Here is a 55,354-nt window from a genome sequence, read left to right as displayed (position 1 = left end):
GGCGCTGGCCAGACGGCCCAGCGCCTGGTCGGAATCAAAGGCATCCCAGGCGTGACAGACCTCGCGATAGGCGGTGGCGTGCGCCGGGTCCTGCCAGATCCAGCGCTCGAAGCAGGCTTGCAGCGAGTCGTCGTCGGGCGACTGCTGCAGGCGCATGAACCACTGCGCGGCCTGTTCCAGCGGTGTCTTCATCCGTGTTCCGTCCCGATGTGGCGCCGCAACGCGACCAGCCGCACCAAGGCGCGCGCCACATGGCCTTCCACGGTCTTGCGGCTGATGCTCAGGCGCGTGGAAATTTCCTCATGGCTCATGCCTTCGATGCGCAACAGCCAGAACACTTCACGGCACTTGGGCGGCAACGCTTCCAGCACGGCCTGAAGCTGGGCCAGGCGTTGCCGCATGTCGGCGATTTCCTCGGGCGACGGCACCCTGGCCTCGCCCTGCCGGACCAGTGCAGTGTCACTGTCTTCTTCCGGCAGCGCAATATAGCGTCGCTCCAGGCGGTAATGGTCGGCCAGCGCCGAGCCGACAATGCGGCGCAAATACAGGTGCGGGGTTTCGATGTGGCTGGCGGAAGCGGCGGTGGCATAGCGCACCAGCGCGTCGTGCAGGATATCGCGCGCGCGATGGCTACAGCGTGTCTGCCGGACGATACCGTCGAGCAGGGTGCCGTAAAGATAAGACAGTTCTATGCCGAACCAGCTTGTAGGGGCCACGGTGGAAAGTTCGCGCGATAAGGAACACTAAGAAGCAGGAAGACGGCGGAGGACGGTGGTGGCAGATCAGCTGCAGCAGGCCAGTCAGGCATTCTGCTGCCTCGTTGGCAAGGCACGGTGCTGATCCTTGCTGGGCGCGTTCTTGCAAATCTATACCGTCCGCACGCACGAATATCGAGAATAAGAGTGATTATCGGTATTTGAACTGGGCTGGTCAAGAAGAGGTTTTCACATCCTGGAAAAGTCAGACAGGCCACGGCTTGGTGCTGGCGCAGATGCCCGCAAGCGGTATTCGCGGCCGGTGGCGCATGCCTGGCGAAAAAAACGGCGCCTGCTGGCGCCGTTCTCGTCAAAAGACCCCTTGCTCTATCGCGGTAGGGAATTGGATGTGGCCATCCAGGGAATCCAGGGCGACGGGGCCTATGCCGGTGCATAGGGCATGTCCCTGGCCATGCCGGTCGGGGGACAGCTCATGGCCAGGAGGGTTGTGGGCGGCCTAACGCGCCACGCCCAGCAGGGAATCCAGCAGTTCCGCATCGTCCTTCAACGCCTGCGCCGCGCCGCGATGCACGATGCTGCCGCGGTCCAGCACGATGGCGTCGTCGGAAATCGCCAGGATCGCCTGCGGGTGCTGTTCCACGATGATGGCGCTCAGGCCTTCTTCGCGGGTGATGCGGCGGATGGCCTTGAGCAGTTCCTCGACGATGATGGGCGCCAAGCCTTCCAGGGGTTCGTCCAGCAACAGCAGGCGCGGGTTGAGTGCCAGTGCCCGCCCGACGGCCAGCATTTGCTGTTCGCCGCCGGAGAGCTGCGTGCCCATGCTTTCCTTGCGTTCGGCCAGCCTGGGGAACATGGCGTAGATGCGTTCCGGCGTCCACTTGCCGGGGCGTGCCACGGCTGTCAGGTTTTCGTGCACCGTCAGCGATTTGAAAATGTTGCGTTCCTGCGGCACCCAGCCTATCCCGGCCGCCGCCCGTTCGTGCGAGGGCCGGTTGTGTACAGGCACGCCAGCCAGCGTAATGCTGCCGGCATGGCGGCGGGTCGCGCCGACCAGGGTGCTGATCAGCGTGGTTTTGCCCGTGCCGTTACGCCCCAGCAAGGCCAGGGTATGGCCTTCGGCCAGCGTGAAGCTCAGGTTCTGCAGGATGATGGCTTCGCCGTAGCCTGCGCTCAGGTTTTCGACTTGCAGTAATTCAGGCATGTGCTTCATCTCCATGGCCGAGATAGACCGCTTTGACTTCGGGGTCGTTGGCGATTTCCTCGGGCGAGCCTTCGGTGAGAACGGTGCCGTTGACCAGTACCGTCATGCGCTTGGCAAAACTGAACACCAGATCCATGTCGTGTTCGATCAGCAGGACGGAAACGTCCTCAGGCAGTTCCGCCACCGTGCGCAACAGTTCTTCGCGTTCGCCCGCTGGCACCCCTGCCACGGGTTCGTCGAGCAGCAGCACGCGCGGTTCGCAGGCCAGCGCGATGGCAATTTCCAGCAGGCGGCGCTTGCCGTAGGGCAGGGTGCGTGTGCTTTGGTGCATCACGCTGCTCAGGTGGAAGCGTTGCAGCAGTTCCTCGCAGCGTTCCGCAATGCCGGGGTCGCGTCCCAGTTTGCCAATCAGGCGCGCACCCAGGCCACGGTGCTGGCTCAGGGTCATCGCCAGTGTTTGCAGCGGTGTGAACTGGTCGAACAGCTGGTTGATCTGGAAGGTGCGCACCAGGCCGCGCTGCACGCGCTTGTAGGGCTGCAGGCGGGAGATATCTTCGCCTTCCAGCAGGATACGGCCGCTGGTGGGTGTCAGCACACCCGTCAGCAGGTTGATGAGTGTGGTCTTGCCCGCGCCGTTGGGGCCGATGAGCGCATGCCGCGCGCCGCGGCGCAGGGCCAGCGAGACGTTGTTGGTGGCAACGATGCCGCCGAATTTCTTGGCCAGGCCTTCGGCCTGCAAGACGACGGGGGCGGTGTCCGGAGTGGTATGGCTCATGGCGTTTCTCCCGCAGCGTTCGAGGCGCTGGCGCGCTTGCCAGGGCGGCGCAGCAAGGTCCAGGGGCGCAGCAGGCGGTCACGGCCTACCAGCGTCAGGAGCACCAGGAACAGGCCCAGCCAGAACATCCAGTACTGCGGCGTGATGGCCGAGAGCACATCGTGCATCAGCTTGAAGACGATGGCGCCGAAAATACCGCCGTAGAGCCAGCCTGCGCCGCCTATCACCAGAATCAGGACGACGTCGGCCGAACGCGCGAAGTCGAATACATCCAGCGAAACAAAGGCATTGGTTTGCGCCAGCAGCGAACCCGCCATGCCCGCCATGCCGGCCGAGAGGGTATAGGCCACTGCCAGGCGCGCTGCCACGGGAATGCCGATGGCAGAGGCGCGCAAGGGGTTGTCGCGCACGGCTTGCAGGGTGGCGCCAAAGGGCGAATTCACCAGCACGCGCATGAAGGCCAGCATCAATAGCAGGACGGTGATGGAATACCAGGCGGCGGTCTGGCCGTAGAAGTCGAATTCAATGGCGCCGAACAAAGGCCCCATGAAGATGCCTTGCAGGCCATCCGCGCCGCCCGTCAGCCAGGCCATCTGGTTGGCCAGTTCGTACAGGATCAGTGTGACGCCGATGGTGACCATCAGGCGGCTGAGGTCGGTGCCGCGCATGATGGACGGGCTGAACAGCAGGCCCAGCAGCAAGGCGCAAACCGTGCCGAAGGCCAGGCCCAGCAGCGGATCCGGGGACACATGCAGGGCGAACAGGCCAGCGCTATAGGCACCCATGCCAAAGAAGGCGGCGTGGCCCAGCGAGACGATACCGGCATAGCCCAGGATCAGGTCCAGCGAGAGCGCGAACAGCGCAACGATGGCGATCTCATTGATGAGCATGGCATAGTCGCTGGCCAGCCATGGCAGCAGGAATACCGCCAGCCAGAATGGCGCTTCCCAGAGACGCCAGGCACCCTGGCGGCGCAGGGCCAGCGCGGGGGAAAGAGAAGGGGAGGAGTTCATGCTTTTCGGCCTCCTTTGCGGGCAAACAGGCCCTGGGGGCGCCAGATCAGGATGACGATCATGACGCCATAGACAATGAAACCGCCCAGTTGCGGGATGTAGTATTTGCCGGCGATGTCAGCAATCCCCAGCAGCAGTGCGGCCAGCAAGGGCCCGGTGATGGAGGCGGTGCCGCCGACGGCGACCACGATCAGGAAATACACCATGAACTTGAGCGGAAAGCTGGGGTCCAGGCCCATGAGGTCAGCCCCCATGGCGCCGCCCAGCCCGGCCAGCCCGGAGCCTGCGGCAAAGGTCAGCAGAAAGACACGGTTGACATTGATGCCCATGCCGGCCGCGACACGCTGATCGTCCACGGCGGCGCGCAGGCGGCTGCCGAAACGGGTGCGGGACAGCAGATACTGCAGAACCAGCGTCAGCGCGGCGCAGACCGCGATGATGAAGATACGGTAGTACCCCATGCCCAGTGTCCAGGGGCCGATGGCGACTTCGGTGCGGCCGCGCAGCCAGTCCGGCATCTGGACGAGCTGCTGGGACGAGCCCATGTAGTAGTCGGCGGCGGCAATAGCCATGAAGGTCAGGCCGATGGAAAACAGCACCTGGTCCAGGTGGGGGCGGCCATACATATGGCGGTAGAGCGTGCGCTCAAGCAGGGCGCCCAGGGCGGCGGCCACAATGAAGGCCACCGGCAGACAGACGAGGAAGGGAATGCCGTGACGCTGCATCAGGATCACGGTGACATAGCCGCCAACCATGGCGAAGGCGCCATGGGCCAGGTTGATGAAATTCATCAGGCCCATGGTGACTGCCAGGCCGACAGCCAATACGAAGAGCAGCATGCCGTAGGCGATGCCGTCGAAAAGTATGGTCAGCATAGGGGGCGGGGCGTAGCGGAGAGAAGCGGAAAGGGCGGGCGGCGCCGCGGGGCGCGCGCCTGGCGGGCAGCGGCGGACGGCAAGGCCCGGCCGCCGCTGAACGCGGATTACTTGTTCTTCTTGGCTTCCTTGTACGGATCCTTCACGGCTTCGGCCACGTCGAATTCGATGTTGTAGAGTTCGCCATCTGCCGGGTCGCGCTTCACTTCACGCAGGTAGATGTTCTGAATAATGTCACGCGTTTCCGGGTCGATGGTGACCGGGCCGCGCGGGCTTTCGTAGCTCAGGCCTTTCATGGCGGCCAGCAGCGCCGGGCCGTCGCCCTTGCCTTCGGTGGCCTTGATGGCTTCGTAGATCACATGCATGCCGTCATAGGCGCCAATGGCCATGAAGTTGGGGCGCATGCCGTTGTTGGCCTTTTTGAAGGCGTCCACGAATTGTTTGTTGGCTTCCGACGGGTGCGCGGCTGAGTAGTGATAGGCGGTGATGATGCCCAGCGCGTCGTCGCCCATGCCGTTGAGCAGGTCGTCGTCGGTCAGGTCGCCGGTGCCGATCAGGCGGATGCCGGCCTTGTCCATGCCGCGTTCCACGAACTGCTTGACCAGGGCTGCGCCAGCGCCAGAGGGCACGAAGACGAAGACGGCATCGGGCTGGATGTCACGCACTTTCTGCAGGAAGGGGGAGAAGTCCGGGTTGCGCAGCGGCACGCGCAGGGTTTCGACGACTTCACCGCCCTTGCTCTTGAATTCTTCGATGAAGGACTGTTCGGCGTCGATACCGGGGCCGTAGTCGCTGACCAGTGTCACGACTTTCTTGATGCCGTTTTCCGGCGCCCATTTGGCCATGGTGGCTGCGCCCTGAGGCAGGGTGACGCTGGTACGCACAATGTAGGGAGATGCTTCGGTAATGCTGGCAGTGCCGGCAGCCATGACGACTTCGGGGGTCTTGGATTGCGTCGCCAGCGGCGCGGCAGCCAGCGCCAGCGGCGTCAGGCCGAAACCGGCCAGCACATCGACTTTATCCTTGACCAGCAATTCCTGAGCCTGGCGGCGGGAGATATCCGGCACGCCCGTATCGTCCTTGACGATCAGTTCGACCTTGCGGCCTGCGACGACATCGCCATGTTCCTGGACATACAGCTTGGCCGCGGCTTCCAGCTGGCGGCCGGTGGTGGCGAACTGGCCCGTCATGGGCAGCAGCAGGCCTACCTTGAAAGGTTTTTCCTGCGCCAGGGCGGAAGGCGCGATCCCGGCAAAGGCGGCGGCGCCCAGCAGGGCACCCAGAAATTGACGTTTTTTCATGTTAGAAAGTCTCCGGCGGAACAGCAGGTGAGTCAGACAAGGATTGTAATTGTCCTAAATATGCAGGGATAGCACCAGTTCTTATGCTGGCTTAAAGCAATATGGATAAACGGTTAATATGAAAATAATTCATAATAAACATGAGCTAGGCTGGCAGAGGCAGGGTGTCGCAACGGTAGGCCGTATCCAGCGAGATATTGCCAACAACGCGTGAGACGCAGGCGCACAGACGGGTGTTGCTGTGCTTTTCTTCTTCAGACAGGAAGACGTCGCGGTGGTCGATGACACCCTCCACCCCCAGGACATCCATGACGCACAGGCCGCATTCGCCCCGGCGGCAGTCGGAAATCGTGGCAACGCCTGCGGCTTCCAGTGTGTCCAGCAGACTGGCGCCCACCGGGACGGTCACTTCCATATCGTGGCGCGGGATCCGCACGGTGAATGCCTGGGCCGGGTGGCTGCCGCTGCTGCCGAAGGTTTCGAAACGCAGATTCGCCAGCGGGCGGCCGCTTTCCGCCCAGCAGCGTTTGAGCGCTTCCAGCATGGGGGCGGGGCCACAGGTGTACATCAGGCCATCGGCGGGCAGTTGGCGAATGGCGGCGGCGTAGTCAGGCAGGGCCGCGCTGCTGCCGTCATGCAGTTGCAGCGCATCACCCAGCTGCCCGCGCAAGAGCTGGGCATAGGCCAGCTCCTGGGCCGAGCGGGCGCTGTAAATCATCTGCAGGCTGGCGCCGCGCGCTTGCAGGCGTTGCGCCATGAAGACCAGCGGTGTAATGCCTATGCCGCCTGCGGCCAGCAGATAGCTGCTGGCCTGGAGATCCAGCGGGAAATGATTGTTGGGCGTGAAAATGGCCAGCCGGTCGCCCGGTTCCAGGCGCCACATGGCCAGCGAGCCGCCACGGCCATCGTCCTGCCGTTTGACGGCGATGCGGTAGCCGGCGGCATCCGGTTCGCCGACCAGGGAGTAATGGCGCAGTTGCGGCTGCAATGTGCCGCTGGCATTGGGCACCATGACTTGCACCGGCAGATGGGCGCCAGGCTCGTGTCCGACGACAGGGCTGTCCTGAGGCTGGATCAGGAATTCGCGGATGCTTGGCGTCAGGTCTCGGGTGCTGACGATAAGGGCCGGTAGAGGCGTGCTGTCGTGGGTTCTCATGGTGGATCCTGCCAGGTCTTGGTGACGTTCAGATCTTGCGGCGTATCAATGGCACGCCGATGGATTGCGGGGGCAACGCGGGCACGGCGTCCGGGCTATGCAGCACGCGCTGGAAATTGTGCTGGGCGATACGCGAGTGTTCGCGCATGATGATTTCCGCGCGCGCCCCTTCGCGCGCCTCGATGGCGTCCAGCACCTGCCAGTGCTGATACTGCGCCACGGCCAGCAGGTCGCGGGCGTTGGGGGATTCGGCTTCGGCAATCACAAAGCCGGAAGGCGAGGCAAATGGCAGGCTGATGACGCGTTCGAGCTGGCGCGCGATGGTCGGGCTGTCAGCCATGTCGTGCAGCAGCGCATGGAAGCGCTCGTTCATCGCGACATACTGGGAAAACGTGTCGTCGCTGAGCGTGGGCGCGCGCAGCCATTCATCAATATGGATCAGGCAGCGCCGCGCTTCCTGCAGCAACATGCCGGAAGCGCCGCGTTCAGCGGCCAGGCGTGCCAGCAGGCCTTCGAGCATGCCGCGCAATTCGATGGCGTCCGTGACATCGCGTTCCGAGAAAATCTTGACGGCGTAGCCGCCGCCGGGCAGGGTTTCCAGCAGGCCTTCCTGTTCCAGCCGCATGAGCGCGGCACGGATGGGCGTGCGTGAAATGCCCAGCTTTTCCACGATGGTCAGCTCGGCAATACGGCTGCCGCCTGGCAGGGTGCCGGCCAGTATCAATTCCCGGATCTGGCGTTGCGCCTTGACGGTTTGCGAGGTGCTGGTGGCAGCGTCATCGCCGGCTTGTCGGAGAGCAGTGGGCATCATTCATTCCTGCAAGGTAAGGGAACTGTTCGGCAGGGTAACCGCCCTGGCGGGGTGATGCCATGGGCGGGCGCGGTTTTTTGCTGCGGGCCGCAACTGCCGGTGCTCGCGGTGATCAGGCTACCTGGCGGATGGGAACAATGGCTGGCGGTTTGGTGCCGGATGTTTCGCGTTCGACCAGCCCGTCGATCAGGCGCCGCGCCCACATGGAACCGGCGTCGATATTCAGGTTGTAGAACTTGTGGCCGGGGCGGGCGTCGATGGCGCGCTGCTGGGCTTCGAGCACCACTTCGTCCTCACGGAAAATCGAAGAAACCCCTTCGCGCATTTGATGCGTCAGGCGCTGCTCGTCCGTCAGGTAATTGCGCGTGATGGCCCAGAAGTAATGGCAGGTGCCATCCGTTTCCGGCGTGATGGTATTGAGCACGAAGCCATTGACGCCGCAACTGCGGTCACCGGCATTCGGGTCGCCGGCATTGCCGCCAGGCGGAATAGCGCCGGTGCCAGTCTCGGCAACGCCCACATCAATGGTGACCGTACAGGGAGCCTCGAAGCGGATGACCTGCCAGCGGTCCACCGGGCCGGTGTAGCCGCGCGCCTGCTTGATTTGCCCGGCCCAGAACGGCGGCGCTTCGATGTTTTCCATCCAGCGCGTCACCGTCGCAGTGCGGTCGCCGTGGGTGGCGACAAAGGGCGCTTCCGCCACGGCGCGGTTGCCGATGCTGGAGCCATGCACAAAGGTTTCGTGCGTCAGATCCATCAGGTTGTCGATCACCAGCCGGTAATCGCACTTCACCTGGATACGTTTGCCGTCACCGGCCCAGGCCGGGTCATGATTCCAATGCAGGTCGGGAATCAGCACAGGGTCGGCCTTGGCCGGATCACCGGGCCATACCCAAACAAAACGGTGGCGCTCCACCACTGGGAAAGTGCGCACACAGGCCGAAGGGTTCAGTGTTTCCTGGCTGGGCATATGGGTGCAGCGGCCAGCCGAATTAAACACCAGGCCATGATAGCCGCAGACCAGCTCGTCGCCTTCCAGGCGCCCCATGGACAAGGGCAGCAGCCGGTGCCAACAGGCATCTTCCAGCGCGGCGACCACGCCATCGGTGCGGCGGTAGAACACCATATCCTGCTTGCAGATGGTGCGGGCCAGCAGCGCGTGCGTGATCTCCACGTCATAGGCGGCGGCGTACCAGGCATTAAGGGGGAAGGCCGGCTTGCGTTCGCTCATGTTTTGTCTCCCGGAAGGGTATTGGATGTGTTGTATACATAATGTATTCATCCTGGCTCGGGAATGACAATGGGGTGAGTGTGAATTCGAGGGTAAGCGAGAGCTAGGGAAAACCTTTGTCTTGATGTTTTTGAGTATTTTTTTTCTGGGTATCAGGCGTTTTTGATGAGATGCAATGCAGATTTCCAATAAGTTGAAATCAACTGGTGAGGATCAATGCTTGCCCTGTTGTCTGAGTTTTTAGGAGGTTATGTATACATTATTTGGGCGGTGAGTCAGGCCCAGAACAGGCTGTGCCGTCTGCTGGACGGTGCGAGCGGTGTTAAGTAGGCATTGCTGCCTTCATGTGACGGCGTAGATTTCTAGATAGACGTCTGTTGGCTGGCGGGTGCCGCTGCCTAGAAACAGGCTCTCATTGAGCCAGCGCAGGCTGTTTTGCTGCGTTTCAAAGCGTGGCTGGCAGCGAAAATAAACCTGCGCGGGGTCAACGGCATCGCCCGCCAACAAATGGGCGATGACATCTGGCGGGCCGCGGCGAATGGCGGTGTTGTCAACATAAATCAGGTCGCCCGCATCGGTTTCCAGCAAATAGCGGGCATTCAGGCAGGCAACGCCGTCTTGCGTCAGCAACTGAAAGTCGGCGCCAGCAGGCAAAATCCGCGCCTGCCACTGGCCGCTCGGGTGGACGCAACGGGCATGGCCGCCCAGGATAGGCACGACACGCCTGCGCCCGCTGCCATGAGCGGAGTTCACCCAGCCGACGTCCTGCGCTTCACCGACATCGACAGAAAGCGTCATGGCGGGAATCAGGCCAGGCGATGGCAGATGCAATGTTGATGTCATTCCGCCAGCCTCCAGGCATTGTGTCCGATGCGGACCAGAACCTGTGTGTCATCACCGGCGCCATTGTGGTCATCAGCCGACATGCTGTAGCTGCCTTCCGGCGTGGTGACACCTTGCATGGTTTCGAGCGCGTCACGAAGGGCGGAACGGAATGCGGGTGTACCGGGTTGCGCGTGCGCCAAGGCCTGGGGCACGGCGTGATCCAGCCACAGCATGGCGGTCCAGGCGCTGGCGCCAAATAAAGAGCGTGACCCAGGGCCATGGGCGGCTTCATAGCGGTTGACGTAATCGACTGCTGTGGCTTTGCTGGAATGGGTGTCTGGCAGTTGCTCTGCAACCAGAACCGGCCCGGCTGTTAACAGCGTTCCTTCCAGGATCTTGCCTCCAACCCGCAGAAAGTCAGCATTGGCGACCCCCTGGGTTTGGTAAATCTGGCCGCGGTAGTTGCGTGCCGCCAGTTCCAGCTGAGGGAGGGCGCCAGGCGTGCCCGCACTGAAGATGTAAATCGCGTCTGGCTTGCCTGCTATGAGTTTCAAGGCCTGGGCCGTAAAGCTGGGATCTGTCTGGTTGTAGCGTTCCACGCCGGTCAGCTGAACGCCATAGTGCGGCGCGGCCTCCGTCAGGGCTTTCAGAAAGCCATCACCATAGCTGGTGGTAATCGCGGCGGCGCCCAGGCGGGTCTGCTGGTTTGCTTGCATATGCGCCAATACCTTGCGGACGGCAATGGCTTCGGGGGGAGACATCTTGAAGGCCCATTTGCGTGTGCCGTTCATGGGCGCGACGATATCACCGCCACCCGCCAGAGAAATCAGCGGCGTCCTGTGTTGGGCCACCGTATCCAGAATGGCGATGGAAGACGGCGTCAAGGAAGGGCCTACGATGACATCGACGGAGTCATTGATGATGAGTCGTGAGGCATTGCGGGCGGCGGTAGTGGGGTCTGTGTCGTCATTAAGCAAGGTGACACGGGTTTTGATGCCGCCGATCCGCTCCGGCCACAGGGCAACCGTCTTTTCCGCGGGTTTGCCTAGCGAGGCGCCGGGCCCGGTGGTCGATAGGATGACGCCGATATTCAATACCGGTTCGATAGCGTGAACGGGGGCGAAGCTGATACCGCCCAATGCGACGGCATAGGCAAGAATACGTCGTTTCATAAGGATCTCCCGTGCCGGCGATAGGGGTTAGCGTTAGGCCCGATTGCCGGGTGACACGCAGGCTGGTTATGGTGTTGCCGGTACGGAATAGAGCTTAGAAACCAGGAGGCAATCCGTCATGTCGTCCATGAAGACGACAGTACGGGTAGAGGGAGGGGCGATGAGATACTGGAACCTAGCCCAGATACAGGATTCGGCATCAGGCCGGGAGACAGGTCTGCGCCAGCATTTGCATACCGTGGCAGAGATGGTGGCGGGCATTGGAGGCGCGGAGTTTGGCAAGGCAGCACTGGCTGCTTTCAACTTGACCATGCCGGCAGCGTCCTGGTCGGTCTATCGCTTGTATCGGGATCGTCCTCCGCGCCTGCATGTGTCAGGCGCGTACCGGGCGCTGGATATCACGCAGGATTGTTTTGCAGCCTATGCCGATGGCTTGTACCAGCAGGATGCGTCACTAGGCGTTATGCACGGCATGGCCATCCCGGGCGACGCGGTGCTATCCCACATACATGCGCATGATTTGCCGCGTGCGCATAGCGACCGTATTTATCGCCGGCATGGGATGCGCGAGCGTGTTTCTGTGGTCAATGTCGAGCAGGATAATGAACTGCTGGCCATCAATTTCTATCGGCATGCAGGCCAGAGCGGTTTCAGTGAGCGTGAAATCGACATATTGGGCGGGCTAGTCCCTGTCGTGCGTGCCTGCCTGACCCGCCATCTGGCGCTGGAGGCACCGGCGGGACTGCCGTCCATGGATGCCATGCGCCAGCGTCTGGCGCGCTATTGCCCGACCTTGAGCCCGCGTGAGCGCGACGTTTGCGTCCGGCTGGCCTTGGGGTGGACATACGACGGCATTGCGGCAGATTTGTCTCTGTCGGTATCGACGACCAAAACCTATCGCAATCGGGCATTTGCCCGCATGGGCATTCGCTACCGTCAGGAGTTGTTGTCGCGTTTGATGTGAGTGCCAGGACGTGCAGGGCAAGCGTCGTGAAACACGGTATTTCTGAGCGCCCTGGATGACATCGTGTGGCGTTGGCCTACGACGATTCCTTCATCTTTCTCTCTCTTTCCAGCTCTTCCTCACGCTCTTTTTTTGCGCCATCGCGATGCGACTTAATGGCGAAAAAACAGCATGTGCCCAGCACAATGAACTTGATCGTACCTAAGGCTAAAGGGACCCAATCATCCATCATTTTCTCAAAACGCTGTTTCAGCAGCTTTATTTACTACGGCTTGTAGGCCAGGCGAAGCAACGAACGATAGCCGTTCCCCTGCCTGGAATTTCCTGTCATGGGTATGAGGGGCGCTGGCCATGGCGGTGCAATCCTGGCTCTGCGCTTCCACGAACTGCCAGGGTGTCAGGTCATTCAGACTGGCGTGAGACCGAACCTCATGGTGACGGCGCAGCCAGTCCTCAAGATGACCCGCGCCCCGAAGCGGCTGCGGAACCATTCCCTTGAGAGGCACTTATCCCGAAGCCGGTGTCGCAGCTTTTATGGGTTGCGTTCCCGTGGTGCTGTTCTGCCTGGGCGCTTCGGGTTTGATCAGTACCGTTGCCGGATGTATATCTGCCGCCTGGTCATCTGCCGCCCATCGCAAGAGCAGGATGTGGGTGAACTCAGGGCAGCTGCCGCGACACAGACAGGTCGGCGCGCCGCGCAGGCTGATCAAATAATCATTATATCAACGACCCGCTGCCAATCGGCCTGACAGGCGGACGGGAAGCCTTCATGTCATGAGTGGCATCGTATTTTCGGAAAAATATCAGTCTTCCGCCAGCACCGCCGGGTGCCTGCACCTGACGATTCTGCCGTGCCTATCCGGACAACCGTGTGCTGCTGGTGACAGGTTTTCAAATAATTTTGAAGTTATTTGCCTGAAAAATTAGGATTATTTTTCGAGGTTCTTGCGTAACAGATCAACAACCGTCTGCGCAGCGACTAGAGGGTCAATGCCGTCGTTGTGGTAAACGCTGCAAGATATCATGTCTTCAGGGTACCCAAATTGACTATATATTTCCTGGAGCAGGGCTATTTTTTCTTGCTTTGAAGTTTCTTTTTCTAGTAAAGACGTGATGAATGCAAACCTCCATTTTAATAATGCGGAGTTGCTCTCGTTTTTTTCAATTTCAGGGTGGTCAAGAAAATCTTGAATTTGTGAAATAAGTTCAAGATATGAAGTTTGTTCTGAGTTGATGATACCTATCAGCCGAGTATCTATTTCGCTATTGCTTTTTTATGGCTGGTTCTCAGCATACTTAACGACATCTTCCTTTGTGCACCATCCTCGTTCTAAGCCTGCCAGTAGTGTGACCCAATCTAGGAAATGATGCTCTTGTATGATTTCAAAAGGGGTCATGGTTTTTTGGGGGGCAAAGATTTATTTTATCGAACGTCGGGCACCAGGCAGAAATAGATGATTTTGCTATTCGATTGATGGTTGAGGATGTATTGTCTTGCCATATGGATGCTCCTAAATAGATACTGATTGTCATCCTCGTCTTGTGCTTTATTGCAATACCAGTTCTCATATGTGGATGTGAAACGGTTGTTAATGATTTCATATACATCGCCACCTAGAATGGCAATTTTCATTTTTTCTAGCGAGCGAATTGCTGTGATGGCTTTTTTGGGGGTTAAGGCCCAATTTCTTATTCCTTCGGTTTCCATTGATTTTCCGATTTTTAATATCGCATCAACTTGATCTGACCTGGTTTGACTCATATCTGTTTGGTATTGGGTTTGGTGTGTTGGTCTGGTTTCTGGTTTTAGCTTGTCTGCTCGGTTTTTTTGGACATCATCATGTACTCAGAATGTTTGCCCAGATTTTATAAGTTTCCAATAATTCTTTCTTGTTTTTTGATTTTCTAGTTATTGCATAGGCTCGCGTGATTAAGAGGCCTACTGGGTTGCACGGGATGGAGCCTTGGCCAATGAGGATGGGCTGTCCATAGTCAATGTGTCTTTTTGATTTTAAATTTTGGCCCCATTTCAATTTTGGATTTCCTTTCAGTAATGTTTGTCCAAAATACATCCCGATGTCTATCGCCAAGGAAAATGTCCGGTTTGAGAGTTCGGTTGTGCCAATTTCTATTGGAATCACTAATTTTCTTCTTGTTTCTTCGATTTCATCTTGGGTCATTGTCCGGGTTTCGATCTGTTCCTCGAACCAACTGTCGAGCTGGTTCAAGGAGTCAGGGGTGAAGTCAGCCTGCCATTTTTCGAATCCAGCCGTGCTTTGTACAAAACTTTCCAATTCTTTGATTCGGACTGGCAGGATTTCATGGAACCACTTGGCGTAGTTCTTGAGTTCTGTCTTTGGCATTTCTCGAAAATCTAATGAGAAGGGCGGGCTTATGTTTGTATAAGTCATGCTCAATGAATGATAGTGTGAAGACCGTTTTGTTGTGGGTGTTTTAAGAGCGGTTATGATGGGCCGCCTATGCCGGTTTTGGAGTTTGAAAAAAACTGGGTGTTTGTGTCATTGGCTGGCTCTAGGCCACAATAGTAAATTTCTATGTTGTTTTCAAATGCCAGTTGCTTGGTTGCTATTGCAAGTTGCTGAATTGTGGATTTTTCGGAGTCTCCTGCTATGTCATTGTCATTGAATATCAGGTTAAGTTCATTCTCTTTTTCTAATAATAAAATTCTTATTAATGGTTTTTTTATTTCTATGGTTCCGATTCTTACTCTTTCAAAAATAAAAAATAATGCTGTTGGTGGTTTGATTCTTCTTATTGTTTCGGATATGCTTTCGCCTGCAATGTAAATTGCGTCGCCATCTTCACTTGTGAATATTTTTTCGGGTTTGGCATGGAGTGTGATGGTTTGGATGGGTTTTTCAAATAACGTTTCCGGAACGTTTTCAAATGTAAGTTCTATTGTTTCGCTCATTATTCATCCGTCAGATATGTAAATGGGGATTGTTTTGGCAATGCGATCCTTGGTTGTAAAATGAAATCAAAGCGATGATTTCTTTATATCATTGGCTTTATTAGTCTTTTTGTGCTCTCAATTGGCTCAAGGGTCTTCGCGCATAATAATGTCGCGTTCCGCTTCAAAGATAGGGTAAACGGCGGGGTCTGCATCATAAAAATCTTCTAAAAAATTGTTCTCTTGCCAGCGTGCTGGAGATATTTCAATGGCTGACATCTTGTGGATCTTCATTTTCCAGTTGGAAGGGATGATGTCGCTGGTGATTTCGAAGCATTCGGCGGGATGCAATCCCATAGAAAAAAACCCGGGATCTTTGTGATTTGAAATTATTCTATAGCGGCACGCTCTAGAGCTGCTAATGTAGATTTCCATGACGTGGTAGGTCTGTCCAATCGTTAGCCATGCTGAGTCAGATTTGATGTTTCCATTTTCGTCAAGGAAGCGTACGCATTTTACTTTCATCTTTATTTCCCAAATTCGACAGGAATAGCTTGGATATTCTTGGTTGGATAAATGCGGCGGGGAATGTAGCGCTTTAATTGTTCCGATCCGTGAAGTTATTGAGAATATGGTTCATGTTTTGTCTCACTGCTTGATTGCTTCGGTTGCTGGCCGAACTATCTTCTGATTTTGATTTGCTGATAACGTCTGCTCGGTTCTCTTGTCGGGCGAGGTTTTGCAAAGGTTCTTGATAAGAGTTGCCTGGGCGCCTGTTTGGAACGTGCGGCTGATTCATGTATATCATTGGCTTGATGCGCCTTGTTCTTTGTGTCTGATAAGTTTCTCTGGCGTGGGGTATTTTAGTAGGGCTGAAAAGTCTGTTTTCCAAAAATCAATTTCATATAAATTGCCTTGGGTGTTAGTGTTGATCGCAATGCTGACTATTGCTCCATCACTATCTGCATACTCAGCGCTCGCAATTTGGGCTTGATAGGTAGAGTCTGTGTCATAGATGAATCTTATGCTGCCCATATTCCCATCGTTCAGGTCTATGACTAGGGCTGAATCAATTTCTGCGTTAGTCAGATCAATGATTTTTTCGCTAAGCATGGCTGTGATTAGTCTTTTTTCTTCTTCTCGCAGTTTTCTAAGAAGCTTGCTTTTAGGGATGAGTGAAGCGTTCAATGTTAATTGCTCCATCGGGGAATTTGAAGGCGCTGTAATCTAGCCGGATGCCATCGACGATGACATGTCCGCTACATTTTGGCTTTTAGTGCGTTGGTTATTTTTGAAACGTCTGAAATGACTGGGTGTTTGGGGTTTTGTTAAGTAACAGAAGCCGATGGTTGCTTAGTCGGCGTGGTATAGATGGAGATGTTAGGTTTTCTTTCCTGTGTGAATGGATACTAATATTGGTTTTGAAAAGTACAGTTCTGTTAGTAATAGAGTTTCTTTTTCTTTATCCAAGGTCCAGGTGGATAAAATGTCAGTGGATATGCTCCAAATGATTTATAGATCTTCCGTCATCAGATATGCTCCGATTTCGTGGATGACGCAGATTTGATCTTTTATTGGTATGAAATCAAAAAAAACGCCATCTATTTTTTTGATTTCATATTGAGGTAAAGAGTTGGGTGAGGGTCGTAGCGGTACTTTTGAGATAAATGAGTCAAATCCAATGAGAATGTTTTTTTGGTTGGTGCTTGTGATGCATTTTGGTCTGGCGCCACTGATTGCAATGGCGACGCCTATTCCGAAATTCATGCCTTTTCTGCATGTTTGGATCTGATGAAATTCGATGGTGGCTTCATGGGAAGCCCCAAGGACCAGCCAGTGTTTATGTTCTTTTTGAAGCTCTCTTTCAAGATCTGTAAGAGAGTGTAATGTTCTGGATGAAAACATTAATGTTGCGCTCAGGTTGTTCCGTTGATGGATCTTTCAGAGTTCTGGCGTGCTTGGAAAGAGCTTAGACTGGTATGGGGAACTGCTGAGGCTGCTGGCCGTATATTTCCAGGACTTCTCCATAGCCAATTGTTTTTCCTTCCCACAATGAGATTTTTGTGCCTGTTTTTATTTTTGAAAGTGCGCTATCCCGGTCAAGAAAGGCGGCAGGGAGAGTATGGTTGGTCCCCAGGATCATTTTTTTGCCGTGAAGAATCAGTCTGCAATCAAATCCGGTTTGGTTGACAAAAATCGGGCATTTAAAAATGTCGCCTTCTATGTCCGTTTTTCGGCCGCCCTCATTGGGCTTTAAAAGGTATATAGCGATTAGTATGTCTGCTTTCATGTTTTACATGGGATAGGCGAGTGTTGAATATCTCTCGAACCCTAATGAGAAGGGCGGGTTTATATTTGTATATGTATCGCTGATGGTGACTGTTTAACTGCACTAATTTATTTGCTGTCATACGGTGTTCTTGCGTGCTTCTTTGATAGTGCTGAGCGAAATATTGGTGCGTGGTGCTAGAACCAGGCAGTCCGGTGCTGCCTTGTTGTGCTCAGCTGCTTGCGCGGTGACTTATTCGTTACGGACTGGTGAGTTCGGGGCCGGTTTAGGCGAAGGTTCTCAGGGCGAGATACCTATATTAGCTAAAAATGGTTCCGATAATGACACGCATTAATATATTGGCGCGGTTTGCAGGACGCGGATGGGGCCAGAGGTGACGGAAACGATGTTTGACCGCGTCATAGGCCTGCCATGGCGCGTGGATGGTCTTTCTATCCGGGGAGGGGCGGGCGGGGCGCAAGTGTGCCTTGGGCACGCTTGTGCCGCATCACGTCATGCTAGTGCGGAATGAGGCTGAATCGGGCAGCGGCGTGCCAGAGCAGCCAGGAGATTGGCGGGACACGTGCCTGGGCACGCGCAAGGCCATGCGGGAAGGCGGGCAGGCCTGGCCGGTTTATTTGATGGGTCAGTGAGGGGTCTTGACGGCGGAAGGCGGTTTCAGCGCTGGCGCGTTTGCCGGCGCAACTGCTCGGCAGAGACTTTGACCAGCTTGCCGTGTTCCACCAGAACAATGGCGGTATTGGTTTGTATGGCGAGTTGCCTGGCGGCTTCGGCCGCACGTTGCAAGGCAGCCATGGATGCCCGCAAGTCCGGGTTCTTGGCGGTCGAGATGTCTGCGTGGCTCATGAATTTTCTCCCCATTCCAATAATATAGGATGGCTACCGGAATTATCATACAGCGCCCAGTCATCGACTTGCTGGCGATAGTGCTGGATAAAGTTTTTCATGCCAGCAATAAAGCGTCTGCGAATGACGGGTTCAGGAATATGGTGGCCGCCTTGCCTGACTCTTTCTGCCACACGGGCGACTGCTGTGTCGGCATCGGACAGACTGAGAAAATACAGGCTGACGCGGTAGCCCAGCGTTTGCCAGCGCCGGATGTGGCGCAGATAACCATGGCCCGATAGTGTCGTTTCCAGCGCGAAGCTGGCGCCATCGGCGACGGATTGCTTCACTTCTTCGAGCATGAGACGGCCTGCCTTGATGGCAGCGGCTTCTGGTTCAAAGGGTGAGAGCCCCGCAGCGATAAGATCCGCGTTGATGAAGCGCAACACCCCGGCTTCGGCAGGCAGGAAAGAACGGGCGAAGGTCGTTTTACCTGCCCCATTTGGGCCAGCGATGATGATGATCTTTTTCCCGTTGTTCACGCAGTCCTCTTGATACGAATGCGCGCCCTGCTGTTTTTGCAGGATCTGCATGGACGCGCGCCATGCGGCGCGGAGCCTGCGCGCGGCAAGCATATTGTTGCTGTGGCGTGTGCCGCGGGCCTGCCTGATAAACACTGCCTCAGCGTGCCGATATTAGGCTGTTCCTGCATTCACGGATAGGGCCACAGGCCCCAGGCGGCACGATGGCTGCCCGAGGGCCTGATAGGTACCGTATCTATCTATGCGCGTTGCAGCAAGCGCGCGGCATCCAGCGCGAAGTACGTCAGCACGCCATCGGCCCCGGCGCGTTTGAAGCCGAGCAGGGATTCCATGACGACTTTGTCGTGGTCTAACCAGCCGTTCTGGGCGGCGGCTTTGATCATGGCGTATTCACCGCTGACCTGATAGGCGAAGGTGGGCACGCGGAAGGCGTCCTTGACGCGGCGCAAGACGTCCAGGTAAGGCATGCCGGGCTTGACCATGACCATGTCCGCGCCTTCGCGCAGGTCGGCGGCGACTTCGCGCAGGGCTTCGTCGATGTTGCCGGGGTCCATTTGATAGGTTTTTTTGTCGGATTTGCCGAGGTTGCCGGCCGAGCCGACGGCGTCACGGAAGGGGCCGTAGAAGGCGCTGGCGAATTTGGCCGAGTAGGCCATGATGCGGGTGTTGATGTGGCCAGTGTCTTCCAGCGCCTGGCGGATGTTGCCGATGCGGCCGTCCATCATGTCGCTGGGGGCAACAATGTCCACGCCGGCATGAGCCTGGGTGAGGGCCTGGCGCGTGAGCATTTCGACGGTGGGGTCATTGAGGATGTGGCCCTGTTCGTCGATCAGGCCGTCCTGGCCGTGGCTGGTGTAAGGGTCCAGGGCAACGTCGGTCAGGATGCCCAGCTCCGGGAAGCGTTGTTTGAGCGCACGGACGACACGCGGCACCAGGCCGTCAGGGTTGGCAGCTTCCACGCCATCAGGGGTTTTCAGCGCCGGGTCGATGACGGGAAACAGAGACAGGACGGGAATGCCGAGTTTGACGCATTCTTCGGCCGTGCGCAGCAGGCTGTCGAGCGTATGGCGGACGACGCCGGGCATGGAGGGCACGGGTTCGTCCGGGCCAGTGCCGTCGGCCACGAAGACGGGATAGATCAGGTCATCGACACTCAGGCTGTGTTCACGGACCAGGCGGCGGGAGAAGTCATCGCGGCGCAGGCGGCGCGGGCGGGACAGGGGAAAGTCGGCGGTGTATGAGGGGGTGTGCGTCATGGCGGGCTCCAGGTGAGACCATGGGTTCATGGTTGCAGGCTGGGGCACCGGAGAAGCACGGCGGCGGCAGCCTGTGCGGTGTGAGGCGGCCGGTGCGCGGAAACGATGATCGCACCGGCGGGTAAATAGCCGTGTTCAGGGCACGAAGGTCGGGGAAATCCAGTTCTGGATCAGCAGCGTCGCTTCTTCCAGGCCGATGCGCTCGGGTGCGGAAAACGGCACCGTGTGCAGGGCGCCGATGTCGGCCAGGTCTTTGCGCGCGGCATAGACGGCTTTGATGCGCTGTCCGTAGGGCAGTTTGTCAGCTTTGGTCAGCAGCGCCAGTACCGGCCGCCCGGTTGGGGCGATCCAGTTCACCAGGCGCCGGTCCAGTTCGGTGACGCCGCGGCGGATGTCGATCAGCATCACGACGCCCGCCAGCGATGTGCGGGTGTGCAGGTAGCCGCCCAGGACATCTGCCCATTCCTCGCGGGATTTTTTATCGACTGCGGCATAGCCGTACCCTGGCAGGTCAACCAGGTAGCCCAATTGCGCGCCAGGTTCCAGCGGGTCGGGAATGCCGAACAGATTGATCAGCCGCGTGCGGCCGGGCGTTTTACTGGAAAAGGCCAGGCGGCGCTGATTGGTCAGCACATTGATGGAAGACGATTTGCCGGAGTTCGAGCGGCCCACGAAACAGACCTCGGGTGGGCCGGGCGGCGGGAGCTGGTCCAGCCGGGCGGCGGAAACCGTAAAGGCGGCACGATGCAATAGGGACACGGGAAAGCCTGGAAAAAAGGAGTCTGCGTATTGTAGTCTTGCCAGCGCTGCCTGCCGGTTCAGCCGAAGATTTCATCCTGGGTTATGGCATCAAGTCATGAGTTTGACCGTTGATGCCATAACGAGATGGGCGCCTGGGCCAGTTTTTTTCAGTCCGGCTGGCGGCAACGTTCCGAATTTCCGTTGCGCGAGCCGGTATGGATGAGCAGGGGCACGGCTGGCGGCAACGTCATGCGGGCGCTCCGTGACAAGAAGCCCCCGCATGAGCGGGCCAGGCGGCGCGGTGTTGCCGCGGTGAATGGATTGTCCATGGCGGCTCTTGCCGCTGTGCCGCTTGTCGGCCTGCTAGCTGTCCGGGGGTTTAGTAAAGCTCCCGGTGCAATCTGCCGGTGCGTCCCAGCAATTGCCAGCCGGTTTCATTGTCCGCCAGGCCGGGGACGCCTTCCATGATGTGGTCAATGGCGCTGGCCACGGCCTGTTCCAGGTGCCGCTTGTTGCCGCACAGGTAGAGATGGGCGCCTTGGGCGAGCATGTCGCGCAGGTAACCGCTCTGGTCTGCCATGGCGTGCTGGACGTAGTATTTCGTGCCGCCATCGCGGGAGAACGCGGTATAGAGGTCCGAGAGCGTGCCGTCATCCAGCATGGCGCGCAATTCCTGGTGATAGAGAAAATCCTTGTCGCTGCATTTCTCGCCGAAGATCAGGCAGGTTTCGCGCCGCTTGCCGCTGCTGCGCATTTCGCGCAGCAGGCCCATCAATGGGGCGATACCGGTGCCGGTGCCGACCAGTATGAGCGGCAGGCTGGCGTCGCGCGGCAGGTGGAAGCCGGGGTTGGCGCGGCAGAAAACGCGTACCGGGCCATCATGACGGAGCAGCCAGCCGGTCGCGCAGCCGCGATGCAGGCGGCCGTTGCGTTCATGGGCGACTTCACGGATGCACAGGTCGATATGGTCGCCGCCAGCGGAGGCGATCGAGTAGGCGCGAGGCAGGCAGGCGGGCAGGGCGCAGTCCAGCAGCGCGTCCAGCGGCACGGTTTCAGGGGAGCAGAAGTCCTGCAGCAGATCCAGCAGGTCAGCGCCCCAGAGGTAGTCATCCAGAGCCTTGCGCTGGCTGATCTTCAGCAGCTCTTTCAAGCGCTCGTTGCCGGACAGGCGCGCCAGGTCACGCAGCAGGCCTTTGCCCAGCAGGCGCAACTCTTTGCCTGCCAGGGCCGTGGCGGCTTCGGGGTTGCCATACCAGTCGGCCAGGCCTTGCAGCAGCGCCGGGTCGTTTTCGGGCATGACGTAGAGATTGTCCCCGGCGCGATAAATCATGCCGCTGCCGGTGATGTCCAGGCGGATATGCCAGGCCCCGGGGGCGCCCTGGTTCAGCTGAAGGCGCTCCAGAATGGGTGCGGCAAAGGCCGTGTGGGCGCCATAGGCGGTGACTTGCAGCCGTAAGAGCTGGCCTGCCCGCAAGTTGCCCGACAGCACTTGCTGCAGCACGGGTGTCCAGCGCTCGAAGAAATCTTCATAGCAGGCGTCGGCATCGACGCGCAGGATGACGGGGGCGGCGCCGCGTTCCGTGAGGGCTTGATCCAGGGTTTTGGTGAAGCCGCAGAAATTCGGATAGGCCGTATCGCCCAGGCCGAAGATGGCGTAATTCAGCGATTCCAGGCGCCCGGCCTGGCGGACGCGGGCCAGGAAATTTTCGGCGTTGCCTGGCGGGTCGCCATCACCGAAGGAGCTGGAGATGATCGCCAGCAGCGTGCCGGCGGGAAGTTGGGCGGGCTCGATGTCGTTGAGCGCCTGTACGCGTGGCGCATAGGGCTGCAAGGCGGGCAGGTCGCCCAGACGGCGGGCGAGTGCGCGGGCATTGCCGGATTCCGAGCCGTAGCCGATCAGCAGGTGTTCGATGATGGCGGCCATGATGCTTATTTGTCGTAGTACTCGTCGAATTGTTCCTTGGAGAATTCTACCGACTCGAAATCTTGCATCAGATCGTTGATGACGCGGCGGATGCTGATGTACGACGTGATGTTGCCTTGATCGTCAAACAGCGGTTGCACCGTGGTATCCACAACATAGACGCCGCCGCCCTTGCCGACGTTCGGGATGATGCCGGTCCAGATCTGCCCAGCCTTGATGGTGTCCCACATTTCCTTGTAAACCGCTTTGGGCACCGCCGGGTGGCGCACCAGGCTGTGCGGCTGGCCAATCAGTTCTTCGCGGGCGTAGCCGGTCAGCTTGCAGAACAGGTCATTGGCGTAGGTGATGTTCCCTTGCAGGTCGGTCGTGGAGATGACCGCGACGTTTTCCAGGGCGCCCAGCAGTTGGGAGGCTTCCAGGGTGTGGCTCATGATGATTCCTTGTGTCGGTTGGGTAAAAATCGGCAGGCCAGTACCTGATGTCATGCCCGCTGAATGCTTTAAGGTGTATTTTTTATGCATCTTATAGCGTTCGCGATTAAAGATGCAAGTGAAATGCATCTTTTGATGTTGCGTCGCGACATCGCGGGGGCGGCGCTGGCGCCTGCGGGACGATTTGAGTACCCTTGGAATTTGCTGGCGGCGCGCTTGCCCGTCAGATGCTTGCTGGCTGGATGGCTGTGGACCGCATGGCGGCGGGCAGGACAGCCCTTGATGGCTTGATGGATATGCAATGAGATTGACGCTGAAAACGGACTATGCCTTGCGCACGCTGATGTACTTGGGACAGCAGCGCGGCCGTTTGACGTCCATTGCTTCCGTGGCCGAGTTCTATGGCATTTCCGAAAACCACCTGGTCAAGGTGGTGCACGAGCTAGGCCGCAAAGGTTTTATTGAAACGCTGCGCGGCAAGGGCGGAGGGATCCGGTTGCTGCTTCAGCCGGCTGAAATCAGTATTGGCGATGTGGTGCGGGCCATGGAGGACGATATGGCGCTGGTGGCCTGTTTTGGGCCGCAGGAGCCGGATCGGGCCTGCCTGCTGACAGATTCCTGTAGCTTGCAGGGCCTGTTGCACCAGGCTCTGCAAGCGTTCATGGCCACGCTGGATGCCCATACCCTGGCTGATATGCTGGGGCATGCCGGGAAATCACGGACGGCAGGGGTGATTCCCCTGCAGGATGTCATGCAGGAGATGCTGGCGCGCCGGACGGCGGGCCAGGCATCCACCGCGGACGATACCCCTTAGGCGTTCTGCCGCAGCGCGGCAAGACGGGCGCGGCAGGTAGCATTGGGGCGCAGCAGGGGGGCAATAGGGGACAATCAGGCGCCCTCAGCGCCTATCAGGGCGCGGCCACCCAGGGTTCGAACAATTCCACGATTTCTTCGTTGCCGACCTCCCGGTTGCCCTGGCGCGCGGCTTCCGATTGCCAGTACATATTCCAGATCATGTCCATGCCATCGACCGGATAGTTCAGGCGGATGCCGCCGTTTTGTTCGGCCCGGCGTTGCCATTCCGCCCGGATACGCTGCCAGTAGGCGCGGCTGTTGTCATTCCAGTAGCGGTAGCCGCTATTGAAGTTGAAGCCGCGGATATGACGGTAGGTGTTGACGCCATGTTCTTGCACCAGCGTGGCAACTTCCTGGCCGTTTTCACGGATGACTTTGCGGTTGTCCTGCTCGTGGCGCCAGCCGTCGCGGGTAATGCGGTGACGGTTGACCATGCCGACGGCGTTGTAATCGTTGCGGGTGCTGTATTCACGGCGCGGCAAGGGGCGCCAGCCGGCGTCCGAGGTCCAGACCGGCTCGCCGCTGTCATAGCGCCATTTGCCGGTGCCGCAGTAGCGCGGCGCGTCGCTGACTTCATACACGCATTGGGTCCAGGCGCCTGCCGTCTGTTCCGCCGGGATGGGTTCCAGACGCCAGGTCTGGTCATCCGTGAAGACCAGGCGGGAGGGGGCTTCGTAGTGCCAATCCTGGCGCCAGTGCTTGATCACGAAACCCAGTGTGCGATGCACGAGCAGATGCTGCAGGACGATGTTCTTGCCCGTGTCTTCTTCAACCAGCACCAGTTCGAAAGCGCCGCTGCGCTTGGGCGGCTTGGGCTCATAACCAGGGGCTGGGTCGATTTCATCGAAAGCAAAGCCGACTTCGTATTCGCCCTGCATGGCCAGGATGGCCTGGCGGTCCCGTTCCAGCCCTTGCAGGGCAGTGATAGCCTGCAGTTTTTCAGGGGCATCTATGGTGGTGATATTCGAGGTCGAAAGACAGCCGCTGAGCAATAGCGCGGCTGCCAGCATGAGGGCGGAACGGAACATGCGGTGTGAGGTCCTGGTGATAGGGCGGCGGCAAGCGTGAAGGAAGGGAGCCGCAGCGCCCGCGTGGAAATCAGGGAACGCTAGAAGTAAGCGTTCTCATTTGCTGGCAGGTATGATAAACGCTGAACGCCGGCTGTGACAGGGGCAGGGCAGGGATTCTGCCCAGCCAGCAAGCAATAAAAAAAACCGGCAGTTGCCTGCCGGTTTTTCAGGGACATGCCGCGCTGCGCCCCGCGCTTAGGGGGCGGCTGTCAGGCGTCCGGCGGCAGCATCTCGCTGGCGAAGAGCTCGGCGATTTGTTCGCGTTTGCGTATCAGATGCGCCACGGTGCCGTCCACCAGGACTTCTGCGGCGCGTGGCCGGGTGTTGTACTGGCTGCTCATCACGAAGGCATAGGCGCCTGCCGATTCAATGGCCAGCAAATCGCCCTGGCGCAGCGCCAATTGGCGGTCGCGCGCCAGCCAATCGCCGCTTTCACAGACCGGGCCGACGATATCGTAATGGGCGGCGGCGGTATCGCTGGCCGGTGTTTTGACGGGCAGCACGCCGTGCCAGGCGTCATACAGCGTGGGCCGGATGAGGTCAGTCATGGCCGCGTCGATAATGGCGAAGTTTTTGGCTTCGGCATGCTTCAGATACAGCACTTCAGTCACGAGAATGCCGGCATTGCCGACCAGCGACCGGCCGGGCTCCATGACGAGTTGCAGATTGCCATGGCCGCGCGCGGCCACGCGGCGGAAGACTTCGTCCAGCAGGGCGCGCAGGGATAGCGGCTGTTCGTCGCGATAGCGGATGCCGACGCCGCCGCCGATGTCCAGATGGCGCAGGCGGATGTTTTCGGCTGCCAGGGCGTCGATCAGATCCAGCAGTTTGTCGAGCGCGTCCAGGTACGGGTCGATTTCGGTCAGCTGAGAACCGATATGGCAATCCACCCCCACGATTTCCAGGCCCGGCAGTTTGGCGGCCAGGCGGTAGGCGGCGACGGCTTCTTCAATGGCGATGCCAAACTTGTTTTCTTTCAGGCCGGTGGAAATATAGGGGTGGGTATGGGCGTCCACATCCGGGTTCACGCGCAGCGATACCGGCGCCTTCAGGCCTAGCCGGGCCGCGGTGGCTGAAAGATGCTGCAATTCAGCGACGGATTCCACATTGAAGCAGCGCACGCCGGCGTGGAGTGCTGCTTCCAGTTCCCAGGTTTGTTTGCCTACCCCGGAGAACACCACTTTGCCAGGATCGCCGCCAGCAGCCTGGACCCGGGCCAGTTCGCCGCCGGACACGATATCGAATCCGGCGCCCAGGCGGGCGAATTCACGCAGCACGGCCAGGTTGGAATTGGCTTTCATGCCGTAGCACACCAGCGCGTCGCGCCCGTTGATGGCATCGGCGAAACGCTGCCAGGCCGCACGCAGGGCGGCGCGTGAGTAAACATAGAGCGGCGTGCCATGCAGGCGCGCCAGGTCGCTGACCGGCACGCCTTCGGCGTACAGCTCGCCATGCTCGTAGTGGAAATAAGGGGCGCCGACGGGTTCGGGCAGGGTGGCGGGAACGCTGGGGTGTAGGCTCATGTTGCGGGAGAAGAGGTAGTCGCAGTCTCGGACTGCGAGGATGGCAGATACAAGGGGCCTTTGTAACCGCAGGCGAGCAACTGCCCGATAAGGACTATGCTGGCTAAAATGCGGCAGGCCGAGCGTAAGCGGGCCAATGTGAACACTGGAAACTCCGTTAATGCGTGCAAGGTACGATTATGACTGAAACTGAATTCCTGGCGCGAGCCCATGCTGTGCTGGAAACCATAGAAAGGCAGGTGGATGACTGGAATGCCACGGCCGATGTCGATATCGAGGCCAGCTTCAGCGGCAATGTGCTGACGCTGGCTTTTGAAAACGGCGAACAGGTTGTGATAAACAGCCAGGCCGCCATGCGGGAAATCTGGGTAGCAGCACGCAGTGGCGGCTTCCATTATCGCCTGGTGGACGATAAAACCTGGCAAGACACACGCGGCGGCCCGGATTTGCAGGATGCTGTGTCGCAAATCTGTTCGAATGCCAGCGGCGAAACGCTGGTGCTCAAGCTCTGAACGCCGCGCAGACCGAAGCGGCCCGGCCCGCCGTGGCTTGGCCGCCGTCCGGGCCAGCCGCCGCTTAGCGTATGAATGTGGCGGCGCTGCCATGTGAAAACGGCCAGATACACAAGTATCTGGCCGTTTTTTTGCGCTTGGAGCGCTGAGCACACTGTGCTGTGCCGGCTGTTGCGTGCCGAGTTATGGCACGTTTAGTGATGGCAGGCTTAGTTATTGCGTTCCAGGCGGTTCAGCAATTGTCCCAGCTCGTCGTTGCTCATGGAGGGTTGAGCATTGTTGTCCGAGCGGATGGGAATGGCTTCCCCTTCCGCGGCAGGCAGGTTCATCAGGAACTCGCCCAGCGTGTCCGGCGTTGGCAGGCCGACGCTGGCGATGGCTTGCCCTGGCGGGAATTCGGCGAAGTACAGATCGCCGTTTTCGCTGATCAGGCCATCCGGCTTGGACTGGCGGCTTTCCGGTTTCCCCTTGAGCGCCTGCGACATGAAGCTGACCCAGATCGGCATGGCGACGCCGCCGCCGGTTTCGCGCGAACCCAGCGAGCGCGGATTGTCGAAGCCCATCCAGGCGACGCCTGACAGGTGCGGCGTATAACCGGCAAACCAGGCATCGTGGGATTCATTGGTGGTACCCGTCTTGCCACCCATGTCGTTGCGCTGCAGCGCAGCGCGGGCGCGGGCGGCTGTGCCGGAGGTGGCGACGCCGCGCAGCAGGTCATCCATGACATAGGCCGTGCGCGGGTCAATCACCCTGGCCTGGACGTCACCCGCCACTGCCGGGTTGGCGCGCATCAGGACTTTGCCTTCGCTGTCGGTCACACGCTGGATCAGGTAGGGCTCGACACGGTAGCCGCCATTGGCAAAGACGGCATAGGCGCTGGCCAGCTGCAAGGGCGTGACGGAGCCTGCGCCCAGGGCCATGGGCAGCACTGCCGGATGGCGCGCCGGGTCAAAGCCGAAACGGGCGATGTATTCCTGCGCATAAGCCGGCGTGATGGCCTGCAGAATACGGATGGACACCATATTCTTGGACTTGTAGAGCCCCGTGCGCATCGTCAGCATATTTTCATAGCCGCCGCCGTAGTTCTTCGGGGTCCACGGGCGCGAGCCGGTTTGCGCGGCCGTCAGCGTGAAGGGCTGGTCGGAGATTTGCGTGCCCGGGGTCATGCCGCGCTCCAGGGCGGCGGCGTAGATGAAGGGCTTGAAGACGGAGCCAGGCTGGCGCCAGGCTTGCGTCACGCGGTTGAACTTGCCGCGGTCGAAGTCGAAGCCGCCAACCATGGCGCGGATGGCGCCATCGTCCGGTGATACCGCGACAAAGGCAGCCTGTACGGCGGGCAGGTTGATGACTTCCCAGCCATCGCCGTTCTTGTGCAGATGCACGACCGAGCCGCGGCGCAGCTGTTCGTCGGGCTTGGCGGTGCTGGCCAGGGCGCGGGCCACGATAGCCAGAGTCTTTTTATCGGTGATGGTGTGGATTTCCGAGGCCGTGCGAGCCACGCGGATTTCCGTCGGGCTGGCCGACAGCACGACGCCAGTCAGCAGGTCATCGCTGTCTGGGTACTGTTCCAGCACGCCATCGAGGAATTCATCAAAGGCGGCGGCGTTGTTTTCCAGGCCGTCGGGCAGATCGAGCTGCGCTTCGGGGCCGGGATAGCGAGACCGGCGGGTGTAATCCAGCACACCATTGCGCAGGGCGCGGTAAGCCTGTTCCTGTTCCTGCGAAGTGACGGTCGTATAGACATTCAGCCCGCGGCCATACAGGTCATCCTGATAGACGTCGTACAGCAATTGACGGGCCAGCTCAGCGACATATTCGCCATGCACGGCATACCCGCCGGAACGCGACCCCTGCATGGAGCGCAGCGTGATGGGCTGGGCGATGGCGGTCTGATATTCGTCTTCGGTGATATAGCCGAGCTGCCGCATGCGGTTCAGCACATAGCGCTGGCGAGTCGTGGCGCGGGCCAGGTTGGCGATCGGGTTGATACGCGAAGGCGCCTTGGGAATACCGGCCAGCATGGCGGCTTCTGCCGTCGTGATCTCGGAGAGCGGCTTGCCGAAATAGGTGCGCGCGGCGGCCGCAAAGCCGTAGGAGCGGTGGCCCAGGTAAATCTGGTTCATGTAGAGCTCGAGAATCTGATCCTTGGTCAGATTGGCCTCGATCTTGAACGTCAGCAGCAGCTCATAGAATTTGCGCGAGTAGGTTTTGTCGGAAGACAAATAGAAGTTCCGCGCCACCTGCATGGTGATGGTGCTGGCGCCCTGACTCTTGGACATGTTGAGCATGTTGGTCAGGCCGGCGCGCGCCACGCCACGCCAGTCAATGCCGCCATGATGATAGAAATTGTCATCTTCGGCGGCCAGCATGGCGGATTTCATGACGTCCGGGATTTCGTCAATGCGCAACACATTGCGGCGTTCTTCACCGAACTCGCCGATCAGGACGTTATCGGCGGTATAGACGCGCAGCGGCACACGCGGCCGGTAGTCGGTCATCGCGTGCAGCTCTGGCAGGTTGGGCCAGGCCAGGGCCAGCGCCAGGCCGACCAGCAGCGCGACAGCCAGGCCCAGGCCGGCGCAGAGCACGGCGGCTTTCGTCAGGAAACGGCCCAAGGAAAACTTGCGGCGGGGCGTGTCGGAGGATTTCGAATTGGCGGTTTTACTCATGACCGGGGATTTTAAAGGGCAGGCGACGACAGAACGGGCAAATTTTCGTTACGGCGCCCGGATATGCTGTCCCGATCGCGCAGTTTAGCCCCCGCGACGCGCGTCGCGATGGGATAATGTGCGAATGAATGCAATTTCTTCCTTGCCGCCGGATTCGTCACCAGCGGCTTCATCCTTAGATGGCGAACGCGTAACTTGGTTGCATCATGACCTGCCTATTTTTCTGGTAGGTATGATGGGCGCGGGCAAAACCACCATAGGCAAGCGGCTGGCGCGGGCCTGCGGCAGGGAGTTTCTCGACCTGGACCACGAGCTGGAAGCCCGTTGCGGCGTGCGCGTGCCCGTCATTTTCGAGATCGAGGGCGAAGCAGGTTTCCGGCGCCGGGAAACTGCGGCTCTGGAAGAATGCACGCGTCAGCGCAGCATTATCCTGGCAACAGGGGGCGGCGCGCCAGTGGCGCAGGAAAATCGCGTGTTGCTCAAGCAACGCGGCATTGTTGTTTATTTGCGCGCTTCTGTCGATGAACTTTGGCGCCGCACCTGCTCGGACCGCAACCGGCCCTTGCTGGCGACCAGCGATCCGCGGACCACGCTGCGCGATTTACTGGCGCGGCGCGAGCCTATCTATGAAGAAGTGGCCGATATCGTGGTCGATACCGGCAGTGTGTCGATTTCCCAGGTGCTGAAGAACCTGGTGCCGCTGCTGCAGAATATTGAAAAGGAAGTTGGCCCACTGCCCCCCGCGGGCGCTCCGGTTGCTGTTCATGCCAGCCTTGCGCCTGGCAGCAAGTCATAAAACCGCATTGTCATTTGAGAAGAACCCATGAACGTCGTTTCCGTTGATACCCCTGGCGGCCACTACCCCATCACCATCGCGCCAGGTCGGCTGGATGCCCTGGCTGGGGCGATTCCGGCTGATGCGACACGCATTGCGCTGGTGACGAATCCGACGATAGACGCGATTTATGGGGACCGCGTGCGCCAGGCGCTGGCTGCCAGCGGCAAGCCGGTGTTCGATGTCTTGTTGCCGGACGGCGAGCAATACAAGACCTGGGAAACCCTGCAATTGATTTTCGACGCCATGCTGCGCCAGAAATGCGACCGGCGCGCGGTGATTGTGGCGCTGGGCGGCGGCGTGACCGGCGATATCGCCGGGTTTGCGGCGGCCTCCTATATGCGCGGGATCCGCTTTGTGCAGGTGCCTACCACGCTGCTGGCGCAGGTGGATTCCTCGGTCGGCGGCAAAACGGGCATCAATCATCCGCTAGGCAAGAATATGGTGGGTGCTTTCTACCAGCCGGTGGCCGTGGAAATCGACACGGATGTGCTGCGCAGCCTGCCGGCGCGGGAAATTTCGGCAGGCCTGGCTGAGGTCGTGAAATATGGTCTGATCCTGGACCGCGAATTTTTCGAGTGGTGCGAAACCAACGCTCAGGCCTTGCGTGAGCTGGATCCGCAGGCCATGGGCTATGCCATCCGCCGCTCCTGCGAGCTGAAAGCCTGGGTCGTGTCGCAGGATGAGCGGGAAACCGGTATCCGCGCGGTGCTGAATCTGGGCCACACGTTTGGCCATGCTATTGAGGCCGGTCTGGGCTACGGCAAGTGGCTGCACGGCGAAGCCGTGGGTTGCGGGCTGGTGCAGGCAGCCGAGCTGTCCGCCGAAGTAGAGGGCTTGCCGCGCGCGGAAGTCGAGCGTGTGCGAAAGGTGGTGGCGGCGCTGGGCTGCCCGGTGCAGGCGCCGGATCTGGGCGAGCAGCGCTGGTTCGAGCTGATGAAGGTCGATAAAAAGGCCGCCGCCGGGGAAATTCGTTTTGTGCTGACGCCGGAAATCGGCCGCGCCATCACCCGTACCGCACCGGACGACGCTGTGCGTGCGGTGCTGTCGCGCACGGTGGCTTGCGGGACGCCGGCATGAGCGCCGAGCGCCTGGCCAGGCTCCTGCCCGCGCCGGGCGCCAATGGCCTGGGCGCTTACGCATGCGACCCCGGCCAGACGCGGGGCCGTCGGGTAGCCGAAGCTCCGCCGTCCAACCGCAGCGAGTTCCAGCGCGACCGCGACCGCATTATTCATGCCGGCGCTTTTCGCCGGCTGGAATACAAGACCCAGGTTTTCATCAACCACGAAGGGGACCTGTTTCGCACCCGGCTCACGCACAGCCTGGAAGTGGCGCAGATTGCGCGCACGCTGGCGCGCAGCCTGCATTTGAATGAAGACCTGATCGAAGCGATTTCCCTGGCGCATGACCTGGGGCACACGCCCTTCGGCCATGCGGGGCAGGATGAGCTCAATGCCTGCATGCGTGAGCTGTCGCCCGAGGCGGGCGGCTTTGAGCACAATCTGCAAAGCCTGCGGGTCGTGGATGAGCTGGAAGAACGCTACGCGGACTTCAAGGGGCTGAATCTGTGTTTTGAAACACGCGAGGGCATACTCAAGCACTGCTCGGTATCGCATGCCCGTCAGCTGGGCGAAGTCGGGCAGCGTTTCCTGACGCGGACGCAGCCTTCGCTGGAGGCGCAATTGGCCAATCTGGCTGATGAAATTGCCTACAACAATCATGATATTGATGACGGCCTGCGTTCCGGGCTGGTGCAATTGCCGCAACTGCTGGAGGTGCCGGTATTCGGGCGCCATTACGCCGAGGCCAGTGCCCGTTACCCGGCATTGCCGGAGCGGCGGCTGGTGGCGGAAACCATCCGTCAAATGATAGGAACGCTGATCCTGGATTTGACGGTGGCGACGGCCGGGCGCATTGCCGAGCATGCGCCAGCGAGTGCCGATGCGGTTCGCGCGGCGCCCTTGCTGGCCGGATTTTCACCGGTTTTGCGGCGCGAAAGCGACGAGCTGAAGCACTTCCTGTTTGAGCATCTGTACCGTCACTACAAGGTCATGCGCATGACGGGCAAGGCGCGGCGCATTGTGCGCGAGCTGTACGCGGCGTTTCTGGATGACCCTCGTCTGTTGCCGCCGGATTACCGGCACCAGGACAAGGCCGGGCAGGCCCGGGCCATTGCTGACTATATTGCCGGCATGACAGACCGCTACGCCATGCGCGAGCATGAGCGCTTGTTTGATATGCGGCGGGTGGAGTAATCCAGGCCTAGGCGTCTGGCAAGGCCCAATGCTGGCGATGGCGATGATGATGCGCTGACGGGACGGCGGCAGGCGTGCGGGCCGTCCCGCCGGTGTACGGCGGGGGCGGTTTTAACCAGCCTGGCGATTGAACACCGGCATGGGCGCGGATTGCCGCAGTACCGCTTCGCTCAGCCAGGCGGCGGCGCGGTGGGCGCGCTGCGCCACCAGCGCAGCGGGTAGCTGGCGGTAGTCATCATTGAAGACTTCGAAACTGTACGGGCCGGTATAGCCGATCTCATGCAGCCGCATCACAATATCCGTCAACTGGGCATTGTGCGGGCCTTCGCCGGGAAACACACGGAAATGCCTGGCGGCGGCGCGGCGTTCGCTGGCGGTTTCCACGCTGTGCCAGAGAAAATCCGCCAGCTGCACCAGGAAGATTTTTTCCGGGGAAATATCGCTCAGGTCGGCCAGCGGGGTGGCCGTGGCCAGGATGTGGTAAGAGTCGAGCACCAGCCCGAGGTTGGGGCTGTCGGCCGCTTCCACGATATTCCAGGCCAGGCGGTAATCATTGACGGTGCGCGCCCAGGAAATGGCCTCGTAGGCAATCCGGATGTTCAGCGGAATGGCCAGGGTGGCCAGGCGCCGCAGATCGGTGGCGATGATGTCCTGATCCTGGCTGGCGTGGCCGGAGGTCGAGGCGCTGGCAATCAGCACGCGGCAATCCAATGCCTGGCAGAGTTCCAGCAGGTGCTTGGCAATATCCGTCTTGTATTCGCGCAGCAGGCCGGGCAAACCTTCGTAATCGCGCAGCGCCTGCAGCGCGGTGACTTCCAGGCCGCTATGGCGCACCAGACTGATGGCGTCGTCCAGACCCTGCGGGTGTTCGACCAGATCCTGGGCGGTCAGGCAGATGCGGGTGAAGCCGGCGGCTTGCGAGGCAGCCAGACGGGCCTGCAAGGGCCCGGCAAGCGAAACGCTATCTATGCCGAATTGTCCGATATTCATGACGCTGCCCCCGGGGCATCGTCCAGCTCGCGCACCAGTTCAAAATGCACGCCATCCAGATAGGCCTGGGTCAGGGCGCCGCGGTCATCGCTGTGCAGCAGGGAAGATTCGACGAAATCCAGGCCATTGCGGCGCATTTGTTCCACGCTGGCCAGCACATCGGGCGTGGCAAAGGCCAGCCGGTGCAATTGTTCGACCGGATGGGCGCTGGCAGCGTCAGGCGTGGGTTCGATCAGTTGCAGGAAAAAGCGGTGGCAGGGGCTTTGCAGCACGCGGCCGCTGGGCAGGTTGCCAAAACGCGTGCCCGGCGGCAGGGCGCTGAAATCGAGCAGGTTTTCGTAAAAGGCGATCCAGTCGTCCAGGCGGCCGATGCCGACATACTGCACGATGCCGAAAAAGCGCAGCGGCGTGGCCAGCGGGCGGCGGGCCGCCGGAACGTCCACAGGCACGAAATCGACGTCATAAATGGAGAATTCTTCGTAGCGGTCCACGAAATAGATTTTGCTGGCGCCCACGCCCCGGATGGCCGGGATGTTCAGCTCCATGGCTTCGACCTGAGGCGCGACCGGCCAGGCGCCGCGCGCCGTGGCAGCGCGCCAGGCGGCACCGGCATCGCGCACGCGGAAGGCGATGGCGGCGATTTCGGGCATGGCGGACGGGTAAGCCGTGCTCAGCCCTTCCTGGGTATGGGCATTGACGATAATGTTCATGCCGCCCTGGCGGTACAGCAGGACTTCGCGGGAACGGTGGCGCCCGGCAAGATGAAAGCCCAGTTTTTCCAGCAACTGCCCGAATGCCTGCGGGCGGGTGGTGGCGTATTCGATGAACTCAACGCAATCCAGCCCCAGGGTATTGCGCAGTTCGCCGATGGCTTCACGATCTGAAATACCGTTCATAGGGTAAAACTCCTGTTGCGAATGAGGGAAAGGCAGGCGCGCGCCGGCACTATATTGCCATGGAAAGCGCACGCTGCAGATAGGGGGCGGTGGGGCTGTCCGTGCTGGCGATGGACTCAGGTGTGCCCTGGGCAACGATCTGCCCGCCGCCCTGGCCGCCTTCCGGCCCCATGTCTATGACCCAGTCTGCGGTCTTGATGACATCCAGATTGTGTTCGATCACCAGGACGGTATTGCCCGCTTCCACCAATTGATTGAGCACTTGCAGCAGCATCTGGATATCCTGGAAGTGCAAGCCGGTGGTCGGCTCATCCAGGACATACAGGGTTTTGCCGGTACCGCGCCGCGCCAGTTCCAGCGAAAGCTTGACGCGCTGGGCTTCGCCGCCTGACAGGGTCGTGGCGCTTTGCCCCAGGCGGATGTAGGACAGGCCGACGTCCGCCAGCGTTTGCAGGCGCCGGGCGATGGCCGGGACCGCGTCGAAATATTCCAGCGCCTGCCCCACCGTCAGGTCCAGCACTTCGCTGATATTGCGGCCCCGGTAACGGATTTCCAGGGTTTCCCGGTTGTAGCGTTTTCCGTGGCAGGTATCGCAAGGCACATACATATCCGGCAGGAAGTGCATTTCGACCTTGACCACGCCATCGCCCTGGCAGGCTTCGCAGCGGCCGCCCTTGACGTTGAAACTGAAACGGCCGGGGTCATAGCCCCGCGCCCGGGCTTCGGGCACGCCGGCGAACAGTTCGCGCATAGGGGTGAACAGGCCGGTGTAGGTGGCCGGGTTGCTGCGTGGCGTGCGGCCGATAGGGCTTTGGTCAACCGTGATGATTTTGTCGAAATGCTCCAGGCCGGTCACGGCGCTGTAAGGCGCGGATTCTTCCTGGGCGCGGTTCAAGGCCATGGCGGCGACACGCGCCAGGGTGTCGTTGACTAGCGTCGATTTGCCCGAGCCTGACACCCCGGCAACGCAGACCAGCTTGCCCACAGGCAGGCGCAGATCGACGTTTTTCAGGTTGTTGCCCGTGCAGCCGGAAATTTCCAGCCAGCGGGTGTCGGGATCGACGCTGCGGCGTTGCGGAATGGCAACGGCGCGCGTGCCATTGAGGTACTGGCCGGTCAGCGACGCAGGCTGCGCCTGGATCTCGGCCGGTGTGCCCTGCGCCGTCACGGTGCCGCCGTGCTCGCCTGCGCCTGGCCCCATATCCACGACCCAGTCGGCCTCACGGATCATGTCTTCGTCATGTTCCACGACGATGACGCTATTGCCCAGGTCGCGCAAATGCTTGAGCGTGCTGATGAGGCGGTCATTGTCACGCTGGTGCAAGCCGATGGACGGTTCATCCAGCACATACATGACGCCGGTCAGGCCCGAGCCGATCTGGCTGGCCAGGCGGATGCGCTGGGCTTCGCCGCCGGAAATCGTGGTGGCGCTGCGATCTAGGGACAGATAGCCCAGGCCGACATTATTCAGGAAACGCAGCCGGGCGCTGATTTCATTGACAATACGCGCCGCGATTTCCTGGCGCGCGCCTTCCAGCGCCAGATTGTCGAACCAGGTCTGGCAGGCGGCCAGCGGCATGGCCTCGACCTCATAAATGGCCAGACCGGTTTCCTGGCCCAGGCGCTCGCCCGGCGGCATGTCGTTGCCGATGCGGACATGGCGGGCCTCTGCGCGCAGGCGCGAGCCGCCGCAATCGGGGCAGGTCTGGATGCTGCGGAATTTTTCCAATTCCTCGCGCACGGCGGAAGAGTCGGTTTCGCGCCAGCGCCGTTCCAGATTCGGGATGATGCCTTCGAAGGGGTGGCTGCGTACCGTGCTGCGGCCTTTCTCATTCAGGTAGGCGAATTCGATTTCCTCGGTGCCGGAGCCGTGCAGCACGATCTGGCGGACGTCTTCGGGCAAGTCATCAAACGGGGTTTCCAGATCGAAACCATAATGCGTTGCCAGGCTGTTGAGCATATTGAAGGCGAAGGCATTGCGCCTGTCCCAGCCCTTGATGGCGCCACCGGCCAGACTTAGCTCGGGGAAAGCGACAATCCGTTTGGCATCGAAAACACCAACCTGGCCCAGGCCGTCGCAGCAGGGGCAGGCACCCATGGGGTTATTGAAGCTGAACAGGCGCGGTTCCAGTTCCGTCAGGCCGCGGCTGCAGACCGGACAGGCGTAGCGGCTGGAAAAGACCTGTTCAGCATTGCTGTCCATATCGAGAACCAGAATGCGGCCCTGCGACAGTGACAGCGCGGTTTCCAGGCTTTCCGCCAGGCGCGAGCGCACACCGGCGCGCACCCGCAGCCGGTCAACCACGACATCCAGGCTATGGCGGGCATTCGGGTCCAGCGCCGGCATGCTGTCGATATCCGTCATCTCGCCATCCAGCCGCAGGCGCACATAGCCTTGCGCTTGCAGATTGGCACATTCCGCTTCGAAGCTGCCCTTGCGGTCATGGGCCACGGGGGCGAGAATGGCGATGCGGCTTTCCTCGGGCATGGCCAGGATGGCATCGACCATTTGCGCAATGCTTTGCGCCTCCAGCGGCTGTCCGTGCTCCGGGCAATAAGGCGTGCCAACTCTGGCATACAGCAGGCGCAGATAGTCGTGGATTTCTGTTACCGTGCCGACGGTGGATCGCGGGTTGTGGCCGGCGGATTTTTGCTCGATGGCGATGGCGGGGGACAGGCCCTCGATCAGATCGACATCAGGCTTGTCCATCAGTTGCAGGAATTGGCGCGCGTAGGCCGACAGGCTTTCGACATAGCGCCGCTGGCCTTCGGCATACAAAGTGTCGAAAGCCAGGGAAGATTTGCCAGAACCCGAGACGCCGGTCATCACCACCAGCTTGTGGCGGGGCAGGTCCAGGGAAATGTTTTTCAGGTTATGGGTGCGTGCGCCGCGTATGCGAATTTCGTCCATCCGGTAGTCACAGATGCGTAGGCCAACTTGGTACTATAGCGCCCTTCAATGTAGTGCGTAGAGGAGAACGGCATGGCGTCGGTCAACAAGGTCATTATCGTGGGCAACCTGGGGCGCGACCCCGAAGTCCGCTACAGCGCGGATGGCGCGGCAATCTGCAACGTATCCGTGGCAACGACTTCTCAATGGAAAGACAAGGCAAGCGGCGATCGCCGTGAGGAAACGGAATGGCACCGCGTGGTGTTCTATGGCCGCCTGGCCGAGATCGCTGGCGAGTACCTGAAGAAGGGCCGTTCCATTTACCTCGAAGGCCGCCTGAAAACCCGCAAGTGGACGGACAAGGAAAACATCGAGCGCTACACCACGGAAATCGTGGCTGACCAGATGCAAATGCTGGGCGGCCGTGAAGATGGCGGTGGCGGCGGTGGTGGCGGCAATTACGGCGGCGGCCGTTCCGGCGGTTCCGATTATGGCGACGCGGCGCCCGCGCCGCGCCAGATGACGCAACAGCGCCAGGCGCCGCAGCAAACCGCGCCGCGCCCCAGCCAGGCTGCAAATCTGGCGGATATGGACGACGACATTCCGTTCTGATCCCGCAGACAGAAATGGGCCGGCCTGATGCCGGCCCATTTTTTTGCTGCCCGCGCGCCATGTTCCTGGCTTCTAGGCGCCGCCCAACCCCGTCCGGCCCAGATTGGCGCGGGTGAAGTGCAGCATGGATGGGCCGCGCTGGTCCAGGCAGAGCTGCTTGAAGAGTTCAATCGTGTGCATTTGCACGCTGCGGCGGTGCACGATGCCTATATCGACATGCGGCACGGCCTCCGAGCAGGGCAGCAAGCTTAGTTTTTCCCGCGCCACGCTGTCTGACAAGGCATAAACCGGCATTAGCGCGACGCCATTGGTGATGGAGACGATGCGCTTGATGAACTGGGCATCGTTGGATTCCGTCAGGATGCGGCCATAGCCGCCGCCGGGCAGCAGCAGGGTATCCATGATGTCGCGGGTGCCGCTGCCAGATTGAAACAGCACGAACGGAAACACACGCAACTCATCGAGCGAGACCGCGTCCTGCTGTGCCAGCGGGTGGCTGTTGCGCACGATGAAAGCGTGTTCCGTTCGCCCCAGCGCAACGGTGACCAGTTGCCGGTTCGCTTCGATGATGGGCGCGAACGCCAGGTCGGACGTCCCGGATAGCACGCGCCGGACCGCGGCGTTGGCTGTTTCGGCCGCAGTGAAAATGACTTCGATGCCGGGATATTTTTCCAGAAAGGCTTCACAAAGGTCGCCCAGCACATAGACGATGGATAGAGAGGTCGCGGCAATCCGCAAGGTGCCAGTGACCGGTCCTTTGCGGGTGCGTGCAAAGCGCGTTTCCAGGGCGGCGAGTTCCGCCTGGATGCGCCGGGCCGACGCCAGCACGGCCTGGCCTGCTTCGGAAGGATAGACCTTGGGGCGGGCGCGGATCAGCAGCGTTTCATCCAGCTCCTCTTCCAGGCGCCGCACTTGATGACTCAGGGCGGATTGCGTCAGATCCAGCTGGGCGGCGGCTTCGCTGAAGCTGCCGGTGTCCACGATGGCCTGCAAGGCCTTGAGTTGCTTGATTTCCATGCCCGTGTCCCTTTGAAAGACTGCCTGGATTGTAGTCTTGAGTATGAAAATAATTAATGGATATTAGCAATAAACGTGATTGACCGTCATAAATGCTGGCTCGTAGACTGTTTGTGCGTGATAGCTGGCGGTTTGCCGCGGAGGTACGGAGATCGCGTGCTTGCCCGTATGGAGACGGGCGGGGCGGCAGCACCAAGACAAACAATAAGAAAGAGCCGGCTGCTGACAGCCGGTTTCGATATCCATCAATGGAGACAACATGCCTACGCTTGAATACATGCGCGAATCCCGTGGAGAACGCCAGCCTGGCAATTGGCGCGCTTTCGTATCCTGTTTGGTTTTCCGCAGAGAGGGCAGCGCCATACGGCATCCCCGCGCGGCCGCGCATGCCGCCGTTGCCGTTCTGGCTGCGGCGGCCGCCAGTCTGCTGGCGGCACCTGCTGCCGCCCAGGAAGTGACTTTGCGCGCAGTCAGCGCGTTTGATGAAGGGTCATTTTTTTCCCGTCATTTCGAACAATTGGTCGATAAGATCAATGCGGAAGGAAAAGGGCTCGTGCAGATCAACTATATCGGCGGCCCCAAGGCTGTGCCGCCGTTCGAGGTCGGCAATGCCGTGCGCAACCGGGTGGTTGATCTGGTTAACGTGACTGGGGTGTTCTACACCAATATCGTGCCCGAGGCGATTGCCATGGCCTTTACCGACCGCAGCACGGAAGAGCTGCGCGCCAACGGCGCCATCGACTACATGAATACGCTGATGGCGCCCAAAGGCCTGATTTATCAGGCCAGGCTGAGCGACCATGTGCCGTATCACATCTATACCAACAAGGGTTTCGATGGAGACCTGGACGGGCAGAAAATGCGTATCACGCCGGTATATCGCGATCTGTTCCGGGCGCTGGGTGCGACCGTGGTGCAGACTGCGCCAGGCGAACTGTACACGGCGCTGGAACGCGGTGTGGTGGACGGCTATGGCTGGCCCATCGGCGGCATGCTGGATCTGGGCTGGCATGAGAAAACCAAGTACCGGGTCGATCCTGGGTTCTACAGCTCCGAAAATGGTGTGCTGATGAATCTGGCCGTGTGGAATAGCCTGACGCAGGAACAGCGTGATTTCCTGAGCCAACAGTTTGCCTGGGCGGAAGCACAGAATGCCACCTACCAGCAGGAGGTGGCCGAGGAGGCCGCGCGCCAGGCGCAGGCCGGTATTCACGTCATTGCGCTGGATGAGGCGGCGGCGGAAAAACTGCGCAAGACAGCCAGTGATGAGGCCTGGGGCAGGGTGAAGGAAATCAGCCCCAAGCATGGCGACAAGTTGCAGGCGTTGTTCGGCCAGCCCTGACCCTGAATTATTGGATGCGCACCGCGTGGCGGCCTCGGTGAGGTCCGCCCGCCGGTTTGCGCCCGTCTATTTCTCTGCGAGGTACGTCCATGAACATGGCATCCCGTTTTTATGGGCAGCTGCTGTATCTGTGTTTCAGCATTGCCTGCCTGATCCTGCTGGCCATGACGCTGTTGATCTGCGCCGATGTGCTGTTTCGCAATACTGGCTGGCTGGATCTGTCCTGGAGCAATGAGGTATCCGAACGGATGCTGGCCGTCATGACGCTGTTGGCCGCGCCCTGGCTGTTGCGCCAGGGCCAGCATATCCGCGTCGATATCCTGCTCCAGGCGCTGCCGGCCCGGGCGGGCTGGTATTGCGAATGGCTGACGGATCTGCTGGGCCTGGCTTGCAGCCTGATCCTGGCGATCTGGGGCTGGCAGGTAACCTGGGAAGCCTATGAGGGCGGCGGCATGGTGACCAAAACCCTGGTCACGCCGGAGTGGTGGGCGACGACGCCCTGGGTGCTGGGGTTTGCGCTCCTGAGCCTGGAATTCATCTTCCGCATGGACCGTCTGCGGCGCGCCAAACACCAGCCGCGGCATGACGCCGTGTCGGCCAGCTGAGACGGCGCCATCCGCGTTACCCCGGACATTCCTACAGCACGGCGCGCGCCGCGTGCCTGAATCAAGGTATAGACCATCATGACATGGCAACTTGCTGCTTTATTTCTTTTCGGAGGCTCGACAGTGCTGCTGTTTCTCGGCATGCCCGTCGCCTTCTCATTTCTTGTGATCAATGTGCTGGGCGCATTGCTGTACCTGGGCGGGGAGCCTGGCCTGGGGCAATTGGTGCGTAATGGTTCAGCTTCGGTCACCAGTTTTTCCCTGACGCCGATTCCCTTGTTCATCCTCATGGGGGAGGTGTTGTTCCATACCGGCGTGGCGATGAAGGTCATAGATGGCATCGAGCGGCTGATACGCGCCGTGCCGGGCCGGCTGGCCGTGGTCGCGGTGGTGGCCGGAACGGTGTTTTCCGCTATTTCGGGATCGACCATCGCAACCACGGCCATGCTGGGCAGCCTGCTGATGCCCATGATGCTGCAACGTGGCTACAAGCCCACGATGGCCTGCGGCCCCATCATGGCCATCGGGGCGGTCGATATGCTGATTCCGCCGTCAGCGATTACGGTGCTGCTGGGGTCTTTGTCCGGTATTTCGATTTCCAAGCTGCTCATCGGCGGGATTACCCCGGGCTTTATCCTGAGCCTGATTTTCATCGGCTACATCGTGGTGCGCGCCACCCTGAACCCCAAGAGCGCACCCAATAGCGAATTGCAGCCTTACTACGGCTGGGCGCGTTTCACGCCGTTCCTGGTGTATGTGCTGCCGCTGGCTGCCATCTTCATTGTCGTGGTCGGTTCCATGCTGGCGGGCTGGGCCACGCCGACGGAATCCGCGGCCCTGGGCGCTCTGGCCAGCATTTTGATTACCGTGCTGTACCGCGCCCTGACGCCGCGCAAGCTGTTCGATGCGCTGAAAGGGACGATGGTTATTTCCGCGATGATTCTGTTCATCATCCTGGGTGCAGCCACGTTCTCGCAGATCCTGAGTTTTTCCGGCGCTACCAATGGCCTGGTGCAATTGATTACCGGCACCGGACTGTCAACCACGGCCATCATTGCTTGCATGTTGCTGTTGCTGATCTTCCTGGGGCTGTTCATCGAGCAGATCTCGATGATGATGATTACCTTGCCGGTCTTCATGCCTATCGTGAATCAACTCGGCGTGGATCAGGTGTGGTTCGGCATCATGTATCTGATCTGCATGCAGCTGGGCTTGCTGCTGCCGCCCCACGGCATGTTGCTGATGACCATGCGCGGCGTGGCGCCGCCGGAAGTGTCCATGGCCGATATCTTCCGCGCGGTGACGCCTTATGTGCTCATCACGCTGGTGCTGCTGGCAGCCATCTTCTACTGGCCGGCCATCGCGACCTGGCTGCCAGCGCGCTTCGGCTAGGCATTTCCTGACGCTTTCATTTTTTTCAGGCCCTCCGCCGCGCGGGCAGGGGGGCGCTCGGCTCAACGATTCCACGGGAGACACCATGGCAGAGCGATCATTCAAGCAAGAAGTCAAAAAACTGCGGCTGGGCGCCGGTCAGGAGTTCGAGGGCGAGGGCATCCTCGCCGTGACCAAGGCGCTGCTGCAGGCAGGTGTGGCCTATGTTGGCGGCTATCAGGGCTCGCCGGTATCGCACCTGATGGATGTGCTGGCCGATGCCAGCGAAGAACTGGACGCGCTGGGCGTGCATTTTGAGAGCAGCGCCAGCGAAGCCACGGCGGCAGCCATGCTGGGCGCGTCGGTGCATTATCCCTTGCGCGGCGCCATTACCTTCAAATCCACGGTTGGCACCAACGTGGCCTCGGATGCGCTCTCGAATTTGGCGTCTGGCGGGGTCACTGGGGGCGCGCTGGTGATTCTGGGTGAAGACTACGGCGAGGGCTCCAGCATCATTCAGGAACGCTCCCATGCCTTTGCGATGAAGTCGCAGATGTGGCTGCTGGACCCGCGCCCCAATCTGACTTCGCTGGTCAATGCGGTCGAGCGCAGTTTCGAACTGTCGGAGGCCAGTCATACGCCGGTGATGCTGACGCTGCGGGTGCGTGCCTGCCATTTTCATGGCCGCTTCCAAACCAAGGACAATCAGGCGCCGGCCTTTTCCCTGAAAGAAGCCATGGAGAATCCGCGGCGCGATGTGGAACGCATGGCGCTGGCCCCGGCCACATTCCTGCATGAGCATGAAAAAGTCGAATCGCGCTGGCAGGCCGCGCAGCGCTACATTCGCGACCAGCGGCTCAACGAGTTTTTTGAGGGTGAGGAACGCGGGCTGGGCATTATCGTGCAGGGCGGTATCTACAACACCTTGATGCGGGTGCTGGCGCTGATGGGGCTGGCGGATATCTATGGGCAGACTCACCTCCCCATTTATGTGATGAATGTGGTCTATCCGGTGCTGCCTGATGAGGTCTTGCAGTTCTGCGAGGGTAAAGCCGCCGTGCTGATGCTGGAAGAAGGCCAGCCGGAATTCATCGAGCAGGAACTGCACACGATTTTGCGGCGCGCCGATGCGCCGACCCGGCTGCATGGCAAGGACATGCTGCCGCGCGCGGGCGAATACACGCCGCGCGTCTTGCTCAAGGGCTTGCGGCAATTTTTCCAGGCGCATGCCCCGGCGCTGCTGGGCCGACGCGCCTTGCCGCCAGGCGTGGCCAGGCTGCTGGACCCCAAGGTGATTCCGATTGTGCCATCCATGCCGGGCGTGGCCTTGGAGCCCGTCTCGGGCGTGCTGCCGCGGCCGCCATCGTTTTGTACCGGCTGCCCGGAACGGCCAATTTTCACGGCGCTGAAAATGACCGAAAACCGCCTAGGCAAGCACTATGTCAGCGCGGACATCGGCTGCCATCAGTTTGCTGCGCTGGCGCCATTCAATATCGGCGCGACGTCCATGGGCTACGGCCTGGGCGCCGCCGGGGCGGCAGCATTCAATACACCGGAAACCGACAGGCGCACCATCAGCATCATGGGCGATGGCGGTTTCTGGCATAACGGCCTGACCTCGGGCATAGGCAATGCGGTCTTCAACCGCAGCAATAATGTCACTGTTATTGTTGATAACGGCTATTCCGCCGCCACCGGCGGGCAGGACATCCTGTCTTCCAAGGCCGACACTCCTGCCCGAACGACGCACCAGAGCATAGAGGCTGCGGTCAAGGGCGTGGGCGTCAAATGGGTCAGGACTGTCACCAAAACCTATGACTTGCAGGCCATGCGCGCCGTGCTGGAAGACGCGTTGACCAGTCCGGACAGCGGTCCCAAAGTGGTCATCGCGCAGTCTGAATGCATGCTCAACCGGCAACGCCGGGAACGGCCGAAACGGCGCCAGCTGGCCAAAGAGGGTGTGCGTATCGTCGAGGAAAAATTCGGGGTGGACCCCGATACCTGTACCGGCGATCACTCCTGCATTCGTTTGTCAGGCTGTCCTTCGCTGTCCATCAAGCCTAACCCTGACCCGCTGCGCCGCGACCCGGTGGCGGCCGTGCTGCCGAGCTGCGTCGGTTGCGGCCTGTGCGGTGAAGTGGCGCATGCCGCCGTCCTCTGCCCGTCTTTCCACCGGGTCAGCCTGATATCCAACCCGCGTCCCTGGGAGCGCTTCAAGGCACGCCTGGCCGCACGCGTCATCCGGACGCTGCAGGGCCGCCTGGCGCGCAAGGAGTTCTACCATGTTGCCTGATAACCCGCTTATGCCTATCAAAATCGCCATTCTTGCCATGGGCGGAGAAGGCGGGGGCGTACTGGCCGACTGGATTGTCTCGACAGCCGAGCACGCAGGCTTTCACGCGCAGAATACTTCCGTGCCGGGGGTGGCGCAGCGTACCGGCGCCACGCTCTATTACGTCGAAATCCTGCCGGTGCCGCGCGCGGATTCTCTGCCGCCGATTCTGGGGCTGATGCCGGTACCGGGCGATGTGGATATTGTGCTGGCGTCTGAATTGATGGAGGCGGCACGGGCCGTGCAGCGCGGCCTGGTCACGGAAGACCGGACCCTGTTGATTACCTCCACCAACCGGGTCTATGCCATGCCGGAAAAAATGGCGATGGGCGATGGCCGTCAGGATGCCGGGCAACTGCGGGCAGCAGGTGAGCGCGCCGCCCGGCAGTTCGTTGGCCAGGATTTTGCGGCATTGGCTGAACAGCACGGCAGCATCATCAGCGCCGTGCTGTTCGGCGCGCTGGCGGCCTCGGGCGCGCTGCCCCTGGCGCGTGCCGAGTTTGAGGCCACGATCACGCGCAGCGGCGTCGGCGTGGCCAGCAGTCTGGCGGCATTCCAGGCAGGCTTCCAGGCTTATGAGGCGCCGGCGCCCGCGCCGCAACCGGCAGAGGCAGGCGGGGCAGCCAGCCTGGCGGACACGATCGCGGCAGACTCGCGCCTGGAGACACTCATGCAGCGTATTGCGCGGGACTTCCCCGCTGCCGCGCATACCGTCCTGCAGGCTGGCGTTGCGCGGACTGCCGACTATCAGGATCTGGCTTATGCCGGCGAGTACCTGGACAGGCTGGCGCCCATCCGCGCCGTGACGGCCAGTGACGGACAACTGTTGCAGGATTGCGCCCGGCACCTGGCGCTCTGGATGACCTTCGAAGACACGGTCAGAGTGGCGGAGCTGAAAATCCGTCAGGGACGTTTTGCACGGGTCAGCCGGGAATACCGGCAGCAGCCCGGACAACTGCTGCAAATCAATGAGTTCCTGCACCCGCGGCTGGAAGAGGTGGCCGATTCCTTGCCTGCGGGTCTGGGGCGCTGGCTCTTGCGCAATGCTTGGGCGCGGCGCCTGGGCATGCGCCTGACACGTAAGGGCCGGGTGGTGCGCAGCAACAGCCTGGGCGGCTTTTTACTGCTGTACGGGGTTGCCTCACTGCGTGCGTTGCGCCGGCGTTCCTTGCGGTTCCTGCGAGAGCAGGCCGCGATCCGCGTCTGGCTGGAGACCATCCAGCGGTATGCGGCGGCTCAACCGGCGCTGGCCTGCGAAATTGCCGCATGTCAGAATCTGGTGAAAGGCTACGGTGACACGCATGCCCGGGGCTGGGCCAACTACCAGCGCATTATTGCTGCCTTGCCCAGGCTGGCGGGCTTACCCGACGCCGCGCAGCGGCTGGCCGCATTGCGCCAGGCCGCGCTGGCGGATGAGCAGGGCGAGCGCCTGGCCGAACTACTACCTTAGGAGAGACAAGGATGTCGCAACAAGTTCATACCGTCCCTATAGATGTGCTGTTCCGGCACTGTGATCCGGCGGGCATTGTGTTCTACCCGCGCTATGTCGAAATCCTGCACGATATGGTTGAACATTGGTTCAACCATGGCTTGCGCATTGGCTATGAAAGCCTGCATGGCCAGTATGGGCTGGGCATCCCGACGGTCAGCCTGCATGTGGAATTCAAAGCGCCAAGCCGCCTGGGCGATCACCTGGCCGGCAAGCTGACTGTGGAAAAAATGGGCCGCAGCTCGATGCATCTGAACCTTGATCTATGCGGACCTGATGGTGCCGTGAGAGTTGAAGGCAAGGCCATCGTTGTCTTTGCGTCGATTGCAGAACTGCGCCCGGTCGAAATCCTGCCTGAATTCAGGGCCCTGATCGCGCCCTACCAAGCGGGCGGCGCAAGCCAGTCGGCCTGAGCCGATGGCCGGGAACCCGGCGCAGCCGGAACCGCGCGATTTGCCGCCGCGCGCGGCCCGGCCACGGGGCGACTTAGCATTTTGTCAGCCGCAAAACCTCAAAACGTCTTTCTCAGCTTGCGGTCCAGTGAAATCAGCCCTCCGCCGAAAGCGGCGAAAAACAGGCAGCCGAAAGCCCATAGGCTGGATAGCTGCACGGCCTTATGCTGCAAAGTCGAGAGCAAAGCAGCGCCGCCATCGGCAAGACGCTTGGCGCCATTGGCCGTCACCAGCGCAGCCGTTTCCTTGATGGCGGCAATGCCATCCGGACTGAGCAAGGGCTCGACATTATAGGGAAAATGCAAGTGATACCAGACAGTCGTGAACAGCATCACGGCGTTGGCCAGTGCGAAAGCACGCGTATATAGCCCGAGGATAATCGCGATACCGCCCACGACCTGAACAAGCGCCAATAGCGGTGAAAACAGCCAGCCGGGATGGAAACCGATATTCTCGACAAAACCGACCTGGCCCAAAGGATCCAGAATCTTGGGCCAGCCCTCGATCAGCAGCCAGCCGCCTAGCGCCACGCGCAACAGCAGCCAGCCCAGCGGCTGCGCGAACTGGTTATAAAAACCCGCCAGTTTGGGGATAATCAGCTGGTCCGGCGAGGCATTGAAATCCAATGGTGTTTTCATGGCAATCCCGAGATCAAAAAGTAAAAAAGACCAGCGGCAGCATATCCCTGCCGTTGTTGCGGCAATGCTTGCAATAATTGTTGATCGCGCGTCAAAGTGCAAGCATTAGTTGGTCATAAAGAAGCGGTAGCCAAATCTGAGCCAAACATGAAAAACCTTTGCACCAGCGCAGACATTGCGTCCCGCCAGCCCCGGTTTGCCTTGATCCCCATCGGCGCGTTTGAACAGCACGGCCCGCACCTGCCGGTAACGACCGACACCCTGATTGCCCAGGCAATCGGGCAGGCCGTCTGCGCACGGGCCAATGGCCTGCTGGTGAGTCCCATCACCGTCAGCTGTTCGCACGAACATGCCGGTTTTGCCGGAACGGTCTCGGTGTCGGCCACGACGCTCGCCATGCAGGTCAACGACATGGCAGACTCGCTGGAACGGGCTGGCTTCACGCTCGTTGTCGTCTTGAACTGCCATGGCGGCAATTATGTGCTGTCCAATGTGGCGCAGGAACGCAACCTGGGCCGCCCGCATCTGCTGTTGCTGCCAGCGCGTCAGCACTGGGAGGCCGCCGTGGCCTATGCCGGCGTGGAAAGCAGCCCGAGCGCCGACATGCATGGCGGTGAAATCGAAACCTCGCTACTGCTGCATCTTCAGCCGCAGGCTGTACGCACCGACCTGATCCGGGACCATGCAGCGCCGCAGCGGCCGCTGCTGACCTTTCACGGCATGCGCCACTACGCCGAACAGGGCATCATCGGATTCCCCTCGCGGGCGACGGCCGAAAAAGGCCGCCTGCTGCTCGAAAAAATGGCGGAACTGCTAGCGCAGGAAATAGTGTTGTGCCTGGCGCCAGCAAGCGCTAGACCGAATCCGGATTGCCCTTGATCGCCCAGCCGCCATCTACAGATAAGGTAGCGCCCGTGATATAGCTGGCGGCCGGGGACACCAGGAAGGCTGCCGCGGCGGCGATTTCTTCCGGGGCGCCCAGCCGGCCCAAGGGCGTGCGGCCCTGAATGGCAGCCATATCCAGCGCTCCTTTGCGTTGCAGCTCCAGCGTCAGGGCGGTGGCGACATAACCGGGGGCGATGGCGTTGACGCGTATGCCTTGTTTCCCCCATTCCACGGCCATGGCGCGTGTCATGCCCAATAGGCCGGCTTTGGCTGCGCTGTAGGCATTGCGGGCGGGAATGCCCACGAAGCTGGCGATGGAACCGGTATTCAGAATCGCGCCGCGGTTGCCGCGCGCATCCGGCGTTTGGCGCAGCATATGCGCGGCAACCGCCTGGCTCATCAGAAAGGCGCCGCCCAGATGGATGGACAGCAGACGGTTGAAACCCGCGGCAGTTTGCTGCAGCGTGGGCGCGGCCTGCTCACCGATACCGGCATTGTTGATCAAGGCGTCTATCCGGCCGAAGTGCGCCGCTGCCGCCTCCACGGCATGGCGCACGCTGTCTTCCTGGCTGACATCACAGCCCAGACCCAAGTGGTCCGGCCCCAGTTCTGCCGCGCGCTGGCTGGCTTGCGCGCCATCCAGATCCAGTATGGCTACGCGCCAGCCCAGGCTGGCCAGATGGCTGGCCGTCGCCCAGCCTATGCCGTTGGCGGCGCCAGTGATAAGAATGGTGGACGGGGCAGGGGGGGCTTGCATCATTTGTCTCCTTGTTTTTTTGCAGGATCCGCAGAATCTATGATAGAAATCGGATTCCAATATTGAATCATGTTCCAGTTTTTGAGTGTGGCTGGATGACATGGACGGCCGCATCCCCAGGCAGCAATCGTGGATGCGCCGCGCTGCCCGCCGCCCTGGCGCCGGCAGCGTGTTGCTGGCGCGACCGCGCTTTCTGGATGGATGGCCAGTGAAACCGAATACGATTCTGCCCCTGCAGCAAGATGAGCCGCTGCCCGATGTCAAATACCTGCGTTTTCTCGATACGCTCTATCGCACACGCCGCTTGAGCCGGACAGCGGAACTGCTGGGCCAGAGCGCGCCAACCATGAGCATCTGGCTGGCCACCTTGCGCGAACAGCTGCGTGACGCATTGTTTGTCCGCACCCCGGAAGGCATGCAGCCAACCCCGCGCACGGAGGCGCTCATGCCGCTGGTGCGCACGGCCCTGGCGTCGTTGCGCGGCATCGTGGCAGGCCCGGAGGCCTTCGACCCGGAAACCGCGCAACGGCAATTCCGCCTGTGCATGACTGATGGCGGCATGCTGACCTTGTTGCCGCGCATTCTGGCGCATCTGCGGCTGCGGGCGCCGCAAATCAAGCTCAAGGCCATCAAAGTCAGCGCCCGTACCCCACGCTTGCTGGAAAACGGCGACGCCGATCTGGCGCTGGGTTTTGTGCCGACGCTGGCGACCGGGTTTTATCAGCAGGCTTTGTTCGACCAGGTCTGGGTCTGCCTGGTTAACCCGGATCATCCTGTCATCAGCAAACGCCTCGATCTGGCAACCTATGCCCAGGCGCGCCACATTGAAATCCCGGAAGGCACGGGGCACGCCATGCTGGCAGATGCCCTGGCGCGGCATCAGATCGTGCGCCAGGTTGCGCTTGAAATCCCGGTCTATCTGGGCATGCCGGCCATTATTTCGTGCAGCGATCTGATCGCGACGGTGCCCAGTCTTACTGGCCACACGCTGGCGCGCCGTTCCGGTCTCAGTATTTACCCGTGTCCAGTGCCGGTGCCGCCATTTACCGTCATGCAATATTGGCATGAACGGGTGCATCTTGATGCCGGCCACCGCTGGTTCCGGCAAGTGATCCACGAAGTCTGCGCTGACCGCACGCGTACACCCGCATCCCTTTGATTGGCGGCGTTTGTGCGCCATTGCAGCCGATGGCCGCGTGGCGCTCTGGCGCTGCTGCCGCCGCGATTGTTGCAGCGCAGCGTTTGCGCCCGTGTGAAACCGGCAGCACGCCATGTTTGCGAAAGGCAAACATGCACTTTGCCTGTGCCCCAATGCCAGTCCGATGACCGCTTCCTAGAATTCGCAAAAAAACGAGGAGGCAAGAATGAGGGTATTGGTAACCGGAGGCAGCGGTTTTCTGGGGGCCTGGGTCATTCGCCATTTGGTTGCTGCCGGGGTGACGCCGGTCGTGTTCGACCGGGTCAGCGGCCGCGAGAAAGTGGCGCAGGTGGCCGGGGCGGCGCTGGCGCGTGACCTGGTCTGGGTCGTGGGCGATATCCGCCGCTGCGACGATGTAATGCTGGCGGCAGAAGGTTGCCAGGGGGTGGTGCATCTTGCCGGGATGCTGACGCCAGACTGTTCCGCCGACCCGGTGCTGGGGGCGGAGGTAAACCTGATCGGCACGCTGAATGTGTTTGAAACGGCGCGCCGCTTCGGCATGGCGCAGGTGGCTTATGCCAGCAGCGCGGGGGTCTATGGCCCGGAAGACAATCATGTGCCGCTGCCCGCCACCTTCTACGGTACCTACAAGCTGGCTTGCGAAGGGGCGGCGCGGGCGTATTGGCGGGACCATGGCATTGCCAGCGTGGGTTTGCGGCCTTTCGTTGTCTATGGCCCTGGGCGTGAAAGCGGCCTGAGCGCCGGCCCGACGCTGGCCTGCCGGGCGGCAGCGCGGGGCGAACCCTATGTGCACCCCTTCACCGGCACTTGCGGCCTGGTGTATGTCGAAGATGTCGCGGCGGCTTTTGTGCAGGCCGCCCTGCAACCGGCCCCGGGAGCGCAGGTTTTCAATATGGGCGGCGAGGATGTCGCCGTCGGTCGGCTGCTGGACACGATACGCGCGCAGGTGCCGGATACGCGTCTGCGCGCCGAGGGCCCGGCCTTGCCCATTGCCGCCGGGCAGGGCGAAGCCGGGCTGGATGCATGGTTTCCTGGGCGGCCGCGCACGGCGCTGGCAGACGGCCTGGCACGCACCATTGCTTATTACAGGATCGCAGCACAGCAGCAGGAGCAAGCAGTATGAATCAGGACAAACAAGGGCAGGTCGCATTGATTGCCGGCGCTGCCGGGGGAATTGGCGTGGCGGTGGCGCAGCGCCTGGCGAGCGAAGGCGCCTTGCTCGCCTTGCTGGACCGGGATGCAGAGAAAGTGGCGGCTTTGGCCGAACGCTTGCCGGGCAGTCTGGCGCTGACCTGCGATCTGACCGACGAAATGGAAGTCGGACAGGCCGTCGAGCAGGTGGCCGGGCATTTCGGGCGGCTGGATATCCTGGTGCATAGCGTGGGCCTGATTGGCTCGTCGCTGTCTGTGCATGAACTGCCGGTGAGCGATTGGGACCGCATCATGGCGGTCAATTTGCGCAGCGCTTTTCTGTGCACCCGCGCCGTCGTGGCGCCCATGCTGCGGCAGGACTATGGCCGCATCGTGCACATCGCTTCCATCGCGGGCAAGGAAGGCAATGCGCAGCAATCCGCGTATTCGGCGTCCAAGGCGGGGGTCATGGCGCTGGTCAAGTCGCAAGGCAAGGAGCTGGCGCGTACCGGCATACGCGTCAACGGCATTGCCCCTGCCGTCATTCAGACGCCGCTGGCCGACCAGATGACCCCGGAAGTGAAGGCGGCGGTGCTGTCACGCATTCCGATGGGGCGGCCAGGCGAACCGCATGAGGTAGCGGGCCTGGTGTCCTGGCTGGCGTCGGCGGAGTGTTCATTTTCCACGGGCGCGACGTTTGATTTATCGGGCGGCCGGGCCACGTATTGAGACCGGCAGGCGTCCGCTAGGACGAGGCAGCAAACGCGCTGCGCCCGTATGAAACCGGTGCAGCGACATCATAAAAACCACAGGAGACAGACATGAAAAAAGACGATCCGCGCCTGACGCAGGACATCCCCGCTGGCCGCCGCCAGTTCCTTAAGACTTGCAGCGGCGCGACGGTTGCCGGCCTGGCGGCAGGCTGGTCACTGCCGACGCTGGCGCAGGCCAAGCCCATTGTGCTCAAGGCGGTGGTGCAGCATCGCAATGGCGAGTCTTACAAGAAATGGGCCTGGTTGCAGGAGCAGGTGGCGCAGCGCAGCGACGGCCGGCTGGCTATCGAGATCACCACCATCGGTGAACTGGGCCTGGGCGGCTCGGAAATGCTGCGGGTGCTCAAGAGCGGTGTCATCGACATGGCCGAAGTCCTGCCCGGTTATGTGGCGAGTGATTTCCCGATGATCGAAGCCTGCGATCTGCCGGGAATTTCCAAGAGCTTCGATCAGTCGCGCCATATGTACGACGTCTGGACCAACAACGTTGTGGCCAAACACGAGGCGGTGCTGGGCGGCAAGGTGATCAGTTCCTTCTGCTGGTCAACGATGTTCATGTACACCAAGTTCCCGCTGGATGAACTGGCGAATTTCAAGGGCCGGAAGATCCGCGTGTTCGCGCCGGCGCAGGCTCGTTTCCTGACCGCGCTGGGCGCGGAGCCTGTCAGCATGACCACGGCCGATATGTACCCGGCGTTGCAGCGCGGCATCATCGACGGCGCCATTACCGGCACCGAGCATGTGAAGGCCAGCAGCTTGTGGGAGGTCACGCGCTACATGACCAATATCAATATTCCGCCCATGGGTTCCTACATCGTGCTGGGTTCGCGTTCATGGGCCAAGTTGCCGGCGGATCTGCAGCAGATTTTTGTCGATATCGGCCCGGCGCTGACGGATCTGGGCTGGAAGCTCGGGCGTGACAATGATGTGCTGGGTTTCGAGTATGCACGCGAAAAAGACATGGTGCTGACGTTGGAAGCCAAGCCAGCATGGGTGCCGGAACTGACCCGGATTTCTTCCGAGGACATCGTGCCCTGGTGGGCAGGACGCGCAGGTCCGCAGGCCAAGAAAAACTTCAATGAATACCTGGCGCCTATCGTCGGCTACACGCTGAGCTGAGTGCTTTCCTGCCAACCCTGGTTCCCTTGGCGCGGCACTGCCGTCCGGGGGAGTGCCGTTCCTAGGGGAAGACCGTGATTGTTCTACGTAATTTGTTGTCCCGCCTGGCTGAGTCCATGGCCTGGGTCAGCGGCTTGCTGTTCCTGCTGCTGGCTTTCTATATGACCGGCGATGCGCTCAGCCGCACACTGGGCGGGCCGTTTACCGGCGTGGCAGACCAGGTGGCGTCGCTGACGCTGGCGCTGGGCGCCTCGTGGGCGCTGGCTATGGGGGTCAACAACGGCACTCATGTCCGTTCCGATATTTTGCTGCCTTTGCTGCCCGCGCCGCTCAAGCGGCTGTTCGGCATTTTTGCGCTGATCGGCCTGACGGCCCTGGCGTGGATACTGACCTGCAATTTCTACATCATGGCGCTGGAGTCGTATGAAATCGGCGCCATGCTGCCGCAATCCATTGTGGAAATGCCGCTGTATATCCCGCAGGCTATCTCGACGTTCGGTTTCCTGATTTTTGCCCTGACTTCGACACTGGCGCTGCTGATCGCCATTGCCGGTCGCGCGGGCGCTGATGAAGACGGAGGTGCCTGATATGGCCGCTGTCGTAACAACTTCCCTGCTGGTGCTGTTCGCCTTCTTCATGCTGAGCTTCCATGTGGCCAGCGCGCTGGGGCTGACGGCCGCCATTACCGGCTCCCTGTTTCTGGGGGATATCTGGAGCTTTTTTGCCCAGATTCCCTGGAACAACATCAGCAATAGCGGCCTGATCGTGGTGCCGCTTTTCATCCTGATGGGTGAGCTGCTGCTGCGCAGCGGCGTGACCGAAGATCTGTATGAAACGCTGTCCAAATGGATGGGGCGTGTGCCGGGCGGCCTGCTGCACTCCAACGTGCTGGCCAGTGGCTTGTTCGCGTCGATTTGCGGTTCCAGTGTCGCCACGACCTCCACCATCGGGGCGGTGGCGCTGCCGCAGATGCGCCGGCATGGCTATGATGAAAAGCTGGCCATGGGGTCTATCGCATCCGGCGGCACGCTGGGCATTTTGATCCCGCCCAGCGTCATCATGATTATTTACGCCATCATGGCGGAAGTGTCGATTGCGCAGCTGTATATGGCAGGCATTGTGCCCGGTCTGCTGATGATGGTCGCGTTCATGGTGGTGATTTTCATCGCGGCGCTGGTCGCGCCTTCCAAGGCGCCCCGGTTGCAGACTTCTGCGAGCTGGGGGGAGCGCATACGCGGTTTGCGGGCCATTTTGCCGGTGCTGGTACTGATGTTCATGGTGCTGGGGACGATTTATGCCGGTATCGCCACGCCGACCGAGGCGGCAGGCTTTGGTTCGGTCGGGGCCTTCTTTCTGGCCTTGCTGCGCCGCCGGGTCAACAGGGCCATGCTGCGTGACGTCTTTCTGGCCACAGCGTCCACAACCAGTATGGTGATGCTGGTTGTGGTGACAGCGTTTGTTCTGCAATTCGTGCTGTCGCTGGGCGGTGTGCCGGCCGCCGTTTCCAACTGGATTGCCGGCCTGGGCCTGAGTCAGCTGGAACTGATTCTGCTGATTGCCGTGATCCTGGTATTGCTGGGTACCTTCATGGAAAGCATGGCCTTGATTGTCTGCACCATGCCGATTTTGTTGCCCATCCTGAAAATGGCCGGCGTGGATCTGGTCTGGTTCGGCATCATTGCCGTCATCCTGGTCGAGATGTCGCTGATTACGCCGCCTGTGGGCATGAATCTGTTCGTGATGCAGGGCTTGCGCACTCGGCTGGATGGCGCGCACCGGGTTGGCCCGATCACGCAGGTATTTGCCAGTACCGTACCTTTCGTGATTTCCATGGTGGTAGTGCTGGGCTTGATTATTGCCTACCCGAATATCGCCATGGGGCTGGTGCACAGCATGCGCTAGCGCGGCGTTTGCGTATCAGCGCCTGGCTGCCTGCGAACCGTACACCGGCGGCCAGGCAGCCCGGATGCCTGGCGCGGCGGCCCTGGCGTCAGTGAAAGACGGCTGACTGGGATGGCGCATCCAGCAGCCGCTCCGCCCATTGCTCCAGTTGGGCCGGGCTGGCGTTTTCCAGGCGTTGCAGGTTGTCCGGCGCTATCGCGCCGAACTTATGGTGCAACTGGTGCTGCAGCAATGCTCTCAGGCCAGCGGCATGGCCAGCATCATGCCCCTTCTGGCGGGCATCTTCCAGGCCTAGCCAATAGTCGGTGACGGCCA

General features: G+C 60.5%; 56 protein-coding genes (1 of these 56 cut by a window edge). 20 read left to right on the top strand and 36 right to left on the bottom strand.

The features are described from left to right. The 12 genes from ACTJGZ_RS02650 to ACTJGZ_RS02595 all read right to left on the bottom strand — a co-directional run. Positions 1 to 192: the beginning of a FecR family protein gene (locus tag ACTJGZ_RS02650; RefSeq protein ID WP_441661409.1), read on the bottom strand. Its footprint begins 789 nt before the window's first position; the window shows 192 of its 981 coding nt (coding positions 1-192); the start codon lies at positions 190 to 192; the stop codon falls past the left edge of the window. Beyond that, a complete protein-coding gene (locus tag ACTJGZ_RS02645) occupies positions 189 to 716 on the bottom strand; it encodes an RNA polymerase sigma factor (protein WP_441661408.1) in 528 nt (175 codons plus the stop codon). The genes ACTJGZ_RS02650 and ACTJGZ_RS02645 overlap by 4 nt, the downstream gene beginning before the upstream one ends. A 496-nt stretch (positions 717 to 1,212) precedes the next feature. Then, the gene (locus ACTJGZ_RS02640) at positions 1,213 to 1,917 is read right to left on the bottom strand and encodes an ABC transporter ATP-binding protein (protein ID WP_068375433.1); all 705 of its coding nucleotides are present in this window, start codon (positions 1,915 to 1,917) and stop codon (positions 1,213 to 1,215) included. Continuing rightward, positions 1,910 to 2,692, bottom strand: a complete 783-nt coding sequence (locus ACTJGZ_RS02635; protein WP_441661407.1) for an ABC transporter ATP-binding protein — start codon at positions 2,690 to 2,692, stop codon at positions 1,910 to 1,912. The genes ACTJGZ_RS02640 and ACTJGZ_RS02635 overlap by 8 nt, the downstream gene beginning before the upstream one ends. Beyond that, a complete protein-coding gene (locus tag ACTJGZ_RS02630; RefSeq protein WP_441661406.1) occupies positions 2,689 to 3,705 on the bottom strand; it encodes a branched-chain amino acid ABC transporter permease in 1,017 nt (338 codons plus the stop codon). The genes ACTJGZ_RS02635 and ACTJGZ_RS02630 overlap by 4 nt, the downstream gene beginning before the upstream one ends. Next, positions 3,702 to 4,580: a branched-chain amino acid ABC transporter permease gene (locus ACTJGZ_RS02625; RefSeq protein ID WP_068375442.1), complete on the bottom strand. Its 879-nt coding sequence runs from the start codon at positions 4,578 to 4,580 to the stop codon at positions 3,702 to 3,704. Before ACTJGZ_RS02625 ends, ACTJGZ_RS02630 begins: the two co-directional genes overlap by 4 nt. 107 nt (positions 4,581 to 4,687) lie before the next feature. After that, positions 4,688 to 5,881, bottom strand: a complete 1,194-nt coding sequence (locus ACTJGZ_RS02620; RefSeq protein ID WP_441661405.1) for an ABC transporter substrate-binding protein — start codon at positions 5,879 to 5,881, stop codon at positions 4,688 to 4,690. A gap of 145 nt (positions 5,882 to 6,026) precedes the next feature. Beyond that, a complete protein-coding gene (locus ACTJGZ_RS02615) occupies positions 6,027 to 7,037 on the bottom strand; it encodes a PDR/VanB family oxidoreductase (RefSeq protein WP_441661404.1) in 1,011 nt (336 codons plus the stop codon). Positions 7,038 to 7,065: 28 nt separating this feature from the next. Next, entirely contained in the window at positions 7,066 to 7,845 is a 780-nt protein-coding gene (locus ACTJGZ_RS02610) for a GntR family transcriptional regulator (RefSeq protein ID WP_441661444.1), read from the bottom strand. A gap of 115 nt (positions 7,846 to 7,960) precedes the next feature. Beyond that, positions 7,961 to 9,079 carry an aromatic ring-hydroxylating dioxygenase subunit alpha gene (locus ACTJGZ_RS02605; RefSeq protein ID WP_441661403.1) on the bottom strand — a complete coding sequence of 373 codons (1,119 nt, stop codon included), beginning with the start codon at positions 9,077 to 9,079 and terminating at the stop codon, positions 7,961 to 7,963. Positions 9,080 to 9,421: 342 nt separating this feature from the next. Then, complete coding sequence (locus ACTJGZ_RS02600) at positions 9,422 to 9,922, bottom strand: DUF3237 family protein (protein ID WP_441661402.1); 501 nt, start codon at positions 9,920 to 9,922, stop codon at positions 9,422 to 9,424. After that, positions 9,919 to 11,076: an ABC transporter substrate-binding protein gene (locus ACTJGZ_RS02595; RefSeq protein WP_441661401.1), complete on the bottom strand. Its 1,158-nt coding sequence runs from the start codon at positions 11,074 to 11,076 to the stop codon at positions 9,919 to 9,921. Before ACTJGZ_RS02595 ends, ACTJGZ_RS02600 begins: the two co-directional genes overlap by 4 nt. A gap of 118 nt (positions 11,077 to 11,194) precedes the next feature. Between ACTJGZ_RS02595 and ACTJGZ_RS02590 the strand changes: the two genes are divergently transcribed. Then, complete coding sequence (locus ACTJGZ_RS02590; RefSeq protein ID WP_441661400.1) at positions 11,195 to 12,040, top strand: helix-turn-helix transcriptional regulator; 846 nt, start codon at positions 11,195 to 11,197, stop codon at positions 12,038 to 12,040. 929 nt (positions 12,041 to 12,969) lie between these two features. Here ACTJGZ_RS02590 and ACTJGZ_RS02585 read toward each other — a convergent pair. The 14 genes from ACTJGZ_RS02585 to ACTJGZ_RS02520 all read right to left on the bottom strand — a co-directional run bounded on the left by ACTJGZ_RS02585 (position 12,970) and on the right by ACTJGZ_RS02520 (position 22,960). Continuing rightward, positions 12,970 to 13,284: a DUF2247 family protein gene (locus ACTJGZ_RS02585; RefSeq protein ID WP_441661443.1), complete on the bottom strand. Its 315-nt coding sequence runs from the start codon at positions 13,282 to 13,284 to the stop codon at positions 12,970 to 12,972. Between the two features lie 179 nt (positions 13,285 to 13,463). Further along, positions 13,464 to 13,748, bottom strand: coding sequence for an Imm40 family immunity protein (imm40, locus tag ACTJGZ_RS02580; RefSeq protein ID WP_441661399.1), 285 nt, complete (start codon positions 13,746 to 13,748; stop codon positions 13,464 to 13,466). A gap of 130 nt (positions 13,749 to 13,878) precedes the next feature. Continuing rightward, entirely contained in the window at positions 13,879 to 14,451 is a 573-nt protein-coding gene (locus ACTJGZ_RS02575) for a hypothetical protein (protein ID WP_441661398.1), read from the bottom strand. Positions 14,452 to 14,504: 53 nt separating this feature from the next. Then, entirely contained in the window at positions 14,505 to 14,972 is a 468-nt protein-coding gene (locus tag ACTJGZ_RS02570) for a hypothetical protein (RefSeq protein ID WP_441661397.1), read from the bottom strand. Positions 14,973 to 15,098: 126 nt separating this feature from the next. Next, positions 15,099 to 15,476 carry a hypothetical protein gene (locus ACTJGZ_RS02565; protein ID WP_441661396.1) on the bottom strand — a complete coding sequence of 126 codons (378 nt, stop codon included), beginning with the start codon at positions 15,474 to 15,476 and terminating at the stop codon, positions 15,099 to 15,101. 279 nt (positions 15,477 to 15,755) lie between these two features. Next, the gene (locus ACTJGZ_RS02560) at positions 15,756 to 16,139 is read right to left on the bottom strand and encodes a DUF6984 family protein (RefSeq protein ID WP_441661395.1); all 384 of its coding nucleotides are present in this window, start codon (positions 16,137 to 16,139) and stop codon (positions 15,756 to 15,758) included. Positions 16,140 to 16,463: 324 nt separating this feature from the next. Beyond that, the gene (locus ACTJGZ_RS02555; protein ID WP_441661394.1) at positions 16,464 to 16,856 is read right to left on the bottom strand and encodes a hypothetical protein; all 393 of its coding nucleotides are present in this window, start codon (positions 16,854 to 16,856) and stop codon (positions 16,464 to 16,466) included. Positions 16,857 to 16,920: 64 nt separating this feature from the next. Continuing rightward, complete coding sequence (locus ACTJGZ_RS02550) at positions 16,921 to 17,241, bottom strand: hypothetical protein (RefSeq protein ID WP_441661393.1); 321 nt, start codon at positions 17,239 to 17,241, stop codon at positions 16,921 to 16,923. A 657-nt stretch (positions 17,242 to 17,898) separates the two neighbouring features. Next, on the bottom strand, positions 17,899 to 18,087 hold the full coding sequence (locus tag ACTJGZ_RS02545; RefSeq protein ID WP_127775344.1) for a hypothetical protein: 189 nt from the start codon (positions 18,085 to 18,087) through the stop codon (positions 17,899 to 17,901). Further along, a complete protein-coding gene (locus tag ACTJGZ_RS02540; protein ID WP_193755141.1) occupies positions 18,084 to 18,659 on the bottom strand; it encodes a zeta toxin family protein in 576 nt (191 codons plus the stop codon). Before ACTJGZ_RS02540 ends, ACTJGZ_RS02545 begins: the two co-directional genes overlap by 4 nt. Positions 18,660 to 18,847: 188 nt before the next feature. After that, positions 18,848 to 19,864, bottom strand: a complete 1,017-nt coding sequence (gene hemB, locus ACTJGZ_RS02535; RefSeq protein ID WP_068367619.1) for a porphobilinogen synthase — start codon at positions 19,862 to 19,864, stop codon at positions 18,848 to 18,850. Between the two features lie 135 nt (positions 19,865 to 19,999). Further along, the gene (yihA, locus tag ACTJGZ_RS02530) at positions 20,000 to 20,623 is read right to left on the bottom strand and encodes a ribosome biogenesis GTP-binding protein YihA/YsxC (RefSeq protein WP_068367617.1); all 624 of its coding nucleotides are present in this window, start codon (positions 20,621 to 20,623) and stop codon (positions 20,000 to 20,002) included. A 361-nt stretch (positions 20,624 to 20,984) separates the two neighbouring features. Further along, positions 20,985 to 22,529, bottom strand: coding sequence for a flavodoxin domain-containing protein (locus tag ACTJGZ_RS02525; protein ID WP_441661392.1), 1,545 nt, complete (start codon positions 22,527 to 22,529; stop codon positions 20,985 to 20,987). Positions 22,530 to 22,534: 5 nt separating this feature from the next. Next, positions 22,535 to 22,960, bottom strand: a complete 426-nt coding sequence (locus ACTJGZ_RS02520; protein WP_441661391.1) for a PAS domain-containing protein — start codon at positions 22,958 to 22,960, stop codon at positions 22,535 to 22,537. Between the two features lie 301 nt (positions 22,961 to 23,261). On the opposite strand from ACTJGZ_RS02520, the gene ACTJGZ_RS02515 reads away from it, so the two are divergent. Continuing rightward, the gene (locus tag ACTJGZ_RS02515) at positions 23,262 to 23,774 is read left to right on the top strand and encodes an Rrf2 family transcriptional regulator (RefSeq protein ID WP_441661390.1); all 513 of its coding nucleotides are present in this window, start codon (positions 23,262 to 23,264) and stop codon (positions 23,772 to 23,774) included. Positions 23,775 to 23,868: 94 nt separating this feature from the next. On the opposite strand, the gene ACTJGZ_RS02510 is transcribed toward ACTJGZ_RS02515, so the two are convergent. Continuing rightward, positions 23,869 to 24,843, bottom strand: coding sequence for a DUF6607 family protein (locus ACTJGZ_RS02510; protein WP_441661389.1), 975 nt, complete (start codon positions 24,841 to 24,843; stop codon positions 23,869 to 23,871). A 251-nt stretch (positions 24,844 to 25,094) separates the two neighbouring features. Continuing rightward, a complete protein-coding gene (gene lysA, locus ACTJGZ_RS02505; RefSeq protein WP_441661388.1) occupies positions 25,095 to 26,408 on the bottom strand; it encodes a diaminopimelate decarboxylase in 1,314 nt (437 codons plus the stop codon). 179 nt (positions 26,409 to 26,587) lie between these two features. Here lysA and cyaY point away from each other — a divergent pair, with 179 nt between their 5' ends. Then, entirely contained in the window at positions 26,588 to 26,920 is a 333-nt protein-coding gene (gene cyaY / locus ACTJGZ_RS02500; RefSeq protein ID WP_441661387.1) for an iron donor protein CyaY, read from the top strand. Between the two features lie 209 nt (positions 26,921 to 27,129). On the opposite strand, the gene ACTJGZ_RS02495 is transcribed toward cyaY, so the two are convergent. Then, positions 27,130 to 29,589 carry a penicillin-binding protein 1A gene (locus ACTJGZ_RS02495; RefSeq protein ID WP_441661386.1) on the bottom strand — a complete coding sequence of 820 codons (2,460 nt, stop codon included), beginning with the start codon at positions 29,587 to 29,589 and terminating at the stop codon, positions 27,130 to 27,132. 124 nt (positions 29,590 to 29,713) lie between these two features. Between ACTJGZ_RS02495 and ACTJGZ_RS02490 the strand changes: the two genes are divergently transcribed. Genes ACTJGZ_RS02490 through ACTJGZ_RS02480 form a run of 3 tightly spaced genes read left to right on the top strand, consistent with a single transcriptional unit; the run spans position 29,714 to position 32,679 of the window. Continuing rightward, positions 29,714 to 30,385, top strand: a complete 672-nt coding sequence (locus ACTJGZ_RS02490) for a shikimate kinase (protein WP_441661385.1) — start codon at positions 29,714 to 29,716, stop codon at positions 30,383 to 30,385. 27 nt (positions 30,386 to 30,412) lie between these two features. Next, positions 30,413 to 31,504, top strand: a complete 1,092-nt coding sequence (gene aroB, locus ACTJGZ_RS02485) for a 3-dehydroquinate synthase (RefSeq protein WP_441661384.1) — start codon at positions 30,413 to 30,415, stop codon at positions 31,502 to 31,504. After that, complete coding sequence (locus ACTJGZ_RS02480; protein ID WP_441661383.1) at positions 31,501 to 32,679, top strand: deoxyguanosinetriphosphate triphosphohydrolase; 1,179 nt, start codon at positions 31,501 to 31,503, stop codon at positions 32,677 to 32,679. The genes aroB and ACTJGZ_RS02480 overlap by 4 nt, the downstream gene beginning before the upstream one ends. Before the next feature lie 111 nt (positions 32,680 to 32,790). Here ACTJGZ_RS02480 and ACTJGZ_RS02475 read toward each other — a convergent pair whose 3' ends face one another. The 3 genes from ACTJGZ_RS02475 to uvrA are packed head-to-tail and all read right to left on the bottom strand — an operon-like array spanning position 32,791 to position 37,476. Beyond that, the gene (locus ACTJGZ_RS02475; RefSeq protein ID WP_441661382.1) at positions 32,791 to 33,669 is read right to left on the bottom strand and encodes a sugar phosphate isomerase/epimerase family protein; all 879 of its coding nucleotides are present in this window, start codon (positions 33,667 to 33,669) and stop codon (positions 32,791 to 32,793) included. Continuing rightward, the gene (locus ACTJGZ_RS02470) at positions 33,666 to 34,565 is read right to left on the bottom strand and encodes a 4-hydroxyphenylpyruvate dioxygenase (RefSeq protein WP_441661381.1); all 900 of its coding nucleotides are present in this window, start codon (positions 34,563 to 34,565) and stop codon (positions 33,666 to 33,668) included. Before ACTJGZ_RS02470 ends, ACTJGZ_RS02475 begins: the two co-directional genes overlap by 4 nt. 49 nt (positions 34,566 to 34,614) lie before the next feature. Further along, positions 34,615 to 37,476, bottom strand: a complete 2,862-nt coding sequence (gene uvrA / locus ACTJGZ_RS02465; RefSeq protein ID WP_441661380.1) for an excinuclease ABC subunit UvrA — start codon at positions 37,474 to 37,476, stop codon at positions 34,615 to 34,617. Between the two features lie 72 nt (positions 37,477 to 37,548). Between uvrA and ssb the strand changes: the two genes are divergently transcribed. After that, positions 37,549 to 38,067, top strand: a complete 519-nt coding sequence (gene ssb, locus ACTJGZ_RS02460) for a single-stranded DNA-binding protein (RefSeq protein ID WP_441661379.1) — start codon at positions 37,549 to 37,551, stop codon at positions 38,065 to 38,067. Positions 38,068 to 38,139: 72 nt separating this feature from the next. Here ssb and ACTJGZ_RS02455 read toward each other — a convergent pair whose 3' ends face one another. Then, entirely contained in the window at positions 38,140 to 39,084 is a 945-nt protein-coding gene (locus ACTJGZ_RS02455) for a LysR family transcriptional regulator (RefSeq protein ID WP_441661378.1), read from the bottom strand. 259 nt (positions 39,085 to 39,343) lie between these two features. Here ACTJGZ_RS02455 and dctP (ACTJGZ_RS02450) point away from each other — a divergent pair, with 259 nt between their 5' ends. The 6 genes from dctP (ACTJGZ_RS02450) (at position 39,344) to ACTJGZ_RS02425 (ending at position 46,636) form a co-directional block, all read left to right on the top strand. Beyond that, the gene (gene dctP, locus ACTJGZ_RS02450; RefSeq protein WP_441661377.1) at positions 39,344 to 40,426 is read left to right on the top strand and encodes a TRAP transporter substrate-binding protein DctP; all 1,083 of its coding nucleotides are present in this window, start codon (positions 39,344 to 39,346) and stop codon (positions 40,424 to 40,426) included. Between the two features lie 89 nt (positions 40,427 to 40,515). Next, positions 40,516 to 41,031, top strand: coding sequence for a TRAP transporter small permease (locus ACTJGZ_RS02445; protein WP_441661376.1), 516 nt, complete (start codon positions 40,516 to 40,518; stop codon positions 41,029 to 41,031). Between the two features lie 78 nt (positions 41,032 to 41,109). Next, the gene (locus tag ACTJGZ_RS02440) at positions 41,110 to 42,423 is read left to right on the top strand and encodes a TRAP transporter large permease (RefSeq protein ID WP_441661375.1); all 1,314 of its coding nucleotides are present in this window, start codon (positions 41,110 to 41,112) and stop codon (positions 42,421 to 42,423) included. An 85-nt stretch (positions 42,424 to 42,508) separates the two neighbouring features. Next, on the top strand, positions 42,509 to 44,695 hold the full coding sequence (locus ACTJGZ_RS02435; protein WP_441661374.1) for a thiamine pyrophosphate-dependent enzyme: 2,187 nt from the start codon (positions 42,509 to 42,511) through the stop codon (positions 44,693 to 44,695). After that, on the top strand, positions 44,685 to 46,184 hold the full coding sequence (locus ACTJGZ_RS02430) for an indolepyruvate oxidoreductase subunit beta family protein (protein WP_441661373.1): 1,500 nt from the start codon (positions 44,685 to 44,687) through the stop codon (positions 46,182 to 46,184). Before ACTJGZ_RS02435 ends, ACTJGZ_RS02430 begins: the two co-directional genes overlap by 11 nt. 11 nt (positions 46,185 to 46,195) lie before the next feature. After that, a complete protein-coding gene (locus ACTJGZ_RS02425) occupies positions 46,196 to 46,636 on the top strand; it encodes an acyl-CoA thioesterase (RefSeq protein WP_441661372.1) in 441 nt (146 codons plus the stop codon). Positions 46,637 to 46,734: 98 nt separating this feature from the next. On the opposite strand, the gene ACTJGZ_RS02420 is transcribed toward ACTJGZ_RS02425, so the two are convergent. Further along, positions 46,735 to 47,313 carry a DoxX family protein gene (locus ACTJGZ_RS02420; protein ID WP_441661371.1) on the bottom strand — a complete coding sequence of 193 codons (579 nt, stop codon included), beginning with the start codon at positions 47,311 to 47,313 and terminating at the stop codon, positions 46,735 to 46,737. Positions 47,314 to 47,460: 147 nt separating this feature from the next. Between ACTJGZ_RS02420 and ACTJGZ_RS02415 the strand changes: the two genes are divergently transcribed. Then, a complete protein-coding gene (locus tag ACTJGZ_RS02415) occupies positions 47,461 to 48,192 on the top strand; it encodes a creatininase family protein (RefSeq protein WP_441661370.1) in 732 nt (243 codons plus the stop codon). Here ACTJGZ_RS02415 and ACTJGZ_RS02410 read toward each other — a convergent pair. Beyond that, complete coding sequence (locus tag ACTJGZ_RS02410; protein ID WP_441661369.1) at positions 48,167 to 48,958, bottom strand: SDR family NAD(P)-dependent oxidoreductase; 792 nt, start codon at positions 48,956 to 48,958, stop codon at positions 48,167 to 48,169. The two genes, ACTJGZ_RS02415 and ACTJGZ_RS02410, sit on opposite strands and share 26 nt — an antisense overlap. Positions 48,959 to 49,163: 205 nt before the next feature. On the opposite strand from ACTJGZ_RS02410, the gene ACTJGZ_RS02405 reads away from it, so the two are divergent. The 6 genes from ACTJGZ_RS02405 (at position 49,164) to ACTJGZ_RS02380 (ending at position 55,039) form a co-directional block, all read left to right on the top strand. Further along, positions 49,164 to 50,114 carry a LysR family transcriptional regulator gene (locus tag ACTJGZ_RS02405; protein ID WP_441661368.1) on the top strand — a complete coding sequence of 317 codons (951 nt, stop codon included), beginning with the start codon at positions 49,164 to 49,166 and terminating at the stop codon, positions 50,112 to 50,114. A gap of 205 nt (positions 50,115 to 50,319) precedes the next feature. Beyond that, entirely contained in the window at positions 50,320 to 51,237 is a 918-nt protein-coding gene (locus ACTJGZ_RS02400) for an NAD-dependent epimerase/dehydratase family protein (RefSeq protein WP_441661367.1), read from the top strand. Further along, positions 51,234 to 51,974 (top strand): SDR family NAD(P)-dependent oxidoreductase, encoded by a 741-nt coding sequence (locus ACTJGZ_RS02395; RefSeq protein WP_441661366.1) that lies wholly within the window; start codon positions 51,234 to 51,236, stop codon positions 51,972 to 51,974. Before ACTJGZ_RS02400 ends, ACTJGZ_RS02395 begins: the two co-directional genes overlap by 4 nt. Positions 51,975 to 52,066: 92 nt before the next feature. Further along, the gene (dctP, locus tag ACTJGZ_RS02390) at positions 52,067 to 53,137 is read left to right on the top strand and encodes a TRAP transporter substrate-binding protein DctP (RefSeq protein WP_441661365.1); all 1,071 of its coding nucleotides are present in this window, start codon (positions 52,067 to 52,069) and stop codon (positions 53,135 to 53,137) included. A gap of 74 nt (positions 53,138 to 53,211) precedes the next feature. Next, complete coding sequence (locus ACTJGZ_RS02385; RefSeq protein WP_441661364.1) at positions 53,212 to 53,724, top strand: TRAP transporter small permease subunit; 513 nt, start codon at positions 53,212 to 53,214, stop codon at positions 53,722 to 53,724. A 1-nt stretch (position 53,725) separates the two neighbouring features. Continuing rightward, positions 53,726 to 55,039 (top strand): TRAP transporter large permease, encoded by a 1,314-nt coding sequence (locus ACTJGZ_RS02380; RefSeq protein ID WP_441661363.1) that lies wholly within the window; start codon positions 53,726 to 53,728, stop codon positions 55,037 to 55,039. A gap of 88 nt (positions 55,040 to 55,127) precedes the next feature. Here ACTJGZ_RS02380 and ACTJGZ_RS02375 read toward each other — a convergent pair. After that, a partial coding sequence (locus ACTJGZ_RS02375) for a DUF4351 domain-containing protein (RefSeq protein WP_441661362.1) occupies positions 55,128 to 55,354 on the bottom strand: 227 nt, incomplete at its 5' end.

Source organism: Kerstersia sp. (assembly GCF_052103615.1).
In the GTDB taxonomy this organism is placed as follows: Bacteria; Pseudomonadota; Gammaproteobacteria; order Burkholderiales; family Burkholderiaceae_B; genus Kerstersia.
This window is presented reverse-complemented; position numbering and strand designations above follow the sequence as displayed.

Excerpts from the sequence above, each read along its gene's own strand:
- ACTJGZ_RS02640 (WP_068375433.1), bottom strand. The coding sequence starts at position 1,917 with ATGCCTGAATTACTGCAAGTCGAAAACCTGAGCGCAGGCTACGGCGAA.
- ACTJGZ_RS02635 (WP_441661407.1), bottom strand. The coding sequence starts at position 2,692 with ATGAGCCATACCACTCCGGACACCGCCCCCGTCGTCTTGCAGGCCGAA.
- ACTJGZ_RS02630 (WP_441661406.1), bottom strand. The coding sequence starts at position 3,705 with ATGAACTCCTCCCCTTCTCTTTCCCCCGCGCTGGCCCTGCGCCGCCAG.
- ACTJGZ_RS02625 (WP_068375442.1), bottom strand. The coding sequence starts at position 4,580 with ATGCTGACCATACTTTTCGACGGCATCGCCTACGGCATGCTGCTCTTC.
- ACTJGZ_RS02620 (WP_441661405.1), bottom strand. The coding sequence starts at position 5,881 with ATGAAAAAACGTCAATTTCTGGGTGCCCTGCTGGGCGCCGCCGCCTTT.
- ACTJGZ_RS02615 (WP_441661404.1), bottom strand. The coding sequence starts at position 7,037 with ATGAGAACCCACGACAGCACGCCTCTACCGGCCCTTATCGTCAGCACC.
- ACTJGZ_RS02610 (WP_441661444.1), bottom strand. The coding sequence starts at position 7,845 with ATGCCCACTGCTCTCCGACAAGCCGGCGATGACGCTGCCACCAGCACC.
- ACTJGZ_RS02605 (WP_441661403.1), bottom strand. The coding sequence starts at position 9,079 with ATGAGCGAACGCAAGCCGGCCTTCCCCCTTAATGCCTGGTACGCCGCC.
- ACTJGZ_RS02600 (WP_441661402.1), bottom strand. The coding sequence starts at position 9,922 with ATGACATCAACATTGCATCTGCCATCGCCTGGCCTGATTCCCGCCATG.
- ACTJGZ_RS02595 (WP_441661401.1), bottom strand. The coding sequence starts at position 11,076 with ATGAAACGACGTATTCTTGCCTATGCCGTCGCATTGGGCGGTATCAGC.
- ACTJGZ_RS02590 (WP_441661400.1), top strand. The coding sequence starts at position 11,195 with ATGTCGTCCATGAAGACGACAGTACGGGTAGAGGGAGGGGCGATGAGA.
- imm40 (WP_441661399.1), bottom strand. The coding sequence starts at position 13,748 with ATGGAAACCGAAGGAATAAGAAATTGGGCCTTAACCCCCAAAAAAGCC.
- ACTJGZ_RS02575 (WP_441661398.1), bottom strand. The coding sequence starts at position 14,451 with ATGACTTATACAAACATAAGCCCGCCCTTCTCATTAGATTTTCGAGAA.
- ACTJGZ_RS02570 (WP_441661397.1), bottom strand. The coding sequence starts at position 14,972 with ATGAGCGAAACAATAGAACTTACATTTGAAAACGTTCCGGAAACGTTA.
- ACTJGZ_RS02565 (WP_441661396.1), bottom strand. The coding sequence starts at position 15,476 with ATGAAAGTAAAATGCGTACGCTTCCTTGACGAAAATGGAAACATCAAA.
- ACTJGZ_RS02555 (WP_441661394.1), bottom strand. The coding sequence starts at position 16,856 with ATGTTTTCATCCAGAACATTACACTCTCTTACAGATCTTGAAAGAGAG.
- ACTJGZ_RS02550 (WP_441661393.1), bottom strand. The coding sequence starts at position 17,241 with ATGAAAGCAGACATACTAATCGCTATATACCTTTTAAAGCCCAATGAG.
- ACTJGZ_RS02545 (WP_127775344.1), bottom strand. The coding sequence starts at position 18,087 with ATGAGCCACGCAGACATCTCGACCGCCAAGAACCCGGACTTGCGGGCA.
- ACTJGZ_RS02540 (WP_193755141.1), bottom strand. The coding sequence starts at position 18,659 with ATGCAGATCCTGCAAAAACAGCAGGGCGCGCATTCGTATCAAGAGGAC.
- hemB (WP_068367619.1), bottom strand. The coding sequence starts at position 19,864 with ATGACGCACACCCCCTCATACACCGCCGACTTTCCCCTGTCCCGCCCG.
- ACTJGZ_RS02525 (WP_441661392.1), bottom strand. The coding sequence starts at position 22,529 with ATGGCCGCCATCATCGAACACCTGCTGATCGGCTACGGCTCGGAATCC.
- ACTJGZ_RS02520 (WP_441661391.1), bottom strand. The coding sequence starts at position 22,960 with ATGAGCCACACCCTGGAAGCCTCCCAACTGCTGGGCGCCCTGGAAAAC.
- ACTJGZ_RS02515 (WP_441661390.1), top strand. The coding sequence starts at position 23,262 with ATGAGATTGACGCTGAAAACGGACTATGCCTTGCGCACGCTGATGTAC.
- ACTJGZ_RS02510 (WP_441661389.1), bottom strand. The coding sequence starts at position 24,843 with ATGTTCCGTTCCGCCCTCATGCTGGCAGCCGCGCTATTGCTCAGCGGC.
- lysA (WP_441661388.1), bottom strand. The coding sequence starts at position 26,408 with ATGAGCCTACACCCCAGCGTTCCCGCCACCCTGCCCGAACCCGTCGGC.
- cyaY (WP_441661387.1), top strand. The coding sequence starts at position 26,588 with ATGACTGAAACTGAATTCCTGGCGCGAGCCCATGCTGTGCTGGAAACC.
- ACTJGZ_RS02495 (WP_441661386.1), bottom strand. The coding sequence starts at position 29,589 with ATGAGTAAAACCGCCAATTCGAAATCCTCCGACACGCCCCGCCGCAAG.
- ACTJGZ_RS02490 (WP_441661385.1), top strand. The coding sequence starts at position 29,714 with ATGAATGCAATTTCTTCCTTGCCGCCGGATTCGTCACCAGCGGCTTCA.
- aroB (WP_441661384.1), top strand. The coding sequence starts at position 30,413 with ATGAACGTCGTTTCCGTTGATACCCCTGGCGGCCACTACCCCATCACC.
- ACTJGZ_RS02480 (WP_441661383.1), top strand. The coding sequence starts at position 31,501 with ATGAGCGCCGAGCGCCTGGCCAGGCTCCTGCCCGCGCCGGGCGCCAAT.
- ACTJGZ_RS02475 (WP_441661382.1), bottom strand. The coding sequence starts at position 33,669 with ATGAATATCGGACAATTCGGCATAGATAGCGTTTCGCTTGCCGGGCCC.
- ACTJGZ_RS02470 (WP_441661381.1), bottom strand. The coding sequence starts at position 34,565 with ATGAACGGTATTTCAGATCGTGAAGCCATCGGCGAACTGCGCAATACC.
- uvrA (WP_441661380.1), bottom strand. The coding sequence starts at position 37,476 with ATGGACGAAATTCGCATACGCGGCGCACGCACCCATAACCTGAAAAAC.
- ssb (WP_441661379.1), top strand. The coding sequence starts at position 37,549 with ATGGCGTCGGTCAACAAGGTCATTATCGTGGGCAACCTGGGGCGCGAC.
- ACTJGZ_RS02455 (WP_441661378.1), bottom strand. The coding sequence starts at position 39,084 with ATGGAAATCAAGCAACTCAAGGCCTTGCAGGCCATCGTGGACACCGGC.
- dctP (WP_441661377.1), top strand. The coding sequence starts at position 39,344 with ATGCCTACGCTTGAATACATGCGCGAATCCCGTGGAGAACGCCAGCCT.
- ACTJGZ_RS02445 (WP_441661376.1), top strand. The coding sequence starts at position 40,516 with ATGAACATGGCATCCCGTTTTTATGGGCAGCTGCTGTATCTGTGTTTC.
- ACTJGZ_RS02440 (WP_441661375.1), top strand. The coding sequence starts at position 41,110 with ATGACATGGCAACTTGCTGCTTTATTTCTTTTCGGAGGCTCGACAGTG.
- ACTJGZ_RS02435 (WP_441661374.1), top strand. The coding sequence starts at position 42,509 with ATGGCAGAGCGATCATTCAAGCAAGAAGTCAAAAAACTGCGGCTGGGC.
- ACTJGZ_RS02430 (WP_441661373.1), top strand. The coding sequence starts at position 44,685 with ATGTTGCCTGATAACCCGCTTATGCCTATCAAAATCGCCATTCTTGCC.
- ACTJGZ_RS02425 (WP_441661372.1), top strand. The coding sequence starts at position 46,196 with ATGTCGCAACAAGTTCATACCGTCCCTATAGATGTGCTGTTCCGGCAC.
- ACTJGZ_RS02420 (WP_441661371.1), bottom strand. The coding sequence starts at position 47,313 with ATGAAAACACCATTGGATTTCAATGCCTCGCCGGACCAGCTGATTATC.
- ACTJGZ_RS02415 (WP_441661370.1), top strand. The coding sequence starts at position 47,461 with ATGAAAAACCTTTGCACCAGCGCAGACATTGCGTCCCGCCAGCCCCGG.
- ACTJGZ_RS02410 (WP_441661369.1), bottom strand. The coding sequence starts at position 48,958 with ATGATGCAAGCCCCCCCTGCCCCGTCCACCATTCTTATCACTGGCGCC.
- ACTJGZ_RS02400 (WP_441661367.1), top strand. The coding sequence starts at position 50,320 with ATGAGGGTATTGGTAACCGGAGGCAGCGGTTTTCTGGGGGCCTGGGTC.
- ACTJGZ_RS02395 (WP_441661366.1), top strand. The coding sequence starts at position 51,234 with ATGAATCAGGACAAACAAGGGCAGGTCGCATTGATTGCCGGCGCTGCC.
- dctP (WP_441661365.1), top strand. The coding sequence starts at position 52,067 with ATGAAAAAAGACGATCCGCGCCTGACGCAGGACATCCCCGCTGGCCGC.
- ACTJGZ_RS02380 (WP_441661363.1), top strand. The coding sequence starts at position 53,726 with ATGGCCGCTGTCGTAACAACTTCCCTGCTGGTGCTGTTCGCCTTCTTC.